This is a genomic window from Methanobrevibacter sp., assembly GCF_045603845.1.
Lineage (GTDB): Archaea > Methanobacteriota > Methanobacteria > Methanobacteriales > Methanobacteriaceae > Methanocatella.
On the sequence record NZ_JAZUMY010000087.1, the window covers coordinates 1 to 47,014 of the forward strand.

34 protein-coding genes and 1 pseudogene are annotated in these 47,014 nt (G+C 34.4%); 22 read left to right on the forward strand and 13 right to left on the reverse strand.

Going from position 1 to position 47,014, the window contains the following annotated elements; genetic code table 11:
• Nucleotides 1-282: 282 nt before the first annotated feature.
• The 6 genes and pseudogenes from glnA (at nucleotide 283) to ACKI2W_RS08725 (ending at nucleotide 8,757) form a co-directional block, all read left to right on the forward strand.
• A pseudogene (gene glnA / locus ACKI2W_RS08700) lies at nucleotides 283-1,620 on the forward strand (type I glutamate--ammonia ligase).
• Between the two features lie 251 nt (nucleotides 1,621-1,871).
• Nucleotides 1,872-2,789 (forward strand): glutamine amidotransferase, encoded by a 918-nt coding sequence (locus tag ACKI2W_RS08705; RefSeq protein ID WP_407381238.1) that lies wholly within the window; start codon nucleotides 1,872-1,874, stop codon nucleotides 2,787-2,789.
• Nucleotides 2,790-2,801: 12 nt separating this feature from the next.
• On the forward strand, nucleotides 2,802-3,455 hold the full coding sequence (locus tag ACKI2W_RS08710) for a tributyrin esterase (RefSeq protein ID WP_407381240.1): 654 nt from the start codon (nucleotides 2,802-2,804) through the stop codon (nucleotides 3,453-3,455).
• Nucleotides 3,456-3,466: 11 nt separating this feature from the next.
• Nucleotides 3,467-4,540, forward strand: a complete 1,074-nt coding sequence (locus ACKI2W_RS08715; RefSeq protein WP_407381242.1) for a Coenzyme F420 hydrogenase/dehydrogenase, beta subunit C-terminal domain — start codon at nucleotides 3,467-3,469, stop codon at nucleotides 4,538-4,540.
• Nucleotides 4,541-6,028: a glutamate synthase-related protein gene (locus ACKI2W_RS08720; protein ID WP_407381244.1), complete on the forward strand. Its 1,488-nt coding sequence runs from the start codon at nucleotides 4,541-4,543 to the stop codon at nucleotides 6,026-6,028.
• Nucleotides 6,029-6,108: 80 nt separating this feature from the next.
• Nucleotides 6,109-8,757, forward strand: coding sequence for a PEP/pyruvate-binding domain-containing protein (locus ACKI2W_RS08725; protein ID WP_407381246.1), 2,649 nt, complete (start codon nucleotides 6,109-6,111; stop codon nucleotides 8,755-8,757).
• 218 nt (nucleotides 8,758-8,975) lie between these two features.
• Here ACKI2W_RS08725 and ACKI2W_RS08730 read toward each other — a convergent pair whose 3' ends face one another.
• Nucleotides 8,976-10,406, reverse strand: a complete 1,431-nt coding sequence (locus ACKI2W_RS08730) for a hypothetical protein (protein ID WP_407381248.1) — start codon at nucleotides 10,404-10,406, stop codon at nucleotides 8,976-8,978.
• Nucleotides 10,407-11,085: 679 nt separating this feature from the next.
• On the opposite strand from ACKI2W_RS08730, the gene mtrH reads away from it, so the two are divergent.
• A complete protein-coding gene (mtrH, locus tag ACKI2W_RS08735) occupies nucleotides 11,086-12,024 on the forward strand; it encodes a tetrahydromethanopterin S-methyltransferase subunit H (protein ID WP_407381250.1) in 939 nt (312 codons plus the stop codon).
• A 144-nt stretch (nucleotides 12,025-12,168) separates the two neighbouring features.
• Here mtrH and ACKI2W_RS08740 read toward each other — a convergent pair whose 3' ends face one another.
• Nucleotides 12,169-12,627: a flavodoxin family protein gene (locus ACKI2W_RS08740; protein WP_407381252.1), complete on the reverse strand. Its 459-nt coding sequence runs from the start codon at nucleotides 12,625-12,627 to the stop codon at nucleotides 12,169-12,171.
• A gap of 68 nt (nucleotides 12,628-12,695) precedes the next feature.
• Here ACKI2W_RS08740 and ACKI2W_RS08745 point away from each other — a divergent pair, with 68 nt between their 5' ends.
• The 5 genes from ACKI2W_RS08745 (at nucleotide 12,696) to ACKI2W_RS08765 (ending at nucleotide 24,046) form a co-directional block, all read left to right on the forward strand.
• The gene (locus ACKI2W_RS08745) at nucleotides 12,696-13,076 is read left to right on the forward strand and encodes a putative zinc-binding protein (protein ID WP_407381254.1); all 381 of its coding nucleotides are present in this window, start codon (nucleotides 12,696-12,698) and stop codon (nucleotides 13,074-13,076) included.
• 80 nt (nucleotides 13,077-13,156) lie between these two features.
• On the forward strand, nucleotides 13,157-18,763 hold the full coding sequence (locus ACKI2W_RS08750; protein ID WP_407381256.1) for a right-handed parallel beta-helix repeat-containing protein: 5,607 nt from the start codon (nucleotides 13,157-13,159) through the stop codon (nucleotides 18,761-18,763).
• A gap of 65 nt (nucleotides 18,764-18,828) precedes the next feature.
• Nucleotides 18,829-19,911, forward strand: coding sequence for a M48 family metallopeptidase (locus tag ACKI2W_RS08755; protein ID WP_407381258.1), 1,083 nt, complete (start codon nucleotides 18,829-18,831; stop codon nucleotides 19,909-19,911).
• A gap of 30 nt (nucleotides 19,912-19,941) precedes the next feature.
• A complete protein-coding gene (locus tag ACKI2W_RS08760) occupies nucleotides 19,942-20,838 on the forward strand; it encodes a TDT family transporter (protein ID WP_407381260.1) in 897 nt (298 codons plus the stop codon).
• A 304-nt stretch (nucleotides 20,839-21,142) separates the two neighbouring features.
• Nucleotides 21,143-24,046: a hypothetical protein gene (locus ACKI2W_RS08765; protein WP_407381262.1), complete on the forward strand. Its 2,904-nt coding sequence runs from the start codon at nucleotides 21,143-21,145 to the stop codon at nucleotides 24,044-24,046.
• 29 nt (nucleotides 24,047-24,075) lie between these two features.
• Here the strand turns inward: ACKI2W_RS08765 and ACKI2W_RS08770 are convergent, their stop codons facing one another.
• The 7 genes from ACKI2W_RS08770 to ACKI2W_RS08800 all read right to left on the reverse strand — a co-directional run bounded on the left by ACKI2W_RS08770 (nucleotide 24,076) and on the right by ACKI2W_RS08800 (nucleotide 32,434).
• Nucleotides 24,076-26,022 carry a cation:proton antiporter gene (locus ACKI2W_RS08770; RefSeq protein ID WP_407381263.1) on the reverse strand — a complete coding sequence of 649 codons (1,947 nt, stop codon included), beginning with the start codon at nucleotides 26,020-26,022 and terminating at the stop codon, nucleotides 24,076-24,078.
• A 96-nt stretch (nucleotides 26,023-26,118) separates the two neighbouring features.
• Nucleotides 26,119-26,730, reverse strand: coding sequence for an orotate phosphoribosyltransferase-like protein (locus ACKI2W_RS08775; RefSeq protein WP_407381265.1), 612 nt, complete (start codon nucleotides 26,728-26,730; stop codon nucleotides 26,119-26,121).
• Between the two features lie 8 nt (nucleotides 26,731-26,738).
• A complete protein-coding gene (locus tag ACKI2W_RS08780; protein WP_407381267.1) occupies nucleotides 26,739-27,698 on the reverse strand; it encodes a Gfo/Idh/MocA family oxidoreductase in 960 nt (319 codons plus the stop codon).
• Nucleotides 27,699-27,712: 14 nt separating this feature from the next.
• Nucleotides 27,713-28,582, reverse strand: coding sequence for a hydroxymethylbilane synthase (gene hemC, locus ACKI2W_RS08785; protein ID WP_407381268.1), 870 nt, complete (start codon nucleotides 28,580-28,582; stop codon nucleotides 27,713-27,715).
• 147 nt (nucleotides 28,583-28,729) lie between these two features.
• Nucleotides 28,730-30,130 carry a coenzyme F430 synthase gene (cfbE, locus tag ACKI2W_RS08790; RefSeq protein WP_407381270.1) on the reverse strand — a complete coding sequence of 467 codons (1,401 nt, stop codon included), beginning with the start codon at nucleotides 30,128-30,130 and terminating at the stop codon, nucleotides 28,730-28,732.
• Entirely contained in the window at nucleotides 30,130-31,983 is a 1,854-nt protein-coding gene (locus tag ACKI2W_RS08795) for a bifunctional NADP phosphatase/NAD kinase (protein ID WP_407381272.1), read from the reverse strand. The genes cfbE and ACKI2W_RS08795 overlap by 1 nt, the downstream gene beginning before the upstream one ends.
• 4 nt (nucleotides 31,984-31,987) lie before the next feature.
• Nucleotides 31,988-32,434: a pyruvoyl-dependent arginine decarboxylase gene (locus ACKI2W_RS08800; protein WP_407381274.1), complete on the reverse strand. Its 447-nt coding sequence runs from the start codon at nucleotides 32,432-32,434 to the stop codon at nucleotides 31,988-31,990.
• A gap of 95 nt (nucleotides 32,435-32,529) precedes the next feature.
• On the opposite strand from ACKI2W_RS08800, the gene ACKI2W_RS08805 reads away from it, so the two are divergent.
• From ACKI2W_RS08805 to ACKI2W_RS08820, 4 genes are all read left to right on the forward strand, one after another.
• Entirely contained in the window at nucleotides 32,530-32,811 is a 282-nt protein-coding gene (locus tag ACKI2W_RS08805; protein ID WP_407381276.1) for a hypothetical protein, read from the forward strand.
• Between the two features lie 98 nt (nucleotides 32,812-32,909).
• Nucleotides 32,910-33,299, forward strand: a complete 390-nt coding sequence (locus tag ACKI2W_RS08810; RefSeq protein WP_407381278.1) for a translation initiation factor IF-5A — start codon at nucleotides 32,910-32,912, stop codon at nucleotides 33,297-33,299.
• 35 nt (nucleotides 33,300-33,334) lie between these two features.
• Nucleotides 33,335-34,204: an agmatinase gene (gene speB / locus ACKI2W_RS08815; protein WP_407381280.1), complete on the forward strand. Its 870-nt coding sequence runs from the start codon at nucleotides 33,335-33,337 to the stop codon at nucleotides 34,202-34,204.
• Complete coding sequence (locus ACKI2W_RS08820; protein WP_407381282.1) at nucleotides 34,205-35,026, forward strand: 4Fe-4S binding protein; 822 nt, start codon at nucleotides 34,205-34,207, stop codon at nucleotides 35,024-35,026. It begins immediately after the preceding gene.
• A gap of 2 nt (nucleotides 35,027-35,028) precedes the next feature.
• On the opposite strand, the gene ACKI2W_RS08825 is transcribed toward ACKI2W_RS08820, so the two are convergent.
• The gene (locus ACKI2W_RS08825; RefSeq protein ID WP_407381284.1) at nucleotides 35,029-35,295 is read right to left on the reverse strand and encodes a winged helix-turn-helix domain-containing protein; all 267 of its coding nucleotides are present in this window, start codon (nucleotides 35,293-35,295) and stop codon (nucleotides 35,029-35,031) included.
• Between the two features lie 161 nt (nucleotides 35,296-35,456).
• Between ACKI2W_RS08825 and ACKI2W_RS08830 the strand changes: the two genes are divergently transcribed.
• A complete protein-coding gene (locus tag ACKI2W_RS08830) occupies nucleotides 35,457-36,677 on the forward strand; it encodes a TIGR00300 family protein (protein WP_407381286.1) in 1,221 nt (406 codons plus the stop codon).
• Between the two features lies 1 nt (nucleotide 36,678).
• A complete protein-coding gene (ade, locus tag ACKI2W_RS08835; RefSeq protein ID WP_407381288.1) occupies nucleotides 36,679-38,394 on the forward strand; it encodes an adenine deaminase in 1,716 nt (571 codons plus the stop codon).
• Between the two features lie 11 nt (nucleotides 38,395-38,405).
• Here the strand turns inward: ade and ACKI2W_RS08840 are convergent, their stop codons facing one another.
• Nucleotides 38,406-39,017, reverse strand: coding sequence for a DUF447 domain-containing protein (locus tag ACKI2W_RS08840; RefSeq protein WP_407381290.1), 612 nt, complete (start codon nucleotides 39,015-39,017; stop codon nucleotides 38,406-38,408).
• 95 nt (nucleotides 39,018-39,112) lie between these two features.
• On the opposite strand from ACKI2W_RS08840, the gene ACKI2W_RS08845 reads away from it, so the two are divergent.
• Complete coding sequence (locus tag ACKI2W_RS08845; protein WP_407381292.1) at nucleotides 39,113-40,120, forward strand: SIS domain-containing protein; 1,008 nt, start codon at nucleotides 39,113-39,115, stop codon at nucleotides 40,118-40,120.
• Between the two features lie 94 nt (nucleotides 40,121-40,214).
• On the opposite strand, the gene ACKI2W_RS08850 is transcribed toward ACKI2W_RS08845, so the two are convergent.
• Both ACKI2W_RS08850 and ACKI2W_RS08855 read right to left on the reverse strand, forming a co-directional pair.
• Complete coding sequence (locus ACKI2W_RS08850) at nucleotides 40,215-40,808, reverse strand: Hsp20/alpha crystallin family protein (protein ID WP_407381294.1); 594 nt, start codon at nucleotides 40,806-40,808, stop codon at nucleotides 40,215-40,217.
• A gap of 76 nt (nucleotides 40,809-40,884) precedes the next feature.
• A complete protein-coding gene (locus tag ACKI2W_RS08855; RefSeq protein WP_407381296.1) occupies nucleotides 40,885-41,916 on the reverse strand; it encodes an NOG1 family protein in 1,032 nt (343 codons plus the stop codon).
• 492 nt (nucleotides 41,917-42,408) lie between these two features.
• Between ACKI2W_RS08855 and ACKI2W_RS08860 the strand changes: the two genes are divergently transcribed.
• From ACKI2W_RS08860 to ACKI2W_RS08870, 3 genes are all read left to right on the forward strand, one after another.
• The gene (locus ACKI2W_RS08860; RefSeq protein ID WP_407381298.1) at nucleotides 42,409-45,387 is read left to right on the forward strand and encodes an NADAR domain-containing protein; all 2,979 of its coding nucleotides are present in this window, start codon (nucleotides 42,409-42,411) and stop codon (nucleotides 45,385-45,387) included.
• A gap of 278 nt (nucleotides 45,388-45,665) precedes the next feature.
• On the forward strand, nucleotides 45,666-46,208 hold the full coding sequence (locus ACKI2W_RS08865) for a hypothetical protein (protein WP_407381300.1): 543 nt from the start codon (nucleotides 45,666-45,668) through the stop codon (nucleotides 46,206-46,208).
• 174 nt (nucleotides 46,209-46,382) lie between these two features.
• Nucleotides 46,383-47,014: hypothetical protein (locus ACKI2W_RS08870; protein ID WP_407381302.1), on the forward strand; the 632-nt coding region annotated here is incomplete at its 3' end.

Consider the following 47,014-nt stretch of genomic DNA (forward strand, 5'->3'; position numbering starts at 1 on the left):
AATAAAATACTAATTTTAAAAAACAATAAAAATACACACTATATATTATCAACAAACTAATAATATACTAATAAAACAAAAAATAAGAATTTTTATGAAAAATTAAGTTGACGACATTGTAATTTTTTCTGTTTTCAAAACATTTATATATATTGATGACGAATATTTAATAGTAGGAAGGAAGTTTCCTTCCGACTAAATATATCATTTAGTCGAAAGGGTTTTTCCACTTTCCATTTTATTCAAAAGATGAATAATATACTCAAAAGATGATGTGAAAGAATGTCAGCAAAAGATAATAAATTAGACCAAATTATAAAGACTATTGAAGTAAATGATATAAAATTTTTGAAATTACAGTTCTCAGATATACATGGAATACCAAAAAGTATGGCAGTGCCTCTTAAAAAAGCTGATGATATCGAGGATATAGTAAATGACGGATTATTATTTGACGGATCTTCAGTTGCAGGATTAGCTTCTATTAATGACAGTGATTTACTTGCAAAACCTGACATCAATACTTTTTCAATGATTCCATGGAGGCCTGAATCAAAAGGTACTAGTAGATTCATTTGTGATATCTTCACTACAGACGGAAAACCATATGACGGTGATCCAAGAGGAGTGCTTAAAAAATCATAAGAATAAGCAGAAAAAAGAGGATACCAATTCAACATGGGTCCTGAACCTGAATTCTTCATCATAAAAGAAGATGAGGGCGGAAATTACATACCTGCTGATGAAGCTGAATACTTTGATGTGGAGCCATTGGATCAGGGTACTGATATCAGAAGAGAAATTGTATTAGGTTTAGAGAAATTGGATTTCGATGTTGAAGTAAGCCACCACGAAGTTGCAGCTGGTCAGCACGAAGTCGACTTCAAATATGCAGACGCTTTAAAAACAGCTGATGCAGTTATAACATTTAAAGAAGCAGTCAAAGCATTAGTCAATAATTTAGGTTTTAAAGCTACATTCATGCCAAAACCGTTTTTAGGAATTAACGGTAGCGGAATGCACTGTAACCAAAGTCTGTTCAAAGACGGAGAAAATATTTTCTATGACCCGAATACTGAAACTCAAATATCTCAAGAGGCATTGTACTTCATTGGAGGATTGTTAAAACACGCTCCGGCATTATCCTCAATCTTATCCCCTACAGTCAACTCTTACAAACGTCTGGTTCCGGGTTACGAAGCACCATGTTACATAGCTTACGGATTTAAAAACAGGTCAACATTATTAAGAATTCCTGCATCCCGTGGATTAGGTACAAGAATTGAATGCAGATCAGCTGATCCGTCATGTAACCCGTACTTAGCATTTGCTGTATTGCTTGAGGCAGGTTTAGACGGTATGGATAATAAAATCGATCCTGGTGAACCTACTGAAGAAAACTTGTTTGCATATTCTGAAGATGAAATCATTGAAAAAGGAATCAGCAGTTTACCTACAAGTTTATGGGAAGCATATCATGCATTAGAAGAAGACGAAGTCGTCAAAAACGCTCTTGGAGAAAAAGTATTCAATCAGTTCTACACTATCAAAAGAGCTGAATGGGATGCTTACAGAATACAGGTATTCGATTATGAAAGAGATGAGTATCTAAACGTATAGATTACTTGAAATATGGTGGCTGATTTAATGCTACCATTAATTTCTAATTTTTTTGGAGGTATCAGAAGTTAAAATTGATGAAAAATAATTTTTTTTTGGAATTTTAGAATTATTTTTAAGGCATATAGTGTAATTTAAGGAATTGTTAAAGGCATATGATCAAAAGTTCATGATTATTATTTTAAGGCATATGATGAATTAATTTTGTTTCAATATGTGTATTCGCCGATATTTTATTTGGAGGTAAAAAAATGTGTGGAATAGCTGGTGTAATATACAAAGATAAAAAAACTCACCCCGTTGGGGACGCATTAACCTCAATGCTTGAATCATTACAGCACAGAGGTCCTGATTCAGCAGGTTATGCAATTTACGGCAGTTTGAATTTTGCTGAAAATTATTATCAATTAAACATTGAAGTACAAAGAAGAAGAGGTACATTAGACAATTTAAAATCTTTATTAACTCAATTCAGCCCAATTTTTGAAGAACAGTTAGTCGAGTCTGTAGGTGGCTCAGATGTATACAAATGTAAAATAGCATTGGATGAATTTTCCCTTTTGCAGCCATGCATCAGAGAAATTGATGAGCTTGAAAACGTAAGGGTTATCAACGGTTCACATTCATTTGAAATGATAAAGGATGTTGGTCAGGTAAAAGACATTGCAGAGCGTTTTGATGTCCCGAACAGAATGGGAACCCATGGAATAGGACACACCCGTTTTGCAACCGAAAGTGGTGTTGACCGCTATCATGCACATCCGTATCAAAGCTACATCATACCTGACATTACAGTGGTTCATAATGGACAGATCACCAATTACTGGAAAATAAGAGATCCTCTGGAAAGAAAAGGACATACTTTTGAATCATTCAATGATACTGAATGCATTGTCCATTACATGGCAGATAAGCTTAATCAGGGATATAAACTGGAAGAAGCTTTAGACCAGGCAGTAATTGATTTGGACGGTCCGTTTTCAATATTGGTTGGAACTCCTAACGGTATCGGTATTGCTAAGGATAAACTTGGTCTCAGGCCTGGTGTTATGGTTGAAACCGATGAAATTTTTGCTGTAGCTTCAGAAGAGATGGCATTGCATGATGTCATAGATTCAGACCAGATTGAACAGATTGCTCCTGGAGAAACAAGGGCTTACACGATTTAATGGGGGTTGTCTATGAAAGAATATGTAATTAATGCAAAAGATATGGATGCAAAAGAGTTAAATCGTACCATAAAAGAACAGGCAGTCTATCATGATAAAATTATTATCAATAATCCTGAATCCAGACACAATATCTGTGCAGGGTTGTCTGAAGATATAGAAATAGAAATCAACGGTTCTGCAGGATATTTTGTCGGAACAATGGTCAACGGCCCAAAAATACACATCAACGGAAATGCAGGATGGTTTGCCGGAGATAATATGACAAAAGGAGAGCTGATTATCGAAGGTACTGCAGGTGATGGTGCAGGCCAGGGAATCTATGGTGGAACTTTCATAGTAAACGGAAGCGTAGGTTCAAGAACTGGAGAAATCATGAAAGGAGGAACAGTCATAATCGGCGGAAACAGCGGATACATGACAGGACTTCTCATGATGGGAGGCAAACTCATAATTCTTGGTGATGTGACTGACGATGTCGGCGAATCAATCATGAGAGGAAGCATATACGTTCTTGGAAATGTTAAAAGTTTAGGAAAAAATGCTGTTATGGAAAAAGCCACTCTTGAAGATCAAAAAGAGCTAAAAGATATTTTAACTAAATACGGCTTTGAACTGACTGACATTGATTATACAAATTTTAAAAAAATAGTTAATATGCAATAGGAGCTGAAAAAATGAGTGAACGTAGAATTGCTATGGTTGGAACACCATGTGAAATTATGGCAGCATCCAAACTACAATATTTTACTGACAGCCCTATTGACGTTAAACTGGGCTTGTTCTGTATGGAGAATTTTTCATATAAATACTTTGGAAATCTCCTTGAGGAATATGATTTGAAAATGGATGATATTGAAAAATTCCAGATAACTAAAGGATTCGTATTTTTATTGCTGAAAACTAAAGAAACCGTAAAAATACCGCTGTCTGTAGCTAAAAGGGTTATCAGGAAAAACTGTAATCTGTGTGTTGAGTTAACATCAGAAACATCTGATATTTCTGTAGGTTCCATAGGATCCGAAGACGGATGGTCAACACTGATAATCAGAACCAAAAAAGGTGAAGAGATAGTTAACGGGGCAATAGAACAGAAATTCATTGAACCTAAAGACCTTACTGAATCACAATTCAAACTGTTAAACAGGCTTGCCGAAACCAAAATAAACAGCAATCTGGAAAACATTGAGGAAATGGAATATTTCGCAAGACCGGTATTATACCAAAGGGACAAATCAGACAGTTCAATCAATAAGGAAATCTCAGAATCAAACTTTATGGATTTGAAATATAATGTCATAGATATTGGTGCATGTGTGCTTTGCGGAGCATGCGAATACGTATGTCCTGACAGGTTAATAACAATAGATGATACAAAACCTAGAATAAACGGTGAATGTCCTCAGGACTGCCATGAATGCTTTGCTGTATGTCCAAGAACTTTCATCCCTGAATATTTAAGAAATGACAGTTCTAAAGCAATAGGTGACTTTATAAAAGTCATGTCCGTCAAATCCTTAAAACACACTCAAGGTCAGGACGGATCCATTGTAACGACATTGCTGGACTATCTGTTGACTAATGATATTGTGAGCGATGCGCTTATCGTCGATAAGGACGAGTACTTCGCTTGGAAACCTTACGCTAAAATAACAAATGACATAGATGAGGTTGTTAAATCCGGAGGAACAAAATATTCCGTCTGTCCGGTATTCAAACCGTTAAGAGATATCAAAGAGGGGGTGAACTAAATGCCATTCACTGTTGAAAGGAAAACTGAAATATGCAAACAGAACAACGACAGGCCTGGCTGCTGCTGGTACTTATGTGACAATCCAAAAAAATCATCATGTAAAAACTGTTACAGCTGCTATTCAAATTGCCCTCATGACGTTTATGAAGTAATTAACGATGAACCTTATCCGATTCATCAGGAAAACTGTGTGGGATGTAAAATCTGCGAGGAAATGTGTCCGACACACGCAATATATGTCAGGCCTCTTGCCGATGAAGGAAGGGGAATCTGGTCAAATTCCACAATGGTTGAAATCAAACGGAAAAGCCAGACTGGGGTATATAAAGTGCGCGGTTGCGGATTGACAAGAAAAATCCCGACATTTGACGATTTAAGCATATTGCCTGCCCAGGTGTCAAGACCTCCGATAGATTCATACAGGGAAACATGCAAGACTTCAGTGGTGCTTGGTGACCGTTTTGCGGAAAATCCAATCGAAATAGATACTCCAATCATGATTGGGGCAATGTCATTCGGTGCTATAAGTAAAGAAGCAAAAATAGCATTAGCTATTGGAAGCAGCAAAGTAGGTTCAATAGCAAATACTGGTGAAGGAGGAATGCTTCCGGAAGAAAGGCATTATGCTGACAAACTGATTGCCCAGTATGCATCAGGCCGTTTTGGAGTCTCAGCAAGCTATTTAAACAATGCGGAAGCTGTTGAGATTAAAATAGGTCAGGGTGCAAAATCAGGTATGGGAGGACACCTGCTTTCCCATAAAGTAACTGCAGAAGTGGCCAGAGTCAGAAACATTCCTGAAGGAACCTCTGCGTTAAGTCCTGCAAGACACATGGATATTGTCGGACCTGAGGATTTAGGCATGAAAATCGATCAGTTAAGGGAAATTACTGACTGGAAAATACCTATTATTGTAAAATTCGCTTCAGGTAGGGTTGAACAGGATGTAAAAATTGCAGCAAAAGCCGGTGCGGACATAATTGTAGTTGACGGAATGCAGGGAGGAACCGGTGCAGGACCTGAAGTCGTTACCGAACATGCAGGTATTCCTACAATAGAAGCAATCGTCAAAGCTGATGACGCTCTTAAAGAGATTAATTTGAGAAGCGAAGTGAGCCTTATCGCTGCCGGAGGAATAAGGTCTGGAGCTGATGTGGCTAAAGCTATAGCTTTAGGTGCTGATGCAGTATATGTTGCTACCTCTGCATTGATTTCCATAGGATGTAAGGTTTGTCAAACATGTTCAGAAGGAACCTGTCCTAAAGGAATCGCAACACAGGAAAGAGTCCTTAGAAGAAGGCTGGATCCTATAAGGAAAGGTCAGCAGGTTGCAAATTATATTGATGCAATGACTCAGGAAGTAACGTCCTTAACTCAGCAGGCAGGAAATACGGATATAGGAAACCTTGAGCGTCAGGATTTGGTTGCATTAACTATGGAGGCTTCACAGTTAACTGGTGTACCGATGGTGAGCAAAAGGTATTAGTTAATGCTGGTGATATTAATGATATTTAATGTAATAAAAAACATGATGAGCATATTTAGGCAAAATTAGGAGATATTATTATGACTGCATTTGATAGAGTTAAATCAGGAATTCCGGGACTTGATAAAGCTTTAGATAATATTCGTTTAGGTGATAATGTAGTATGGAACGTTACGAATCTGAATGAATTCTCATACTTTGTCGACCCTTATGTGAAACAGGCGAAAGAGGATAACAGGAACTTGATATATATCAGGTTTGCTAATCATCCTCCATTAATAGATATGTCTGAAGAGGATTTTACTTTACTGGATAGTGAAGAAAACAATCCCGACACTGAATTCTGCATGATAGAACGTGATGGAATTAAGATATATCGTGTAAATCCATATAATCAATTCGAAACATTCACTTTGGAAGTTCACAGAATCATTGAAAAGGAAGGTTATGATGCATTCTATGTCTTTGACTGCTTAAGTGATCTTCAGGCCGTCTGGTCAACGGATTTGATGATGGGCAATTTCTTTAGAGTTACATGTCCATTCTTATTCCAGCTGGATACAGTAGCATTCTTCCCAATTATTCGCGGAAGGCATTCATATGATGCTATAGCCAAAATTCGTGAAACAACACAACTGTTCCTAAATGTATACTCAAACACTACTGACGAGGTCTATGTTTCCCCATTGAAGGTTTGGAACAGATATTCACAGACAATGTTTTTGGGCCATAAATATAATGTCAGAACGGGTTCTGTTAAGGTTCTGCAGGACGGCCAGGAACTCAGTAAATATTATAAGATTGTCAATGACTTGGACAGGTATCAGAACGGGCAAATTTTGGATAGCTGGGAAAGATACATGCTTCAGGTCAGAATGAAGTATGAAGAAGGAGAAAACATTGATGATGAGTGCGACAGAATTTGTGAGCTTATGATGACAAAAGATGAAAGAATGCTTTCCAAAATTAAGGAATATTTCACTTTTGAGGATTATACCACAATCTATGACCGTCGTGTTGGAAGCGGATTGGTGGGAGGTAAATCCTGCGGAATGCTGCTTGCAAGAAAAATAATAGAAAAGAATTGTCCCGAAATATATAACAATAATTTTGAGCCGGACGATTCATTTTATATCGGTTCAGATTTATTCTACACATATATCGTTTCAAATGACTTGTGGGACCTTCGCGTAAAGCAGAGGACTCAGGAAGGTTACTACAAATATGGTAAGGAGCTTGAAGAAGGCCTTAAAAACGGTGTCTTTTCAGATGAAATTAAAAAGGAATTTATACGTATATTGGATTATTTCGGACAGAATCCGATTATTGTGCGCTCAAGCAGTTTCCTTGAAGACGGATTTGGAAATGCATTTGCAGGAAAATATGAATCTGTATTCTGTGCAAACAGGGGATCTTTAGAAGAACGTCTGGTGGCCTTTGAGAATGCTGTAAAAATCGTATACTCAAGTACTATGAACATTTCCGCTTTGGAATATAGGAAACTGAATGATTTGGATGATACTGACGAGCAGATGGCTCTTTTAGTCCAGAGAGTTTCAGGTTCTTATTATGGGGACTATTTCTTCCCGACGGCTGCAGGAGTCGGATTTTCATACAGTCCGTATTCACCTTTACCGGATATGGATAACAGCAAAGGTATGTTGAGGTTAGTAATGGGTCTCGGTACCAAGGCTGTTGACCGGACGAAAAAGGATTATCCAAGAATCATAAATCTGGATAAGCCTGAGGTAACCTTAACGAAAGACATAAAGGAAAAACACCGGTATTCACAGCATTACCTGGATGTAATTGACTTAAAAGAGGTCAGTCTGCATGACATTCCTGTTGGTGACGGTCTGGAGATAATTCCAAGACATGCCAAGAAAGTTCTGGTCGAGCATGACCGTGAAGCCGAGCGAATGTTTCGCGATCGTGGCCAACGCCGTGAAATAGTGTTTGTCAACTGTGAAGGAATTGTAAAGAATCAGGAATTTATTGGGGATATGAAGGAAATATTGGATACACTAGAAGAAGCATATGACTATCCGGTCGATATTGAGTATACGGTTAACTTTGGAGAGGATAAAACCTTCAACATAAACCTATTGCAATGCCGCCCTCTTCAGGTTTCAATAAATAACGAATCCATTGAAATGCCTGAAGACAAAGACGTTTTCTTCCATATTAAGGAGTCTTCCATGGGAATGTCACGAAAAAGTAAAATCGATACAATCTGTTATGTCGATCCGCATAAGTACTATGAATATCCTTATGCCAAGAAAAGCTCATTGTCTCGAGTAATCAGTGATGTGAATGCTTATTGCAAAGAAAATGATAAGACGGCTATTCTAATAGTTCCTGGAAGAATTGGTACTTCATCTCCTGAGTTGGGTATTCCAGTTGTGTTTGCCGATATCAGCCATTTCTCAGCAATTCTGGAAGAGGCATACAGTGAAGTTGGATATATGCCGGAATTATCCTTCGGAAGCCATATGTTCCAGGATCTGGTTGAAGCGGAAATCTACTATGGTGCATTATTTGAAAATGAGAAAAAAATAGAATTCAACAAGGATATGATGTTTGAACATCCAAATATTCTGAAAGATATAAATCCAAACTTAAATGAAGAGATTTATGATATGGTCCATGTCATAGACTTTGATGAGGATAAGGCCGAATTATATCATGATATGAATAAGGACGAAACAATATGTATCTTCAATGATTAGGCAATATGTTTAAAACTATTAGTTTTGGGCAGGTGGGTGGGACATATGCCTTTTTTATTTGTTATAATTTTTTGCACAAAAAAGATTTTTCAAATAAAAGCAAAAGTATGACAAAATTCCTAATGTGATTAACGACCCTATTTGAGTTTATGGGGTTGTTTTTCACATACCTCTTTTTTAATTGTTTTTGCTAAAAGAGAATTATTGACTAATTCTCTTTAAATCAAGTATTTTTCTCTAATTTTTCGACTTCCGTGGTTTTGTTCTTTGGAATTTAAAGCAGTAATCAGATGATTCCAAACTTCTTCTTTTGGAATAAGTGTGGATTTAAAGCCCATGAAGTTCCAGTTTTCATTAAATGTTTCCAATAATCGTTTTTCACCAAATTTAGATTTAAGCATTTTTAAATTAGCTATATTTTCAATATCAAGAGGTGCATGCCATTGATAGAAGTTATAATTCAGACAAATCGGATTCATATTCAGTATCAAAATCCTCATATCGCATTTTAATGCGTCTTCAAGGTAATTTATTTTGTGGCATATTTTTGATTTAGTAGTATAACTTTTGATAATATAATCATAATCCAAGGATTCTATAGCTAATTCAATATGTTTTTCTATATATTCTAAGGATATTTCCTCTATGCTTCCTTCACGGGTTTCTAAATAATCAAAGAAATCTAGAAAGTCAAAATAAATCAAATATTTTCTATAGAAACCTATCCATTCGTATTCTTCTAGGTAATCATATGCGTTTTTAGTCAAGTATGTTTTTTCAGATTCAAATTCATTCAATGGCAAGTCACTATCAAAAATTTGTTTTACCACTTCTTTTTTCGTCTGCAATGGTTTAACACCATGTTTTCTTAAGAATTCTTTTAATTTTTTAGTGTTTTGTGATTTTGAAAAATCATGCCAATTTTCTTTGGTGGCATTATGTGTGAGGTATCCTTCTTCAAATGATAATTCTCTTATTTTTTCTCTTAAAAACCATGGAACAAAAGATAAATCATACAAAGATAGTTCATCATCATTTGTTTCTTCTATTGATTTGAAATATTTGTATTTATTCAAATCTACAGGTATGATAAGATCGTCATTTTCCCTTTGATTTAAACGATAGTTGTTATCTGCTAGTTTGCAGAAGTCAATTTCGCAGAAATCTATTTCTGCATTATTAACATCATCATTTTCCTTTTCATCTTCAATCAGCCAATCGAAATATTCGTCCAAATCACATACTTCGTTTAAATGGGATTTTTCGTATTCTTTTCTCAGTTCTTCATCAAAAAAGATTTCCGTGTACATATCATGTATGAAATCATCTTCGTGAATGTCTCTTTCTGTCATATATTCGACCTGTTTTTTTAATGATTCATTATTTTCAACAAATTCCTGTATTTTTTTCATATCTTTTACATCTTTTAGAGAAAATATATCTTCAATATCAAAACCACAGTTTTTGCAAATTGACTTTTCATAATGCATAGGTTTTAGGCATATTGGGCATGTCTCGTTATGTGTTAGGATATTTTTGAATATTTTGGTATATTCAAAATCTCCAAAGTCTTTATGGATTTTAAGGAGTAATTCTTCATTTGTCAGTTTCTTTTTATTATTTTCTTCTTCTATTATCTTATAATTCATATTTACACGTCCGTAGTGTGGTTAATTAACAATGATTTTAGTTAATTTCGATGTTTTAATTTAATATTTTATTAGATATTATAACTTTCCCAAGAGCATTTGAACACTAAAAAATATTCAATTCTACAGTTTTTTATATGGAAATATGAATATTTGTCCTTATTTTGACATGTTATTAAAACAAACGATTGATATTTGTAATAATGTTTTTTAGACATCATATCATTAATTATTTTCTAGTTAAGGAGGAATTCTTTTTTAAAATAGATTTGTTTTATTCGGTTAAAACAATATTTTCTCAATTATTATTCAGTTATTTGGCATATTATGGTTAATGCTTAATTATTTTTATTATATATTTTAGTATTCACAATATTTTAATACAATCATGATTAATTATGATTAATTGTTTATTTTGCAGTATTCGCAATATATTTGACTTTTTTTAAAGCCATATCTTTATTTTCAATTGTAATAGATATTTTTATAAATTTATCTTTATTTGGGTTTATTTACTTTTAATTTATTAATTTTAAACAATTTTTATTTATTTTAATTTTTTTTATAATATTTATAGAAAATTTTATATATAATTAAATAAAATATATTTGTAGACTTAACTTTAATTTTTATAAAATAAACTTTAAATGTTAAGTCGAAATATAAGAGGTTTAATTAAATGTTTAAATTTGATAAAGAACAAGAAGTTTTTGACTTCGCTGGAGTCAAAATGGGTGGACAGCCTGGGGAATATCCTACTGTTTTGGCAGGAACTATTTTCTATGGCGGACACAATATTCTTAATGACGAATTAACTGGTGACTTCGATAAAAGTAGGGCTGAACAATTGGTTAATGATATGGCTTCCATTTCTGATGTAACTGGAAATCCATATATTGTTCAGGTTTTCGGACAAACTGTAGAAGCACTCCCAAAATATATTGAATATATTGGTGAAATCTGTGATGCTCCTTTCCTTATAGATTCCACTTCCGGTGATGCTAGAGTTGCTGGTGCACAGTACGCTGATGAAACCGGATTAACAGAACGTGCAATCTATAATTCCATTAACATGGCTGCAGATAAATCCGAATTGGATGCGCTTGCCGAAACCGACATATCCGCTTCAATTATCTTAGGATTCAATCCGATGAATGCTACTGTTGAAGGTAAGATGAATATGTGGGAAAACGGTGACGACGGTGCATACGAAAAAGGTTTGCTCGAAGTCGCTGAGGAATGTGGTATAGACAGATTTATGATGGACACGGCTGTAACTCCTTTAGGTCAGGGTGCAGGTATTGCTGCAAGGACTTCATTTGCTGAAAAGGCTAAATGGGGTTATCCAGTAGGTTCCGGTATTCACAACGTTCCATCTGCATGGGACTGGTTAAGAGAATATAAAAAAGCAGGAAACAAGACTGCATTCACTGTTTGTGATATTGGAGCAAACATTGTACAGGTAATGTGCGCAGGAGATTTCGTTCTTTTCGGACCTATTGAAAATGCAAATATCGCATTTCCTGCTGTAGCTCAAACAGATATGTTTATCAGTGAGGCTGCAAAACCTTTAGGAACAGAACATGTTGAAAATCACCCTATGAACAAACTATTATAATTTATTAAAAAACATTTCCAGCCTCTACGTCAATTGTTCTATGTCTTAGGATATTTGACAAATCTTAACATAAAAAACAAAATAGCACTGGACCTAATCCATCCAGTGCTATAAATAATCCTTTTTTTGGGTAATGATGATTAATTAATCTAAAAATGAATCTAATTTTTCTTTAAATTCTCCATTTTTGACTTCCTTTGTGGTAATAGCTAAAGTTTTTAAAGGAGCCTTTCCGACAAATTCCTCCATCTGCTTAAATGAGGATTCAAATCCGTTTGCACCTGCAGTTACAAAGAATTTAACGTTATTGAATTTGCCTTCGTTCTGCTTGATGTATGAAATTACTGGATTTGCTGCTTTTCCGGCCCACACAGGAACTCCCAGATATACTGTATCATAGTCTGACGGATCATATTTCAAATCTCCTAATTCAATGATTTTCACAGTCATCGCATCTTTTCCCGCACGGGCGTAACCGATTTTACCGTCATATTTGACTGTGGAGACTATTTCTTCTGTATCAGCATTCAATCTGCCGGCAATTTCTTCAGCCACTTTCTTGGTAATGTCAGTTCTTGAATAGTATGCTACTAAAACACTCATAATATCGCCTATTTTAAATCTTTTAATTTACTTATATAATAAGTAGATTATTAATTTTTGGTGATTTTATGGTTGAAAAAATAGCTTTGGCACCATGTAATGGAATGAGTCCCAATGGGCTTGTGTCCCGTGTTGCAGTTGGAGACTGCAGAAAAGAAAATGAAAATGTAATATCAATATGTATGGGTTCGACTTCGGCGGATATTGAAGGAAAAAACGATGAAATGCTTAAAAAATATCCTATTGTTGCAGTTAACGGCTGCGGTGGGGGATGTGTAAATAAGATATTGGAAAACAGGGGCATTGATGTGGCCAAAACAATTGCTGTAGAGGAAGTTTTGGCAAATCATGAAGTGTCCAGTAAAGACCCATTCAGGTTGGATGATGATGGGGAAAAGTGTGTTGAAATAATTAAAAAAGAATTGAATAAATCTATTTCTGATTGGTAAATTCTGATATTTTTTGTATATATCTTTAAATAAGTTATTAAAAATATTTATTTATGAATAATTATATTTGGAGATATATTATGGAAAAGAAAATATTGACATCTCTGTTTTTATTGTTGATTTTTTGTTTATCTCTGGCCAGTGTATCCGCTATCGAAGATACAACAGAAACAATACAATTAACAAGTGATGTAAATGAAATATCTGTATTTGAAGAAAATCTTGCTATTTCACAGGATGATGGGTTATTGACATCATCAGAATTCTATGTTAACGCATCTGTTGTGGAAAGCGGTAATGGGAGTGATAAAAGTCCATATTCAACCATTTCTGATGCAGTAAGTTCTGCTAATGATGGGGATACTATTTATATTGCTTCCGGAAACTATTCTGGTAATGGCAACGTGGCCATAACTATAGATAAGGAACTTATAATAACGTCTTATGGTGATGGGGATGTTATTTTGGATGGTGAAGGTAACTCCTGGATTTTCAATGTCACTTCAAGCAATGTGGTGATTGATGGGTTGACATTTATCAATGCAAACGCCGAAAATGGTGCGGCAATCTATTATGAATCCGGTTCTGCAAACAATATAATCAATAATTCAAAATTCATCAATAATTATGCTTCTTCCTGTGCTGGAGCTGTCTTTTATGATTCCGGTGTGAACTCTCAGATTTTAAACTCCGTTTTTGAAAACAACAGCGCATATTCTGGCGGTGCTGTTCTTTACTGGTTTGATTCAAGCGACAATGTTATTTCCAATACTACATTTACTGGAAATGATGCATTTTCTGAAAATGGTGGTGCGATTTACTATTATTACGGTTCTTCAAACTGCATTTTCAATAACACTCAATTTTATGACAACACTGCTTTATATTGTGGTGGAGCAATTTATTATTACTGGACAGCAAGCAATATCAGTTTCACAGGATCTTCCTTTAGAAATAATAAGGCTAATTATGGTAGCGGCCTATATGTATGGTATGTTGACAGCTTTACTTTGGTTAACAGCACTTTTGAAGAAAATAAAGCAATGTCCAATAGTTTAATGTCATCTGTGGATAAATTCAATAAAAGTATTTCTGCCGAATTTCAGGGCGGAAACAACATCATGAATGCAATATGTTCCGAGAGCTTGGATAATTTCAATATTTCCAATGTTACCTTTTGGAATGAAAATGGATTGGTAAACACTGAAAATTATAATTTGACATGCAGTTATTATGCCTCCGGTCAAAATATAACCTGTGAAATCTATGATTTGGCAACTAATGAATGCATTTTCAATGAAACAAAAGTAACTGATGAAAACGGCAGCGTAATTTTTGATTATTCTACTATTTCATCACAAAATATTCTAAATTATACTATATATCACAGTGATGATGCTTATTATACATTCATTGAAACTTCAGGCGAATTCAATCCAGTAATTGGTGATTTTGAAGCATTGCAGAAATTAATCGATGATGCTGGTGAAAACGATGTTATCAATCTGACACGCAATTACACTTACACTGTCGGTGTCGATACAACTTCTTCAGGCATCACTATAAATAAGAATAATTTAACAGTTAATGGAAATGGGTTTGTTATTGATGCTTTAGGCCAAAGCAGGATTTTCAATGTTTTAGTAAATACATTTAATCTCATTAATATCACGTTAACCAACGGATATTCATCTTCCAATGGTGGAGCAATCTATACTGGTGGTGATTTCTCCAACAGCACTTTCGATTATGTTAATTTTGTGAATAATTCCGCTAAAAATGGGGGAGCAATATACTTTGCTAAAAACGCAATAAATAATACTATCTCCAATTCCGTGTTCATGAACTGCGATGCAAGTGCCGGCGGTGCAATCAATGCTGCAGGCAATTTCAATGAAAATATAATAAGTAACACTACATTTTCAAATAATGGCGTTAATGCAATCTATTTAAGATATAATTCCAACAATTTATTTGGCAATTTAAATTTTATTAACAATTCTCGTGCCGTTTATTCATATGGGCAGTCAAAAGGAAATAAATTTATAAATTCAACTTTTATCAATAATACAGCATCAAAAAGTGGAAGTGCTTTATACTTTAAAAATGTGGAATCCAATGAGTTAATCAATCTGACTTTTGAGAATAATTCTGCCGCTTCAAATGGTGGAGCTATATTCTTTGACGGCACAGTTCAAAATATTAATATTGCAAATAATGTATTTAAGAATAACTCTGCCGATTCAAATGGTGGAGCTATTGCTTTTGATGAAGATAGTGAATTTATTGATGGTGTGCTTACAAATGTGTCTTTCATTAACAATAAGGCAGTTTATGGAGGTTCAATTTATTATGATGCTGTTGAATTGACCGATATCCTTGTTTCAAATTCCAAATTCATCAACAACTCAGCTAAAAACGGCGGTGCAATATCTTATGTCGGATGTATTATAGAGAATATGGATTACGTGAATGTATCTTTCATAAATAATGTTCACAATTCCTCTTCAGGATCAACAACCGGTGGGGGTGCAATTTCATATTATGCATCAACAACATCAGCAAATGAAAGAATAATCAATTCAACATTCATTAATAACTCTGCAACTTATGGTGGCGGTGCAATTTACTATTACAGCAGCTCATCAACCAACTATTCCATAATCAACACTACCTTCGTTAACAATTCCGCTACACATTATGCTGGAGCTATTTATTTCGGATCAATGTCAAACGGTAAAATAAACAATATTACATGTATCAATAACTCTGCGGCGGGTGGTGGTGCTATTTACTTCATTAGGGATTGTCATGACAATGAAATTTCAAATTCCCTATTTGTAAACAATTCCGTTAATGCAATACGATATTACAACGGCCCTAACAATGATAATATCATCAATTCAGTATTCATTGACAATGGTGAAAGTGAAATAATCTATGCTTCATCAAGCACCTTGTCTGCAAATTATAACTGGTTTGGAAATAATGCAAGTAATTTTAATGTAAGGCCTTATGTAAGTTCAAACATTAATTTAACAAACTGGCTGTTCTTGAATGCAACAGTATCCAATAACACTGTATATGTGGGTGATGAAAATACTATAATGTTTGTTCTCGAAGTATATGATTCATTATCTGAAGAAATAATTGATAAGGATTATCAAAACCTTTCCCAGGTAAATTTAAATTTAACATCAGTAAATGAGAATCTATCTCAAAACACATCAGCTGCTGGTGAAAATGTTACATTCACAGCTAGTGATGATGGAACAGGCAGTATCACAGCCAAATATTTCACTTCACAATATTCAGTGGAATTTTCAAATATCAAATATAATTCCAGTGTTTCAATCGATGATGTTAACTCCACTTACGGGTCTGTAATTAACTTAACGGCCAACTGTACAAATGCCTTAGGAATTGAAGCAACATTATTTAATGAAAACGGAACGAACATTTCAGGAGAGTATCTTGAAATTAACGGATTTAATATTGTGATAACAGGCATTGATGCGGGCAGCTATACTTTAAATGTCACGACCATCGTGGGCAACAATTACTATTTAAGCTCCAATTTCAGTATCATTACTGTCAGCAAAGCAAATTCCACAATCCGGATTGATGACGTTTCAGTCAGCTATGGCGAAGTTATTAATATTGTTGCGGTTTGTGAAAATGTTTCCAACATATCTGTCGTTATTTATGACGGTCTGGAAAATGTTGTTTATTCCGACATGTCCATTGACGGATTCAATATCACTATAGCTAATCTGACTGTGGGTAACTATACATTAAATGTCACGGCTATTGTGGACAATAATTACAACGGATCTTTTAACTCAAGCAAAATCATTGTTAATAAGGCCAATGCAACATTAGCTATTAATTCTACAGGAGATATTGATCCAACTGCTGAAGAAACAATTACTGTTTCACCGCCGGAGGATATTGATGGCAGTCTTGTTTATTACATTAATGGAAATTATTGCGGAATAGTTGAAAACAATACTATTGTACTGAATAATTTAACCGAAGGTAACTATACTGTTGTCATTGCTCTTGTAAATGACACCAATTATAATGAATGCTCTAATTTTACAGAATTCAACGTAGACAGACTAAATTCAACTATTGATGTTATTGCTGGTGATATCGACGTCACAGAGAATGCAACTGTATTCATACTGCTTCCTGGCGATGCAAGGGGTAATGTCACATTCGGCTTCAACGGTACCTATGAGGTCATTGATATTAATGAAAGCACAGTTTTCGGATTGAATGGTATTTTAAGCATGCCTGTATTTTTAGGTTCTCTTGATGCCGGAAATTACTCTGTTGAAGTTACATATAATGGAAATTCAAAATATTATCCGTCAAATGCAACTGTTAACTTCACGGTAAATAAATTGTCCGGAAATATCACTTATGACTATGGCAGTGGAATAATCACAATCAATGCTCCTGAAAATGCAACAGGCAATGTAACTGTTCAGATTGCCAACAGCACCTATGTCTGTGAACTGGAGGATGGTGTGGCGCTGGTTAATGTCTCTAATCTGACGAATGGTGAGTATAACATAACCATTGACTATCCTGGTGATGATATATACAATCCGATTGCTGTTTGTGGAAATTTCTCTATTTCTGATGCATTTAAACTGGAAGCTCCTGATTTAGTTAAATATTACGGAGGAAGTGAAAGGTTCTATGTATATCTCTATGATGTAAATGGAAATCCTATTTCCAACAAATCAATCATCATTTCAGTAAATGACATGTCCTATGAAAGATATACCAATGAAAACGGTTCTGTTTCAATTGGAGTGAATTTAAATCCTGCAACATATTCTGTTATTGCATCCTATGGTAATTCAACGATTAATTCAACAATCACTGTTAAATCCACTGTAAATGCCAGCGATCTGGTCAAAGTATTTAGAAACGGAACTCAATATTGGGCAACATTTTTGGATACTTCAGGAAATTATCTGGATAATGGAACAGAAGTTAGATTCAACATCAATGGTGTGATGTATGTCCGTAAAGTCAATGGTAACGGTTCTGCTAAATTAAATATTAACTTAAATCAGGGAGATTATATTATAACTGCGGTTAATCCGGTAACTGGTCAGGAATATTCCAATAACATTAAAGTTATTCCTAGAATAACTGAAAATAATGATTTGACCAAATACTATAGGAATGCTTCCCAGTATGTTGTAAGACTAATCGGCGATGACGGCAATCCTGTCGGCGCAAATGAGACAGTCATATTCAATATTAATGGGGTGTTCTATAACAGAACCACAAACGAATCAGGTCATGCAAAATTAAACATTAACTTGTATTCCGGAGAATACATTATCACTGCAGAATATAAAGGCTGCATGGTGGCAAATACTATTACTGTACTGCCTATTCTCTACGCTGAAGATATGGAAATGTATTATAATGACGGATCAACTTTCAAGGCCAAACTTGTTGACGGTCAGGGAAATCCTTTGGCTAATGAAAAAGTGGAGTTCAATATAAACGGTGTGTTCTATTATAGGGCAACAAACTCTTCAGGAATCGCTAAGTTGAATATTAATTTGATACCTGGCGAGTATATCATTACTTCCACATATTCAGCTTACAGCATTTCAAATACAATTTTGATTGCGGAATTCGGTAAATATAACTGAATTCCATCAATTCTTTTTTTTTTAAATGATAATATTTATAACATCTTAAACACAAAATTAATTTCATGGCTAAAGATGATAGAAGTCCCTTAAACCCATTCACGGGAAAAAAGCATCATGATACAGTAAACGATGACCGTTTTCTTGAGGAATGTTATCAGGAATATTATAAAATCGTAAATTCGGCGCAAATTATTGATAATACTGCTGAAGGCCGAATGATTAACAATGTTGCCACAAATCTAATCAATGCAGTTTATACTTATCTTTCATCAATTGGGAGGTTGGACTATGTGGAAGACTATTATGACTGGGAGTTCCATTTGCTTTTGGATAATACTGTAAATGCATTCTGTATTCCTGGAGGAAAGATTGCAGTTTATTCGGGAATCTTGTCAGTTGCAAATAATGAGGAGGAATTAGCTTTCATATTAGGGCATGAAATGGCACATGCATTGCTTGACCATACCAGGACTCGCATGAGCGCCCAAAACACTAAAGACACATTGGCTTCTGTTTCATGGATTGGAAGCTTCGCATTTGATTTGATCGGTATGGGTGAAGTCGGCAGCCTTACAAGGGCAGCCGTCAATACTGCAAATATAGGTTCTCAATTCCTGCTTTTGAATCCTTGGGGAAGAGACCAGGAACTGGAAGCTGACAGATTGGGAATGCTTATTATTCATTGGGCAGGTTATGACATTAGTGGCGTTCCGGCATTTTGGCAAAAGATGAGCGGTCAGAATGCAAATAATTTTGATTTCTTCTCTACACATCCTGCTGATGAAAAAAGGATTAACGTAATGAGATCTTTGGTTTTGGAGATTGAAGAGGGAATTGACTACTCAAAACCAGTATTGGCCGATGGTCCAAAAGCGAATTTCACGCCTAAAATTGAAAGTGTCCCTACAAAAACATGTCCTAAATGCGGCAGTGATGTGGCTGATGATGCGATATTCTGCACGAATTGCGGAGAAAAATTTGATGAACATCTCTTCTGTCCGAATTGTGGCGTAAACATTAAAGAAGGTGATGCATTCTGCACATCCTGCGGATTTAAGCTAACAGATGAATTGAAATGTTCTAACTGCGGTCAAAAGGTTAATGAAGGGGATGTCTTTTGTACGAATTGTGGAAATAAACTTTAATAATATGCTACAAAAATACTATTGATTTAGATGAATATTATTGAAAAGATTCCAATTCCTATTTCCGGTTTGATTTTGGCCATATTGTCTTTAGGCAACTTACTGCAAGTTTACACTCCATTTTTAAAGGTATTGTGTGGTATAATTGCTTTTGTTTTAATAATTCTGCTTGTTTTTAAAGTTATTCTCTATCCTAAAGAAGTGAAAAATGATTTGTCGAATCCAATAATTTTGTCGAATTCAGGTACTTTTTCCATGGCTTTGATGATTTCATCTACATATCTCAGTTCATTTAATAGTGATTTGGCAATAAGTGTTTGGATTTTAGGTGTAGCTTTGCACATTCTATTGATTGTATGGTTTACTTATCGTTATATTATACATAATTTTGATATAAATGTGGTCTATCCTAGCTGGTGGATAGTCTTCATTGGAATTACAATGGGTGCGATTACTGCACATGTTCATGGGCTGTTTGAAATCGGATTCATATTCTTCTTGTTTGGCTTTATATCCATGATTATTACTTTGCCGTTGGTTATCTATAGGTATGTCAAATATCCTAATGAACTGGATCAAAACAATCCGCTGATTTGTATTTTTACAGCTATTTTCAGCATTCTGATAGTGGGCTATACCAATTCATTTGCCATATTGTCCTATGGGTTTTTAATGGCCATGTATTGCATTGCATTCGTGTTGTTCCTATTCGCTTTATATAAGGTTATTCAGTACAGGAATTTGGATTTCTATCCTAGCTTTTCAGCATTCACATTTCCATTTGTTATAACGGCTATTGCTTCTTCAGAAGTCAATATCATAAATCAAAACTATATTTTTAATATTATAATTCCAATCCAAACGTTAATTGCAGGTATTTTGGTGATTTATGTCCTATATTGCTATTTAAAATTTCTACTCGATTGATATAAAATTGGTTTAACTAAATATTTAAATACTATTTGATTCATAACTAATATTGAAAATTAAAAAAATCCATATTTTTTTTAATTATTCGTGTGCGAAATTTTGATTTGGATTTGTAGATTTTCTACTTTTCTAAATTATTATCTTTTTTTATAATTAAGCTTATCCTGTTTTGGTATATTCTGGTATTTAACTTTATATATTAAATTCAAGTTATTAATTTACATAGTATTTTTAATGCTTTTATAACTTTAAGGAGGTATTTAATATCAGCAAAAAAATTATATTTTCCTTGATTTTAGTCATGTTAATATTGTCGGTTGGAGCAGTTTCTGCAAATGATGATATTTCCGAAAATGAAATTGCAATTTCAGATTCTGATGTTATTGGCGCTTCATTTTCTGATTTACAGACTATAATTAACGAAGATACAAGTGGTGAAATAAACTTAACTGAGGATTATGCTTTCGGCTCTTCAGACGAATCTATATTTATAAACAAAGAGATAACAATTAACGGTAATGGCCATATAATCAATGCCAATGGGGCATCATCAGTTTTCAATATCACGGGATCAAATGTTGTTTTAAACAATCTGACCATAACTAACATCAACATCACAACTGCAAAAACAAATGCAATTTTATGGAATGGTGATAACGGTAAGCTGATTAACTGTGATATTTCAGACAACTGTGTTTCTCAATTTTTAGGAGCTATCGTTTATTGGAATGCTACAGGCGGTCTGATTGACGGATGTACATTTACAAATAATGATTTATCAAGCAATCAGGCTCCTATTTCATATCCTGTATTATGGTTCGGTGATGATGGTGTGATTTCCAATTCCGTTTTCATCAATAACTCAGGAACAGTAAACGGCGGTGCCATCTATTGGGGCGGCGGTGCAGATAATGGTCTGGTCTATAACTGTACTTTTATCAATAATACTGCATGGTATGGTGGTGCTATCTATTGGAACGGTGCAAACGGTTCTGTTTCAAAATCATACTTCGAGTCTAACAGGGCAATCTCTTATTTAAGCAATCAATTCCAGGGTGGTGCAATTTACTGGTACTCTCAGGATGATGATGGACTGATTACCGGTTGCGTATTCACAAACAACACTGCCGCAAGCGGAGAGGCAATAGCTATTGGAAGCAATACTTTTTTAACCTTGAAAAACTCAGTATTCATTGGAAATGATTTAAACAATTCAAATACAGTCAATGCAACTACTGACACGGCTTCTGCCATAGCAAATGGCAATTGGTGGGGTAATACAATTGAAAATTTAAATGAAACTCCAAATACTTGGGGTAATGTGACTGTTGACAACTGGCTATTTTTGAATGTCACTGCAAACCCTACAGAAATTTATGTGGGTAAAAATTCTGTAATCACTGTTGATCTGACACATATAATGGATAGTGAAGGTTCAATTTCACAAGCCGAAGACTATGAATTGCATGATGCTGACCTTTATGTTGTGGATGTAGTCGGCGGAAGCGTTAACGAAACTGTCATTTCATTTACAAATGGCACAGCAGACATCAATTATGTTGCAGAGGAAACTGGAAACGGATCTTTGACAATTAATCTTTTAGGTCTTGATTTCACCTTTGAGTTTGTGATTAACATTTCTTCATTATATGTATATGCCGATAATATTTATGTCGGTCAGAATGCCACAGTTTACGCTGTTCTGCCATCTGATGCGACAGGAAACGTGACAATAACATTAAATGACAATGAAACTTTCAATATAGAGTTAACTTCAGGAAAAGGCAATATCACAATTCCTGATTTGGAAGTCGGGAACTACACAATTTTCGGATATTATGAAGGTAACGACGTCAATCCGCAAAGCAATTATACAAACACATTTGCAGTTCTATCAAAAATATCCGTTGATATTGATGCAAATGACACTACAACATATGAAAGTAAAGGTTTATCATTGAATATTGTTCTTTCACAAGATATTACGGATAATGTGACTGTTATTTTCGACAACTCTTCATATGTCGTTGAAATTGTCAATGGTAATGGTGTTTATACAAATTCCGGTGTTGAATATGGTGAATATGAGCTTATAATAGTTTATGAAGGGGACTATAAATACGAACCTGCAAATGCCACAGTCAATATCACCGTTCTGGAATCTGGAAATGTCACATTAACTGCAGACAATCTTACAAAATACTATGGAAATTCCAAAAGGTTTGTTATTAACTTGACAGATGGTGAAGGAAATGCTATTGCAAACCAAAGTGTTCAAATTTCCATAAACGGCGTTAACTATAATCGTACAACAAATGTAAACGGTTCCGCTTCAATTGCAATTAACCTGGATAGCGGAAGCTATGATGTGGTTGTTTATTATGATGGCGGCGACGGAACATACAAGGTTGCCAGTGTTAATGCGACAATAAATATTATATCAACAATAAACGCTTCAGACTTAACGAAAATCTATAGAAATGAAAGCCAGTATTATGCAACATTCACAGACAGCGACGGTAATTACCTAGCAAGCGGAACTGAAGTTACATTCAATATCAATGGTGTAATGTACGTCCGCAAGGTCAATGAAAACGGTACCGCAAAACTTAACATTAATTTGGATCAGGGCACTTATATTTTGACAGCCATTAACCCGCAAACCGGTGAAAGCTCAGCCAATACTGTTACAGTTATTCCAAAAATTGTTGAAAATAACGATTTGGTCAAATACTTCAGAAACGATTCACAATATGTTGTAAGAATTCTAGGCGATGACGGCAATCCTGTTGGTGCAAACGAAACTGTCACATTCAACATCAACGGTGTGATGTATGAAAGAAAAACCAATGAATCAGGATATGCAAAACTTAACATTAACCTGCAGGCCGGAGAATATGTGATTACTGTAATGTGCGGCGGATGCAGTGTAGCCAACAATATAACAGTCATACCTACATTGACTGCGGAAGATGTTTCAATGACATATCTCGATGGAACACAGTTCAAGGCAAAACTGGTTGACGGTCAGGGAAATGCTTTGGCCGGCGAAAAAATTGAATTCAACATCAATGGTGTATTCTACTATAGAACCACTGACAGTGAGGGTATAGCCAGTTTGAATATCAGATTGATACCTGGCGAATACATTATAACATCCGTATATGAAAATGCAGTAATAGCAAACACCATAAAAATTAGTTAAGAGGAATTAAATTTCCTCAATCTTTTTTTTTAAAATTCAATGGCATCAAAGAAATTGTTTATGTCATATCTCTGTCCTGTAAACAGTATGATGTCATCTTCAAGGAACTGGAAATCGTTGTCAATATATATTATCGTATCATTGTCACGGATTACACTGGTAATTGTCAGATTGTTTTTCTCAAACGGAAAATCGCTGATATGGGCATCATTGTAAACCCTTATGGAGTCAAGTTCCACTTCCGTGAAAGAATTGCTCAGGTATGCTGAAACATCCTCTGAAGATACGCTACGGAATGCATCGTAGTTGTCGGATCTTAAATTGTTAACGGCATCAGCAATTTCGTCCATATCCTTGTTATAATAATCCATGATTCTTGTAAACATCAAAATACTTGTTTCAAATTCTTTTGGGATTACTTCATCGGCTCCGGCTTCTATAACCTCTTCGATATTTTTCAGGTATTTGGTTCTCACAATGATGTGGATATCAGGGTTCAATCTCCTTGCAGTATCGATTGTTTTAAGAGTACCTTCATATGTTGAAGCTGATATAACGATACACTGTGCACTGGTTACTCGAAGTTCCTTCAAAACACTTTCATTTGATGCGTTACCATATATAATCGGAACTCCTAAAGCCTGCTGCTGTTCAACCACTATCGGATTCATGTCAACGGCAAGCATAGGAACATTGAACTGGTTACATGCCTTGGTCATCTGCTTTCCGATACGGCCCATACCTACCAGAATTACATGGTCTTCGATTGGCTGTTCATCCTCTATCTCTTCTGAAAGGGAGGTCAGTTCCTCATCAACCTGAAAATAGCTGATTTTTGAAAATTGCCTGATTATTTTTGGTGTCAGCTTCTGCAGGAATGGCGTTGATGACATTGTCAGGATGCTCACTCCCAAAAATATTGAGAAGAATTCGTTGGTCATCAGACCATATCTCATTCCTTCGCTTGCAAGAACAAAGGAGAATTCCCCAATCTGGCTTAAAAGAATAGCAATTGAAATGGATACCTTTGTCGGAAGTTTCAATGCCATGCCTGTTATCAATGTTGCCGTAAAGTTGATTATGAGAATTATTGCGGTCAAAACTAGGATTATGCCAATGTTATAAAGGAATAAATGCAGGTTAACCATCAATCCGATACTGATGAAGAATAGACTCATGAACACGTCCTGGAACGGCTGTATGTAACCTAAAGTCTGGTGGGAGTATTCTGTATTTGAAATGAGCAGTCCTGCAATGAATGCGCCAAGCTCCGGTCCGATTCCAATAAGGCTTGTTGCAAATGTCGCTCCCATACAGATAAATAATGTCAAAAGCATAAAGAGATCTCTGTTTTTAGTTTTAGCCGCATCCTTAAGGGCCAGTGGAATGAACCATTTAGCTCCGATGAATATCAGTACTGCAAGACCAACTATTTTAACTATAACTTCCGGAATTGTATGCAGTTCAATTGTCTGACCTCCAAGTAGGGGTGTGAGTAAAATTACAATAATTACTGCAATGTCCTGGAATATCAGAATACCTAAAGTCACCCTTCCCTGAATGGAGTGGGTTAAGTGTTTCTGCTGCATTATCTTCATTACAATAGCCGTACTTGAAAATGATACTAAAAATCCTAAAAAGATTGCACTATTTAATGCAAGTCCCATTGCAAGCCCCAATAATGTTATCAGAACAGTTGTAAGGCTAACTTGGAGTATACCTCCAATCAGGGCATAATGCTTGATTGCAGAGAACTTTTCCACTGAAAATTCCAGTCCTATAATAAATAATAAAAATACAACACCCAACTCAGATAGCGTTGAAATCATGCTTGTATCGTTAATTGCATGTCCAAGAACGATTCCGGTAATGAATAAACCAATCATGGTAGGTAATTTAAGTTTATTAAAAATTAGAAGAACTATTACTGCAGTAATCAAAATTACTGCCATATTTTGCAACAGTAAAATATTCATAATTCTTTTCCTTTAAAACTATTGTTATATTATTTGTTTTTGATATTATTTAAAAATATGTGGTGATTAAAAAAAATAGTTGGAAGTAGATATTATTTATAATCTACTTACTTTTATTAAAGATTCGATAGGCACGTCTTCAATTTCAGAAAGGCCTGCTTTATCAATCAAAACGGTAACGCAAGTTGGTTCTCCGCCTTGATCTTTGACGGTATGAATGACTTCACGGACGGTTTTTCCGCTGGTAATGACGTCATCTACAATAATGACCTTTTTTCCTTCAACGGATCCGAAGTTGGTACTTATTGTACCTTCATCGTCTGTTGTGTCCTGGTCTTTTCTATGTTTGTTCGGGTGGAAAATGGCTATTGATGTGTCAAGTCCGGTCATGTCTTCAACATAGTCTGCCATTGTGGTTGCGAACGGAACTCCACTAACTGCAATTCCTAAAACAACATCTGCCTCTCCGTGTGAAAGTGCCAAATCACTCAATGCTCCTGAAACATAGCTTAAACGGGTTGAATTTCCACCGATGCTTTTCCAGTTAATGGCAAAGTCTCCAGGTGATTCGACTTTTTCCTCATCGACTTTTTGAAGAGTTAACCATCTTGCAGTGTCCATACTGACATTAAGTTCGTCAGCTATTTCTCCGGTTGTAAATCCGTGCTGTCTTAATTCTTGAGCTTTCTGTATTAATTTATTTTTCATAAATATCCCTATTCCTCAAGTTCATCTAAACTGATTGGTCTGTGTTCTTTAGATGATTTGTTTGCTGCTATTACCATTTTAAGAGCTTTAAGCCCATCTTCACCAGTGATTTCTGGTTCTTCTTCATTAACAACAGCTGTTAAGAATGATTTCAGTTCGCCTTTCAGAGGCTCTTCATGTTTGATTTGAATGTCCTGTGCAAATTTACCGAACACATCAATGCTTTGTTTAATGTAATCGACTGAAATTATACCGTCTGTTCCGGTAAGTTCAAGTTCTCTTCTTTTATATGGTGTTAACCAGTTTACTTCTATTATACCTGTTGATTCATTATCAAAGCTTACCATAATCTCTGCATGGTCTTCAAATTCACAGTCATCCAGGATACTGTTCATCGTACCGTAGACTTGAGTAACATTCTCCTCAAATAAGTAATTCATAATATCTAAATCGTGAATAGCTAAGTCTATTGAAACACCAACGTCTTTTATCCTAGGTGGGAGCGGCCCTACTCTTTTAGCAAATGCGGAAACTATATCTCCAATAACTCCATCATCAATCAGCTCTTTTGCTTTTTGTACAGCTGGATTGAATCTTTCCACATGTCCTGTTGCAAGAATTACTCCTGCTTCTTTTGCTGCAGCAATCATCTCTTCAGCTTCTTTTAAAGTGAATGCTATTGGTTTTTCGACTAACACATGTTTTTTATTTTTTATTGCTTCCATTACGACTGAATGGTGGAAAGTAGTTGGGACACAAACACTAACTACTTCAATTTCAGGATCTTTAAGTAGTTCGTTGTAATCGGTGTAACCTTTTGCACCATATTTTCGCTCAATTTTTTTAAGTGCTCTTTCACTTACATCTGAAACAGCGATTAAATTAGCTTCTTCCATTTTATGGTACACACGAACATGGTTTTCACCCATTGCTCCTACTCCGATAACTCCTACATTGACAGTTCTCAATTTAATTCCTCCAATTAAACATAGTCTTCGAATACTCTCCCGATTTTACTGCCCAATTCAATTGCATTTTTAATTGAACCAGTTTCAGTTTGTTCTTTTAAGATTTCTCCGTCTCTTGTTAGTAATATTGAGTAAATATTAAATTTTTTATCTTTCATTTGTGCTATTGAGCCGATTGGCCATTGACAGCCGACACCCAATTCCTCAAGCACTTTTTTTTCTGCAAATGCCTCTTGCATTGAAGTGTAATCGTTTAATTTGGATATGATTCCTTTTTTATCAGAATCTTTTCTGGTAATTATTGCCAAAGCGCCTTGTCCGGCAGGTGGTGTGATGTAATCAACTGGAAATATGGTTGTGATGTTTTCAGTCAAACCTAATCTTTTCAATCCAGCTTCCGCCATTATTGTAGCATCCAAATCACTTTCAAAAACTTTGTTGACTCTCGTTTCAATGTTTCCTCTTATAGGTTTAAGTTCGAAGTCTTTTTCATAATGATTACAGAATGCTTCACGCCTAAGGCTGCTGGTTCCTAGTTTGGAACCTGGTTCCAGTTCTTCCCATGTCTTGTCGGAAATTAATACTTCACGCGGAGATTCACGAATCGGAACAGCCACGATTTCCAAATCTTCATCTAATTCGGTTGGCAAATCTTTAAAACTATGTACAGTAAAATCCACTTCCTCATCCAAAAGTGCAATATCCAATTCTTTTGTAAACAGTCCTTTCGAATCCATATTGTATAATTGGGAAGTAGTGATTTTATCTCCTTTTGTTTTAATGATTTCTAAGTCAATCTTCTCTCCAGTTATTCTGGATAGGTCTTGACAAACCTGTTTTGTTTGTGCAAGTGCTAATTGACTTCCTCGGGTTCCCACTATCAAATTTATCTCTCCACTTTTTAAAAAGCATTGCAAAAATTTTTTTTATTATTTTGCATATAAGTTTTAACTTATAACTTATTAAAAATTTACACAATATATTCTATTTTTAATTATAATTAAATGTTTCAATTTTTAGTAAAAATAACATTACCTTTCTGTCAGTTTCCTATAATCTGACCGGTAAATAAACAGCAGATTTTCATTATTTTCAATTGCCAAATCATAAACTGAGTGATAATCTTCAAAAAATCCAACCTTTTTGGTGATTTTATTCAGGATGCTTTTTCCAACTTCTCCGGTCAGTATAATTTCTTCATTTAAACTATCTATTAATGAGGCAACCGCATCCTCATCTATTTCTTCACAGGTTATTCCGTAATCGCCTCCGATTGAAATCATGTAATCTGACTTATTTTTCACCATATTGATTGATGCCTCGATGGCTTTTGTATTGATTCCAGGATTAATCTCTTCGATGATGATGCTATTTCCAATAATCTTCTTGTTTGTTCTGCCGGGAATTCCCTTGTAATTTTTCAGTCCTTCAATGATTTTGTCCTTGTCAATGTTTAGGGACAGTGCAGCTCCAACAACTCCCAGCACATTTGAAACATGATGCGGGCCCGGAGCAAAAGTTTTTATTGTCATGTCTCCGTTTATTGACTTTTTATCTTTTGTCTTAACATCGCTGAATCTTATTTCAATAATGGTTTCATCAAGAGAATAATTTACATCTTCAGCATATATGTTTGCAGTTTTCTCATTCAGGCTAAATGAATTGACTGCAGGATGTTCGATGTCATTATAATACTTATCCAATGATTCCTTTTCACAGCAGACAATATCGCAGTCAAATACCTGTTTTTTGGCAATGCTTGCTGAAGACCTCTCTTTTGCTATCGGATAATCTTCTATAATATTTGTTAGAAGAGCAACATCGCCGATGCCGCTTACTCCGAGTGAACTTTCAAAAATAGCGCAATTGTAGATTCTGTCCTTAACTTCTCCTCCGCAAACGGGATTGGCTAATTTATAGGCCAGATCTACAGTTTCCTTCATGTTTGCAGGGGTTATTGAAATGTTTTTCTTTAAAACTATCTCTTTTCTGTCTTCATAAACGAGTGCACCTAAGCTGGATAGAATCAGGGGGTTTTTATCAAGCAGAATTTCTTTGAGCATAAATGTGCAGCTTGTCTTTCCTTTGACTCCCGTAATTTCAACATTGTCAATGTCTTTACCCCATTCATTTAGAATTTCGCCAATAGCCTTGTGATGTGTTGTGAATGTGTAGTTTAGGGACGGATTATACTTTTCAATCTCTTTTTGCGTTAAAGGGAGGTGTATTGGATAAATTACTTTTAAATCACCCTCAAATTCTTTTAAATCCTCCAACTGGATTAATTTAACTTTATAGATTTCAAGCATTCTTTTATCTATGTCCTTTAAGGTGTTATAAATGTCATAGCAGTAAACTTCATTTCCCTTTTTTGCAAGACTTACCGCTATCTTAACTCCTCCGTGAGTCAAATCAATCACGAGCGTTTTCACTATAAACACCCGGAGTCTTTATTGATACCGCCTTCTTTCAGTTTGTCTTTAACCTTTTCATAGAAGTATTTGCTGCTTGTTCTGATAAAGTAAACATCTTTATAAGCCTTTTTAAATTTGATTTCTTCAAGATAATCTGCCTCTTCGTTAATCTGTCCGTCCATAACGAATACTGCACTTTTACCTTTCTTAAGCAATTTTACAGTAATTTCGCTGTTGTCTGATACGATGAACGGTCTTGCACCTAACTTATATGGGCAAATAGGTATGATAATAAATCCTTCAAGCTTAGGATCGACAATAGGTCCTCCGGCAGACATTGCATAGGCAGTAGAACCGCTCGGTGTTGATATAATCAGTCCATCAGCCCTTACTTCCTCAATTGTTTCACTGTCCACCTGTATTTCGAAGTGCAGCATTTTAGCCGGTTTATTGGTCATGATAACCACTTCATTCATTGCAGTAAACTCATGATTTTCGTGAGAAACGGCTAATTTTGTTCTTTTTTCCTTATAATAGTCTCCTTTAAGCACTTTATTTAATGCATTGAATGAGTCTTTAACTTCAATGTCTGTTAAAAACCCGACAGTTCCCATATTGATACCGAATAATGGTGTTTCCTCTTTAAGCTTGGCCTGTGCCCTAAGCAATGTTCCGTCACCGCCCAAGACAACTGCCATATCGCATCTGAATTCATTAATGTCTTTTGAAATCCTTTTGAAGTCTATATTAAGGTTCAGATTATCCAAAATCTCCTCCATTTCCGGAGATTCTTTAATGACTTTGCTGATTATTTTATCCAGTTTCGGATTTTCTTTAAGCTCTTCAATTTTAACTGCCAGTTGTTTGTCAAGTTCTATTTCAATGCCGTTTGTTAAAAAGTAATCCACAAGCTTTGCGGAAAATAATATGGCTTTTGCCTGATCAATACGGCTTATGATACCTACTTTTCCAATAATGTCAGTTTCGTTGTCATTCAGAATGTTAATTATCTGTTTGTGGAGTATTCTGTTGTTGGCCGCAACCACAATGGCCTTTTCATGGATGCTCAATTTGTTGGTCAACTTTTCCCCATGCTTTGTGGTAATTATTCCCCCGGCCTCTTCAACAATCAATTTTGATGCTGCAATATCAATAATTCTGCTTCCCCTCAAATCCAGAAAGGCATCATATCTTCCGCTTGCAACATATGACAGTTCCAGCACAACAGAACCTAAAACCCTCATCCTTCTGGCATTATCAACCAGTTTTGAAGCGGATGATGTTCCGCTTTTTGTAAATCCTCCAAGTGTCATTTTGCTGATATTGACGACCTTGCTCGGGTGAACTCTTTCATTGTTTAGCCAGCATCCTTTTCCTTTTTCAGCTTCAAAAAAGTTACCGTTACCGAAGTTGCTGATAAAACCCAATTCAACATCATCCAATGTGGCCAATCTTCCCTTAGGCACATCCGCAACAGCAATTGAAATTCCGTATGCAGGTATCTCCTTAATTGCATTGCTTGTTCCGTCTATAGGATCAACCAGGAATATGAATTTTGGCCTTTCTTCATCTTCGATATCGTCACGCCTTAACTCTTCTGTTAGGTTAATGCTTCTTTTTGTTCCTTTTCCGAGTTTCAATTCACCGACTTCTTCGCTGATGATATAAGATAATACTGGGGCATTTTTTAATATGTTAATCAGTTCATCTTCCGCTATGATGTCAATATATGATGTAGGTGTTCCGTCAGCACCTATCTTTACTTTTTCTCCGGATTCAGGTTTTCCGACATATGGCCTTATTGCTCTACTTACTTCCTTTATTATTTCGTAAGCCAAATCTGTAGCTATTTTCTTATCCTTAGCATCCATACTATCACTCTTTCAAATAAACTACTGACGCTACAACAGAAGCTATTTTATTAACCGTTGTTGTAGCCACTTCAACTATCAATTCCTTTATTTCAACATCCCGTTTTTCCATCATATACGTGACCATGAATTCTGCTTCATCAATCAAGTCATTTTTAGCCTTATTCACTCCGGTCGTTTCAACAACACAGCCTAATTCTTCTCCAATAGCTACTGCTATGACTGCAGTTATCTCGTCTCCGGGATTGTCTGAAGTAACTTCTGATAACACGCAGTTAACCATGGAACCTGCTTCAAATTCAGGCAATTCCTTAATTTCAGCATTTCCTGCAAGCATGCTGGACACTTTGATTAGATTAACATCGCCAATTCCGGCGTCACTCAATGCATTGTCGAATGCGTTCAATTTTGTGGGTCCTTCATCTTTTCCACTAACAATAGCTATTTTCATTTTATCACTAATTTTATTATGTACTTTTAACCTAATATATGATTATGATTTTAAATAAATATGTTTCATTAGTAATTACGGGAGTTTTATTTTTAATGCTAATGCTTTTATTATCATCAATCGTGATAATTGTTAATCCTGGAATGAACATAGTTTATTCAGGTATTATTATAATTGCATTTGTCTTTATCTGTAGAGCTTTCTACAATTACCTGAGAAATGATGACCAATACAAAAATACAAGAAAAAGGTCTTCCGATATCAAGGGAGAGTCCTATATAAGCAAAGGCGAAAGCGATATTAAGAAAGTATTCATTATAATTTGGGTTTTTTTAATGACAATCCTTCTGGCAATTTCAATGTATTTGGTTGCTTGAATCGAATACTTTATATAAAATTGATAATATAATTATTATTAATCTAAAATAATACTTATTATAGATTATAAAATCAGGAATTTATGGAGGAAATTGTAATGTCAACTAAAGTTGTAGAGATTAAAACATTAAAAGTCGGTAAATACATTGTATTAGGTGGAGAAGCATCTAAAATCACTAGTTTAACTACCTCATCCCCTGGTAAACACGGGGCTGCTAAAGCAAGATTAGAAGCAGTAGGTATTTTTGATAACCAAAAAAGAAGCATCGTTAAACCTGTAGATACTAAAGTAGATATTCCTATCATCGATAAAAGAGTAGGTCAAGTATTATCTATTCAAGGTGAAAACGTTCAGTTAATGGATATGGAAAGTTACGAAACTTTAGATTTACCAATGCCTGAAGATTTAAAAGACCAAATCACCGAAGGTATTGAAGTAGAATACATTGTAGCTTTAGGTAATATGAAAATCATGAGAACTAAATAAGTTCTCTTCCTTATTCTTTTTTTATTGGATATATTATGCTATTGAATACTTACGAACCGTGGAAATTCGCATTTTCCGCTGAAACTGATTTTGAAAATATTAAAAAGGATTCATATGGCATAATCGGTGTTCCGTTTGACAGCACAACATCTTATCATTCAGGTTCAAGACTGGGGCCTGTCGTTGTTCGTGAAGCGTCATACGGCTTTGAAAATTATAACATTAATTTCGACACTTCTCTTGATGCTGTTTTTTATGATTTCGGTGATGTCAATGTAGTTCCCGGAAACTGCAAGGCAACCTGTGAAATAGTTGAGGATACAGTCAAGGAATTGCTTGATTTGGGAGTCAAACCAATAACTATTGGTGGAGAGCATTCAGCATCCATTGGAGTTATCAAAGCTTTATCTGAAATGTATGATAAGTTGACTGTTGTACATCTTGATGCCCACAGGGATCTGGCATTCGAATTCATTGGAGAAAAATATTCACATGCAACAGTAATGAGAAGGGCTCATGAGTTTGGTGTTGATCTGGTTCAGATTGGTATCCGTTCATCATCTAAAGATGAAGAAGATTTCGTTAAATCGACTTATAACATCCAGACATTCAAAAACAAGGATGTTCACCGTCATATGGATGCGGTCGAATATTATTTGACCACTGTTGAAACTCCAATCTATCTGTCCATTGATATGGATGTTTTGGACCCGGCAATTGCTCCTGCTGTTGGAAATCCGACTCCTGGAGGATTATTCACATCAGAGATTGAGGATGTAATCAAAGCATTGTCATATAAGGATGTTGTCGGAATGGATGTTGTTGAAACTGCAAGCGACAGATTAGGTGACGGTACTGCTGTTGCAGCTTCCAAAATAATTTATGACTTTTTGTCCTTGATTTAAATGAATCTTAAAGCACCAATCATTATCGAAATTGTTTTCTTATTAATTGGATTTCTGATTTTTTTCATATCAGGAAATGATTTCTATATCTATAATTTTGCATATATTGGAACCGCGCTGGCAATAGGTATCGGTTTGCTTTCCAACGGATATAGATATGGCCGTAATGTTGTAATGATTGGAATCGGCTGTTATATTCTGATTTTTTTAGGAATAATGAGTCATGAAAACATGCTGATGTCCGGTTTCTGGTATTATCTTTTTTTAGGGGTTTTTGAAGCTGCCGTAATACATTATCTGGTTGCAAAAATCATCGGACCATTCCTTTTCGGACGTGGATGGTGCGGATATGCATGCTGGACGGCAATGATTCTTGATCTGCTTCCCTATAAGGTACCTCAAAATCCTAGAAAAAACTTCGGTCATGTCAGATATATATTATTTATAGCTATATTGTGTTTTGTTTCTGGTTTATTCATATTTAAAGTATCAAATCTCGAATCAATCATATATTACTCATTCATTGTCGGCAATATTATTTATTACATCTTAGGAATTTCTCTAGCTTTCGTCTTAAAGGACAATCGTGCTTTCTGCAAGTATATCTGTCCGATTACAGTATTTTTAAAGCCGACCAGTTACTTTTCTTTGTTAAGAGTGACGGTTGAGGAGGACAAATGCATCAGATGTAACAAATGCCTGAAAAGCTGTCCTATGGATGTTGACATGCTTAACAATTCAAGAAAAAGGGAAAACGGCACAGAATGCATATTGTGCATGGAATGTGTTAGAAACTGTCCGTCAAATGCTTTGGACTTGTAAAATCAGTATTCGTCTTTGACTTTATTTAGATAATATGTTCCTTTGTCTGTAATGCTGTAGAATCTGTATCTTTTATCTTCTTCATTAAGACAAACGACTAATTCAGCATCTTTTAAGGTTTTTAAATATTTGGAAACATGGTTGCTGTTGTCCCCAATATCTTTGCTGATTTTGGATGGTATTTTATCTTCAAATTCTAGAGATTTTAATACTTCAACTCTCTTTTTAGAGCGAAGTAATAAAGATATTACTCTCATATCATCTTTCATATCCATACTACTATATTAATTTCATCTTATTTTTATTATTTCGTATATGCTATTAGCAGGATAATAGCATTATTTCAATCAAATTTTTTTCCAACAATACCATTAAATATCATCATCAACTATATTTATAATATTAACTAAATTATAGGAGCAAAAATATTATGAATAAAAGAACTATCAGCCTTTCTGGCCATATTATTGATTCATTGACCTTAACTAAAACAATGGCAATAATTATGGACAAAGGTGGAGAATTTGATATTTTGGAAATAGATGTTGGAAGAAAGAAATCAGATATTAGTAAAGCGAAAATTGAAGTTTCCGCTCATTCTCCCGAACTATTAGAATCTATATTGGATGAATTATCCGTTCTTGGTGCATCAATTGATGAACTTAAAGAGGTTCAGCTGGTTGCATCCACAAAAGATAAAGTTGCTCCTGAAGGTTTTTATTCTTCATCCAATCACACTACCCATATCTTTTACAAGGGAAACTGGATTCCTGTAGAGGATATTGAAATGGACTGTCTGGTTGTTGTTGATGAAGACAAGAATCGTGCTTTTGTAAAACCGATTGCTGATGTTAAATCCGGCGATAAAATTGTTGTAGGTTTGGATGGTGTTAAGGTCACCCCTCCTCACAGGTCAAGGGATGAACAGCAGGTATTCGAATTCATGAACAGTGAAGTCTCATCCGAAAAGCCTCTGATGAACTTAATCAATGGTATTGCTAAAGAAATGAAGGAAATCAAGGCTCGAGGTGGAAAAATAGGTATCGTCGGCGGGCCTGCTATTGTCCATACGGGTTCCGGAAAATATCTGGCGTCACTGGTTAAGGAAGGCTATATTGATGTGATTATGGCAGGAAATGCTTTGGCTACACATGATATTGAATCCAATCTCTTCGGAACTTCTCTTGGTATTGAAGTTGAAACCGGTAAGATAGTTGCCCATGGCCACACTCATCATATGAGGGCAATCAACAGAATCAATCAGTCCGGATCCATCAGGGACGCTGTTGAGGACGGAACCCTGACCGGTGGAATAATGTATGAATGTATAAAAAATGATGTTCCATATGTTCTTGCAGGTTCCATTCGTGATGACGGACCTCTTCCGGATGTCATAACTGACACTACTGAAGCACAGAAGATTATGAGAAAGTATGCTCAAGAAGTTGACATGGTAATAATGATTGCTACAATGTTGCATTCAATCGCAACAGGTAATCTGCTTCCTTCAAGAGTTAAAAGTATCTGTGTAGATATAAATCCGTCCACAGTTACAAAATTGTCTGACAGGGGCAGTGCACAGGTTGTTGGTATTGTTACGGATATCGGTACATTTTTACCACTTCTATATAATGCATTGAAAGATGATTAAAATGACATTTACAACTTATATTTTGGATGTTTTAACTAATTCAGTTTATCCGGCAAGAATCACAATTGAAGACGGTGTTTTCAAACAGATCGTGCCGATAATTGTCGAAGGCAAGGCAGATGTTGATATGGAAGGCTTGATGCTTCCAGGATTCATCGATTCACATATTCATATTGAAAGTACTATGCTTACTCCTGCACAATTTGCAAAAATCGCAGTAATGCACGGTACCACTTCAGTTGTATGTGATCCTCATGAAATAGCTAATGTCAGTGGAATTGAAGGAATTGAATTCATGATTGAAAATGCATCAACTGTTCCGTTCAATTTCTATTTTTCAGCACCTTCCTGTGTGCCTGCAACTTCATTTGAAACATCCGGTGCAATTCTGGACTCCGAAGATATTGAATATCTACTTCAGAAGGATGAAATTGTTGCTTTAGGAGAAATGATGAATTTTCCTGGTGTAATTAATGGTGATGAAGAGGTTTTAAAAAAATTGGAACTGTCCAGAAAATACAAAAAGCCTATTGACGGTCATGCCCCTCTGCTTTCCGGTGAAGAATTGGATAAATACCTGGAACAATATATCGTTACTGACCATGAATGCAGTAATTTCCATGAAGCTATCGAGAAAAAGCAGAAAGGTATGAAAATTATGGTACGTGACGGATCATCTGCCAAAAATATGGAAGCTCTATTCGATTTCTCTGAACGTATCGACCATCTGAAAAATCAGGAAAGTTTCGGTATAATACCTACTGAGGTTTTGGAGAGAAGAATCCACTCACCGATTTTTGATTTTATCGTAAGTGATGATAAGCATCCCAATGACCTGATTGAAGGTCACCTGAACAAATCTGTTAAAAAGGCGGCTGAACTTGGCATTGATGTAATCAAAGCTATTGAAATGGTAACAATCAATCCTGCTTCCCATTATAATTTGGATGCGGGAGCCATTGTGACCGGTGCTAGGGCAGATTTCATCATTATTGACAACATTATTGATTTTAATATCCTAAAGACTTATATTGCCGGTGAATGTGTCTTCGACGGGGAAAATGTATTGTTCGATGCACCTGATGTCGAAACCGAAAATAGAATTAATACTCCTAAAAAGACTGCCGATGACTTTGACGTGCTGTTTGAAGGGGATGAATGTGAAGTCAATGTAATTGAATGCATGAATGGTGAATTATTAACTCAAAAGACAACCGCAACCCTAAAGGTTAAGGATGGAAAAGTCTTGCCTGACATTTATGATGATGTCTTGAAGATAGCTGTTGTTGAAAGGTATGGCAATAACAATATGTCCAATGCATTCATCAAAGGATTCGGACTTAAAAAAGGAGCTATAGCATCATCTGTTGCCCACGATTCACACAATATTATTGTTGTAGGATATGATTCCGAAGAAATGGCCGAAGCTGTAAATATGGTAATTGACAATAAGGGTGGAATTGCCGTTGTCAGTGAAGATTTCAGTGATTCTCTGGCTCTTCCAATTGCAGGACTTATGAGTAATGAGGATGCATTTACAGTTGCCGATAAACTGGAAGTATTGCATAAGATGGCTTCCGCTTTAGGCTGCAAGCTTGATTCTCCTTTCATGACCATGGCATTTATGGCGCTTCTGGTTATACCTTCAATTAAAATATCAGATAAAGGTTTATTCGATGGTGATAATTTCGAATTCATGGACATTATCCTAAATTAGAATTCAAAACCTTATTCATTTAATTTATTTTTTATATTATCCATCGCTTCCTTGTCTTTTTTAGAACCGACTTTTTTAACAACACGATATGCTTCTTTTAAACGGTCCAAATATTCTTTTTGCTGCTTTTCATCAACAATATTTATTCTTGACATATGGACCAGACTTTCCAGGACATAACTGAATGCCCTGTTGTAAACTTTCACGGCTCTGTTTACTGTTAAGTCAACCACGTCCGCCTTAATGACGATAGCCTCTGACTTTTTGCGAATGGGGTCGCTCTGCTTTACAGCCTCTTTCAAGCTGGTTACTTTACATTTGAAATAGCAGTCAATATCCTTAATTGAATTGTCCTTGGAAAAATCCTCTTTTTGAAGATTGTCAAGCAAAGACCATGTAAAAAGCAGTGGATCATGTGATATATTTACTATAAATTCCTTTTGTGAGATGATATTGTCCAGTGTTGTACTTCCTTTGAAAATACGGCACATAACCTTATCGTTTCCTCTGCAGATAATGCCTATGGGCGCTGCATTTGAATTGCCGGCAGTATCTTTTGTTGTAATTATTGTTTCGTATTGCTGGCCTTTAAGCATTCCAATTTCTGATAAATCAATTCTCATTAATAATTAATTAAACTTCATTTTTAAAAAAACTTTTTATATTGTTAGAAATAAAGTATATACAATATTATAAAAATTTAAAGGAGTTTTTTTTCATGAACTACAAAATGTATGATGAAATGATGGAACAGCCGGATTCACTTAGAAAAACTTTTGAAAGTGAATTGTCCACAATGGACGAAGTTTCACAATTGGTCAAAAAAGCAGATAAGGTATATCTGGTTGGATGTGGCAGTTCTATTTCCACATGTTATAGTGTTAGAGATGCACTTAGAATGTCTACTTCAATGAATATAGAGGTATTCTCAGGTTATGAATTCAATTACAACAAATTTTTACAGAAAGGAGAAAATTCACTAGCAATATTCACTTCACAATCTGGAGAAACAGCAGATACATTATCCTCTCTCAGGCGTGCTAACGAGTATGGAATACACACTGTTTCAATTTCCAATGAACCGGATAGTTCAATGATTAAAGAAGCTAAAACTCCTATTGTTACAAGATGTGAAACTGAAACAGCAATTCTCGGTACAAAAACATACGTGACTCAAATTGCATGTCTTTACCAGATACTGTTTGCCGCATCTGATTATGAAAATAAAGACCAGCTACTGGCTCAGCTAAAAGAAATTCCTGACATTATAGAGGAATTGCTTAAAACAACCGAAGAAGACAATAAAAAATTAGCTGAAGAGTTTAAGGATGAAGAAATCTTCTACTGTTTGGGAAGCGGTCCTAATTTCGGTCTTTCATTCAAATTGGCTATGACCATGCTTATGGAAGGGGCTATCAAACATGCATGTCCGCTATACTCTGCCGAGTTCAGGCATGGTTTAATTGAACGTGCTGAAAAGGATGTTCCTATTATAATATTCGATTCTGACTTTGAATCTGATGAGATTACAAGAAAAGCAATAGAATTTTCCAAAAATCTCGAGCTTAAAACTATCATATATAATTTAAGCGACTATGCTGATGTGGATAAATTGCTGTCTCCATTGGTTTATGTAGTTCCATTGGAATGGTTTGTCTACTACCTGGCACATTTCAACGGTGAAGATCCTGGTGCTACAAGACATATCGGTAAGGTCAGATACTGATTTTTAAAGTAGATTCAATTCTACTATCCTTTTTTTTATTTTCTATAATGGTTAATAAGTAATTAATTTAAAAAAAGAAATTAAAACAGTAGAGTTACTCTACTGTCACTTTGTGTTTTGGTATAATTAATTTTGGAATAGTTATTAAAATTACTCCAGTGCTGTATTTTGCTTTGATTTTTTCAACTTCAATGCTGTTTTCAAATCTTACAGTTTTGGAGCATCTTCCTGTAGTTAATTCAGATGCGATAATTTTTGCATCTTCAACGTCTTCCAATTCTTCAACGAATGGTTTGAATGTAGCAGTTATTACAATGTCATTATCGCCGGCTTCGATTTCAACTTCATCTTTTGAAAGACCAGGAACTGCAACTTTCAAGTAGTAAATGTCGTCAGCTTCAATTAAATCCACAGCCAAATTGCTTACTGTAGCGTTTTTGTATTCGTTAATTTTGTCATCAGCGTATTTCTGCATGTTTTTGAGGTTTTCTTTTAACTCATCAATGGTTGTGTTTAAGTCAGTGACGAATTTTTCAGAGTAAACTTTACCTTTTTCTTTTCTTTCTTCGTATTTGTCTTTTTTCTCGTTGATTTTTTCATCTACTTTTTCTTCAGCTTTTTCCTTTTTTTCCTGGAATTTTTCTTTTCTTTCATTCATTTTTGTTTCAAGAATGTCTTCTTCTACCATTTTTTTCACTCCTTATATACTTAATTTCCTATATGTTTGATTAATTAATTATCGGTTCAAATATATAAATATTACCTTAGTAGTAATCCAATTCCTCTTCGTCCTCTTCCTGCGGGGTTCTGTCTATCTTTTTAATTCCGTCAATAATCTCATTAATCTTGTCTATTCCGTCACCGTCAAGCGCTGAAATAAATAATGTATTTTCGGGATTGTCTACGAACTGATTGATATACTCCTTGTCCTGTTCAATATCCATTTTGTTGAAGAGATAAATTATCGGTATTTCACTGAATATCTTTTCAATCTGTTTTAAAAGATTGTACTGGCTTTCCAGGTGGAAACCGCAGGTTTCAGATCCGTCAAAAATAAATAATATTGCATCAGCCAAATGTTCCAGTGCCACAATAGCGTTCATTTCAATATCATTCATTTCCAGAACAGGCCTGTCCAGTAATCCTGGCGTATCAATGAACTGAATGCTTTTCCAGTGTCTTTCGGTATGGCCTATCTGAATTCCCTTTGTTGTAAATGGATAATTTGCAACTTGTGGGTCAGCACCGCTTATTTGTCTTAATAATGTTGATTTTCCCACATTAGGAAATCCAGCAATAACGATTGTTGTTGCATCAAAGTCAATTGTCGGCATGTTTCTCAGGCTTGCTTTTGCAAAATCCAAAAAGTCCAAGTCCTTTTCGATTTTATTTACAACGGATGCAATTCTTCCATATGCTTCCCTTTGGATGGAACTTGCCTTTTCTGAAGGATTTCTTTTGAACTTGTTTGAATATTCTCTTTCAAGCTGGGCTAAAATTCCGTAAGCCCAGTTAAGCGCACCCAATGCCTGTTTCATTGAGTCTACACCTACAGTAATGTCAATGTAATCCTGATAGAATGGATGAAGCTCTTCAATTTCGGGAACTGCATCAAGAATTGATTTTAATTTGTCTTTAATTACCTGGCATGCAGTAACCACTCTTCTTTCTTCAATTTTTTTACCTTTTAAATGTTTAGGGATTTTCTGTTTTCTCAATAAATCAGCAGCTTTTTTCCCTCTGCTGAATCCCTTATCTAAAATTTCATCTGGAGTTGGTATCGTTGGAATCATCATTATATCACTCTAAATATCAGTTGCTTATATGCTTTCTCTCTCAACCTTTCTATACTATAGTTTAGATTTGGCAGGTTAATTAAATTTGTGGATAAGGTTGGATATTTTAGTTGGTATATTATTTGTTTTATATAATGGATATAATAAAAATTATTTTTAAAATATATTTAAAATGAATAACATAAATTATTATTAATATATTACTAAATGGGGGGTCAATGAAAATAGTTAATTGGAAGTGTAATAGTAAATTCAGCAAAAAATTTCCAGCTATTCTTGAAGAGGATGCAGAATCTATGTAATTAAAAATGTGATAATCCGTTAATAGCTAATTCAGATGAGTATACTGATTTTGCTTCCAATTATTATCGGGTTGGTGAAAATCAAGGTTAGGGTCTTGGAATATTTTGCTCGAGATAATGTTAAATTGGAATTAGTGGATTTGGATGATAAAGGACTTCGATATTTTTAAAGTTATGGGATATGATTTAAATGAAGGAATACTCAAAGATAAATGATTTGGACAAATATTTGGATTCAAGTAATTTTAAAAACTTGTGTGAAGCACTTGATTTTCTTTCTCAAGATATTGATGAAATTAAAAGGAAAGCACGAAATCTAGATGATAAATCAGGCATTGAAGAATCATTGGCATTGATAATTTATAATCAGCTTTTAAAGTATGATGAAACTTCAAACAGTAAAGAATTCCATGAAGGAGTTAAATATTCCAGGTGGTTATCTGAAGACACTACTTGGAGTTTTGCCCGAGAAGAACTGTTTTATCAAGTTTTTATTAGAGACAATAATAAATGGGAGGATATTAAAAATAAATTAAAAGCAGGAATTTATTCAGGTAAAATTAGCAGTGATTACCTATTTGAAAAGGAATATAATCATGAATTAGAATTACTATCAACTTCGGAAGTTAAAAATGCTTTAAATATAATTTATTTGCATGAAATTCATTATTTGCTTAATTCACATAATATTAATAAGGATATTAAAAAAGCATTATTCAAAGATGCATGTTTAAATGGAGGATTTTATGAAAATCCTTTATTGTTCGATGAAGTTAAGGAATATTTTAAAAAAACCTTGGAATTAGTATTAAGCGAACCATTAATCGATGTTAAGGAATTTGGCAGGGATTCGCTATGGGTTTCTTATCTGATTATACAGGATAAGGAATTAGCTCCTCAAATTGATAAATATATCTCGAAAATCGATCAGAATTATATTTATGATTGGAGTAATAATTTATTTACATATCCTTCTTATATGGGTGGAGAAATTGTTTTTTATCTAATTACATGTGGTGATTTTGAGGGATATAAACATAGGGATGACTTTTCGAATATTTACATTATTAAAAAAGAATTAATTGAAAATTCATGGTCTTTATTGGTTCATCAAAATTCAGAGCTTGCAAATCATTTTGAAGATTATGTTGACGATAGTTTCAAATCATCATATAATTTGGATTTAAAAGAAGAAGATAGCGTTGAATATGATAATTTTAAAGTTACAAAATTTATTAATCCTGAAGATGGCAAAATATGGCATATTTTTGATGTTTTAAATAAAACTGAAGAAAGTGATTATAATCATGAAGATTTATTTGAAATTGCATCACAAAAGCCATTATCCGAGGAATTTATTCAGTTAATTTCTTCCCTTAATTTTGACATTGAATATGCATATGAAATCCAAAACACCGCTGAAGATAGTGATGAAGTACTTTTCATGATAAATAAAAAGATTTTACAGGATAAAAACTATTCACAGGATATTTTATCCAAAGAAGAACTTTTAAGCGAAGTGGATAAATTATATTTTAAGACAATCTTAAATTCAAAAGATGAGCAATGGGACGAAATTAAAGAAGATTTAATATCTAAAATCAATTCAAAAGAAGTTAAATCATCATATGATCTGCAATTTGCTTTTGGGAATATGCTTAAAGCAAACTTTTTTACAAATATTTTAAATGCGCAAATTGAAGCATTACTCGAATTTAAAGAACTTGATTTAGATTATGCTAAACAGTTGACAGACTATTTTAAAGATTTGAATGAAATGTTTGAATTTTATAATCCTAAGCATTCAGATTCTAAAAAACTGGCAAGTTATCTAAATTGCATAACTGATTGGGGATATTATCTTCCACAATATTTAAATGACTTAATTAAAGTAAATACAGAAATTAAACAAAAGGAATATCCGGATGAAGGTAAATTCGCTGCTCCTAGATGGTTAGTCTATCCTGAACTCGATGCTTACACTATGGGTTGGAGGATGGGCTATGGTGAGACTTATGCAATGAATGAACCATGGCACACTGATGATTTTTATGAATTATTCCCCAAACCTCAAAATTGGTTATTTGATAGGAGAAAATCAGACCTTGAAACATTTCCAGCATTAGGTTATTTCTGGAGAGACAATGGAGAGCAAAAATATTCAAAAATTATCAGCAATCCAATCGAAGTAAATGAGTTTATTACAATAGAACAACGAGATGAAGAGTTTCAATACAATTCAAAAATATTTAAAAGCATTGAACATGCTATTTTAACAGCCAAATATGATTTGTTTAATAAAATTGATTATTACAATACGACTTTAAATACTCTAAAAAGAGGTTTTGATTTGACTGATGATGAAATTAGTTATTGGCAGAATTTTAAATATTCCGTTCTGTTAAACGCAGCTTATTATAAGTTCATGCAGGATGAAAATCTTAAAGAAAGACTCCTCAAAACTGGAAATAAATCTTTAATCTATAACTCAGATGATGAATGGGGAGGTTATGAGAATCTATTCGGTTTTGCATTAATGGAGCTAAGAGATGAAATTAGAAGATTATATGAAAATGAGGATCTTATCGATTGGGAGTATACTGAATATCTAAAAGAAAAAGATCCTTATGAAAAACCTAAAGAAAGAAATCCTGAGGATGAACAATCTCCTGAATACAGGATAATATCTTCAATATTATCAGAATGTGAATTATATGTCAGAGATGTTAATCTAAAAGAGAATCTGGCTGAAAAATATGAAATTGGTCAGATATTAACTGAGAAGGCTTTTGTTGATGCAAGTGATAATATTGGTGGAATGATTACAACCCATAGATATTCCATTTTATCAAATCAAATGGCAGATTTATCAGGTTTTGAAAATGGCACCAATTGGGGTTTACATACAACTAAAGCAGGTTCAAAATTTAAAATTTTGGATATTTATAAAGTTGAAGATAAAACCCAAATATTATTGTTACAACTTCCTGAAGGTTTTGAAGAAGTATTTGAAAACAAAAATAAATTGATTGATGAAGTTATTGAAGATTCAAGGGAGGAATTTGAAGATTTGATAAATGAAGAACCAATTAAAGATTTAACAACAGATGAATGGCTTGAAAGAGTGTCATTTCCAATTGGAATGAATGATGCGGGAAATTTCTATTAAATGTGTCATTTAATCATATATTATAAAATTGAGAAAAATATTGTTAATTCAATGTTTTGAAAAATTAAAATAATAGGCGGTATTTTATCTTGATAAGACGTTTTATTCTAGGTCATGATTTTTTAAATAATATTCCTAGAAATTTTTTTTTAAGAAATTTGTACTCCTGATAGATTACGTCATGATTTAATACATTGGATTAAAAATGTGATAATATGGATAAATTTAAAATATTGTCTGGTAATGCATGTTTTTTAGTGCAGAATAGATCTGGTAGAATGTCTAAAGAAGATTTTGAAGATTATCTTAAAAAAGAAGGATTTGAAAAATTTCGGAAATATTTTTGCCGTGACAGAGGATCTTTTTACATTAATGTCAATAGTTTACGTTATTCAGAAGGAGTTTCTAAACCGGCTCCCCTCACAGAAACAATTATTGGTGAAAGCATAAATAATCCATTTACAATTGATGAATTTAAAACAATATGGAACATACTAAAAATGCATATTGGAAATCTAAATTCAACAAATGAAATTAGAAAAGGCTGTTCAATATTTCTTGTAGCTGATGAAATACTTGAGGAAGATTATAATGAATTTATTGATTATCTTGATGAAGAAAACTTTAATGAACTAAGTGACGATAGCTATGGAGGAAGAGGTTTTGTTGCAGTTAATGTTAAAAGCATGATTTATTCTAAAGGATTTGTAGCAAGTGCACTTGTTTCAAGTTTTGTTGGTGATAATTCATCTTGTTCTTTAACAATTGATGAATTTAAAACTATTTGGAATATTCTAAAAAAACACAAGCAAGATAAGTAAGCTGAAAAAGTAGTTAAGAAACGCCCCCACATTATTGATGTTAAATAATCTGAAATAAGCAAACTTTTAACCGAATGTGCTAAATTTAAAGATTACAATAACATAGATGAGTATATTGAGGATATTAAATAATCCTGCGAGTTATATGTAATAAATTGTTCTGTTGGTGGTTTTATGAAAGTTTCAAATTTGAAAAATAAAAATTTTGAGAATTATTTATATTCAAATAATTTTAATCGATTATGTGAATGTTTAGAGAATTCAGATGAAGACCGGGAGGATATCATAAAGTCTAGTAAAGATAAAGATTTAAATGAAATTGTTCTTTTGATTTATGATAAAATCTATCAAATTCCCAGTAAAGAATTTTCTTACAAAGGTTGTTTGCAGGATAAATTTAGCGAACTGAATTATTATAGATATATTGCTGGTGAAGACGTATGGTGGAAAATTTATCTAAATATAACCTGTGAGATTAATATAGGTAAGATTAATAGCTTTTATCTTTTAGAAAAATCTTTTTATAAATTATTAGGATTCGATAAATTGTTTATTGCAAAGACTTCTATTTTAATATCAGTTATTGAATCATTAAATAAGGAATTTTGGCCTTCTAGAAATATTCAAATATATTTAATGAAAAATATTTTAAAAAAATTTATACAGAATCCTCTTCAATACTTGGAAATTAAAGAGTATTATGAGAGATTATATGAAAAAATATCATCAGGATTTTTTATTAAACTTTCAGAGTATGATAATCAATTTGGATTTTTCTTTATTGAAAATAAGAAGTTATCTAGCTT

Excerpts from the sequence above, each read along its gene's own strand:
- speB (WP_407381280.1), top strand. The coding sequence starts at position 33,335 with ATGCTATTGAATACTTACGAACCGTGGAAATTCGCATTTTCCGCTGAA.
- ACKI2W_RS08765 (WP_407381262.1), top strand. The coding sequence starts at position 21,143 with ATGTTAATATTGTCGGTTGGAGCAGTTTCTGCAAATGATGATATTTCC.
- ACKI2W_RS08725 (WP_407381246.1), top strand. The coding sequence starts at position 6,109 with ATGACTGCATTTGATAGAGTTAAATCAGGAATTCCGGGACTTGATAAA.
- ACKI2W_RS08830 (WP_407381286.1), top strand. The coding sequence starts at position 35,457 with ATGAATAAAAGAACTATCAGCCTTTCTGGCCATATTATTGATTCATTG.
- ACKI2W_RS08710 (WP_407381240.1), top strand. The coding sequence starts at position 2,802 with ATGAAAGAATATGTAATTAATGCAAAAGATATGGATGCAAAAGAGTTA.
- ACKI2W_RS08750 (WP_407381256.1), top strand. The coding sequence starts at position 13,157 with ATGGAAAAGAAAATATTGACATCTCTGTTTTTATTGTTGATTTTTTGT.
- ACKI2W_RS08840 (WP_407381290.1), bottom strand. The coding sequence starts at position 39,017 with ATGAGAATTGATTTATCAGAAATTGGAATGCTTAAAGGCCAGCAATAC.
- ACKI2W_RS08850 (WP_407381294.1), bottom strand. The coding sequence starts at position 40,808 with ATGGTAGAAGAAGACATTCTTGAAACAAAAATGAATGAAAGAAAAGAA.
- ACKI2W_RS08795 (WP_407381272.1), bottom strand. The coding sequence starts at position 31,983 with ATGGATGCTAAGGATAAGAAAATAGCTACAGATTTGGCTTACGAAATA.
- ACKI2W_RS08760 (WP_407381260.1), top strand. The coding sequence starts at position 19,942 with ATGAATATTATTGAAAAGATTCCAATTCCTATTTCCGGTTTGATTTTG.
- ACKI2W_RS08825 (WP_407381284.1), bottom strand. The coding sequence starts at position 35,295 with ATGAAAGATGATATGAGAGTAATATCTTTATTACTTCGCTCTAAAAAG.
- mtrH (WP_407381250.1), top strand. The coding sequence starts at position 11,086 with ATGTTTAAATTTGATAAAGAACAAGAAGTTTTTGACTTCGCTGGAGTC.
- ACKI2W_RS08745 (WP_407381254.1), top strand. The coding sequence starts at position 12,696 with ATGGTTGAAAAAATAGCTTTGGCACCATGTAATGGAATGAGTCCCAAT.
- ACKI2W_RS08855 (WP_407381296.1), bottom strand. The coding sequence starts at position 41,916 with ATGATGATTCCAACGATACCAACTCCAGATGAAATTTTAGATAAGGGA.
- ACKI2W_RS08755 (WP_407381258.1), top strand. The coding sequence starts at position 18,829 with ATGGCTAAAGATGATAGAAGTCCCTTAAACCCATTCACGGGAAAAAAG.
- ACKI2W_RS08740 (WP_407381252.1), bottom strand. The coding sequence starts at position 12,627 with ATGAGTGTTTTAGTAGCATACTATTCAAGAACTGACATTACCAAGAAA.
- ACKI2W_RS08860 (WP_407381298.1), top strand. The coding sequence starts at position 42,409 with ATGAAGGAATACTCAAAGATAAATGATTTGGACAAATATTTGGATTCA.
- ACKI2W_RS08720 (WP_407381244.1), top strand. The coding sequence starts at position 4,541 with ATGCCATTCACTGTTGAAAGGAAAACTGAAATATGCAAACAGAACAAC.
- ACKI2W_RS08775 (WP_407381265.1), bottom strand. The coding sequence starts at position 26,730 with ATGAAAAATAAATTAATACAGAAAGCTCAAGAATTAAGACAGCACGGA.
- ACKI2W_RS08800 (WP_407381274.1), bottom strand. The coding sequence starts at position 32,434 with ATGAAAATAGCTATTGTTAGTGGAAAAGATGAAGGACCCACAAAATTG.
- ade (WP_407381288.1), top strand. The coding sequence starts at position 36,679 with ATGACATTTACAACTTATATTTTGGATGTTTTAACTAATTCAGTTTAT.
- ACKI2W_RS08810 (WP_407381278.1), top strand. The coding sequence starts at position 32,910 with ATGTCAACTAAAGTTGTAGAGATTAAAACATTAAAAGTCGGTAAATAC.
- ACKI2W_RS08805 (WP_407381276.1), top strand. The coding sequence starts at position 32,530 with ATGCTAATGCTTTTATTATCATCAATCGTGATAATTGTTAATCCTGGA.
- ACKI2W_RS08770 (WP_407381263.1), bottom strand. The coding sequence starts at position 26,022 with ATGAATATTTTACTGTTGCAAAATATGGCAGTAATTTTGATTACTGCA.
- ACKI2W_RS08820 (WP_407381282.1), top strand. The coding sequence starts at position 34,205 with ATGAATCTTAAAGCACCAATCATTATCGAAATTGTTTTCTTATTAATT.
- ACKI2W_RS08705 (WP_407381238.1), top strand. The coding sequence starts at position 1,872 with ATGTGTGGAATAGCTGGTGTAATATACAAAGATAAAAAAACTCACCCC.
- ACKI2W_RS08865 (WP_407381300.1), top strand. The coding sequence starts at position 45,666 with ATGTCTAAAGAAGATTTTGAAGATTATCTTAAAAAAGAAGGATTTGAA.
- ACKI2W_RS08730 (WP_407381248.1), bottom strand. The coding sequence starts at position 10,406 with ATGAATTATAAGATAATAGAAGAAGAAAATAATAAAAAGAAACTGACA.
- ACKI2W_RS08715 (WP_407381242.1), top strand. The coding sequence starts at position 3,467 with ATGAGTGAACGTAGAATTGCTATGGTTGGAACACCATGTGAAATTATG.
- ACKI2W_RS08845 (WP_407381292.1), top strand. The coding sequence starts at position 39,113 with ATGAACTACAAAATGTATGATGAAATGATGGAACAGCCGGATTCACTT.